Source organism: Colwellia psychrerythraea (assembly GCF_000764225.1).
Lineage (GTDB): Bacteria > Pseudomonadota > Gammaproteobacteria > Enterobacterales > Alteromonadaceae > Colwellia > Colwellia psychrerythraea_D.
On record NZ_JQED01000029.1, the window covers coordinates 173,014 to 230,684 of the forward strand.

Here is a 57,671-nt window from a genome sequence, read left to right on the forward strand (position 1 = left end):
CAATTTTAGTTACCCCAGTGTTGTCTGTTGCGCTAACTTTAATCGCTTGATTACCGGTTATGTTACTGCCATTGACGAGGTTAGTGATACTCACACTCGGCGCTATGGTGTCGGCAACATCAGCGATATTGTCTATTGTCAGCCAATACGTTGAAGAATTACCTTGATTGCCTGTTGCATCATACGCCTGTGCAGTGAAAGCGACATTGCCATCAGCAATATTAGTACTGTTAAAATTAGCGCTATAAGGCGCGACAGTATCGGTAGCAATTAATACACCATTGGCATATAGGCTAACATAGCTCACCGCCATATTATCTTGTGCATTAGCGGTGATATTAAAGGTACCTTTTTGTACGCTATTTTCTGTTGGGGAGGTTATAGCAACTGTTGGTGCTTGCTGATCGATAGTAGGCGTATTTTCTACCATGGCAACCGCAGCCGCAGCATCAACTCTGCCATGACCATAATAACGATTAAATACACCGCCATTTTTGGACTTATCTGCGCTAGCCTCTAAAATATTTTCAAGTTCATCATTACTAAGATTTAGATTAGCTGATTTTATTAGTGCTAAAGTTGCTGCCGTTGCAGGACTAGCAAAAGAAGTACCATTTACAGCACCGTATCCACCACTTTTGGTTGTGGTCCAAATCCCTGAACCCGGCGCAGAAACATCGACACAATTTCCGTAATCTGACCAGCTGGCCTTATTATCTGAACTGTCTGTGGCTGATACTGTGATAATACTTGGATTATCTGTACAGTTAAGGTCTGCGCCACTGTTGCCTGCTGAAGCGACAACTAAGCCTCCCTTATTACGCATGTATTGTGCTGCATTTGTTACTGATGAGCTTGAACTTACTTTATAACTGATATTGGCAATGTCAGCGCCATTGTCGGCTGCCCAAGTTAGTCCATTAGCCACATCGCTCCAATAGGCATAACCTGAACTATCGTTAGTGATACGTATAGGCATAATTGAAGCATGCCAGGCGATAGAGGTTACGCCGTTATTATTATCGCTTATTGCCGCTACAACACCGGCAACCTTAGTACCGTGACCATAAATGTCACTAGTGTCGTTATTGCGACTAACACTGTTCCAACCGGCAATCATATTGGCTGATAAATCAGTGTGATCACTATTAACACCTGTATCTAGAATAGCGACGACCACGCCATTACCCTTTGCTGTTTCCCAAGCAGTAGGTAATTGCATCTTACTAAGATGCCAAGCATTGTTGTAATAGGTGTCGTTAGCTATGATTTCACTTGGTTCAACGAGTAAATCTACCTCAGCAAATTCAATGTTTGGGTTATTAGATAATGCTTTGACAATTGCTTGTTCTGCATTCGCTGGTACATTGATGATATGAGTGCGTAATTGATTAAGTTTACCTTTTGAGCTTGCTTTATGCTTGCCCAAGATCTTTTTAAAGCTTTGCTCTGATAAACCCGGTTGTGGTTGTACTAAAATTTGACCTTTGGCAAAAGCTGCTGAATGTTCCGGAGGATTCGCTATAGCAAAACTGCTGAAAGTTAATGGTAATAATAACGAGCCTAGTGCAAAACTTTTGCATTTTATTAGTGAGTTTATTTCGATTTGATTGTTACTAACGTACTTCATTTTGTGACTCCACAATGTGTGAAATCTACAGAAAACCTATTACTTCTTAGTGCCTGACATTGCACATTATTATTGGCACAATAATGCTGGTAGTTGGCAGTTCCGCTGTCGTAGAATTATTCCCGTAGACCGGTGACTTTGCGCCACTTTCTTTCGAAAGTTTTGCTCTTTTCAATTACAGCAGCTTAGTAATTTATATTATAAATGGCTAAGCAAATGGTCAGATTAGACTCAAGGCTAATCTGACCTGATTGTGCTGTTCGCCGCAATTCTAGTACATTCTTAAGAAGATATCCAAACAAAATCGATCAAAAAACAAACAAAAAATAACTTGTAATCATAAGCCATTCATTAACATGAAAATAAGTTTTGAAAAAATTTTTACGTGTTCAGATGTGCTAACAAAATCTGTTTTTACTGATATCCGACTAGTTTTTGTACTTCGACATTAACCAATGATGTAATATATGTTGGTAACCTTTTGCTAAACAGAAACTTATAAATTCATAAGCACAGTATCTAAATACATTGTATCCAGATAAGACTGGTGAAACCTTTTTTGATAAAGAAAATAATAAGCAATAACAGCAATCGCACTAATTTATTAATTATTTAAACTTTTTTAGAGTTAACAGGCATAGAGGCAAAACATTAATTGAAGAGAACGGTTTTTCAGGAGAATATTCTCAGTATAATTGCTCCTGCATGATCTAATAAGCTACTTCCTGTACCGTCCGCATTTTTTAAAAATGATACACCCATGTCGAAATCAATAACACTTCACGCAAGCCTTTTAAAATAGTTTTTGGGGAGGGCATTATCCATTCGCAAACTAATAACATCACAAATTGAATGAAATAAGCATAACTTGGTTAGCTCATTATTTTTAGCTACTTATTCAGTCCATAATCGCTTTAGGTAAGGTCACACTAAATTGGGCACCGTGTAACTCAGCTGAGTTTTCAATAGTGATCTCGCCGTGGTGCCACTCAATAATGCGTTTAACAATAGCAAGGCCCATGCCGTAGCCTTTCACTTTTTTCTCCGTGTTTTCTCCACGAATGAAGGGTTTAAGCACTTGTTCCCTCTGCCCCACGGGGATGCCTGTACCGTTGTCAGCAACCGTTACAACAATATCATTGCCTTGCGTCATTATTTCAACCGCTATTTTACCTTTGCAATATTGATGGGCATTTTGTAATAAGTTACTCATTAAAATCATCAAATAAGAAAGATCGCCATTAACATATACAGCTTGCTCTGGAGCATGAAAAGTTAGTTGAACATCATCCTGACTTTTGTTTTTAATACAAGTTGCCGTCAGTGCAGTAAAGTCAACGGGCGCTTTGTTTATGGTAATTAAGGTTTGGTCTAACCGCGCATAGCTTAATAAGCTCTCTACCAAATCAACCATTTCATCTACATTATCACTAATGCGCTGCTCAAAACGTTTTCGCATGATAGGGTCATCTTCTTCTTGGATGGTATCAATACCAAAACGGATACGGGCGAGCGGTGTACGTAAGTCATGAGAAACAGCACTACTGAGCAGTTTTATATCAGTCACTAAATCATCAATACGCTGCGCCATGCGATTAAACTCTAATTCTAAATCACGAATATAGGAAATAGAGCCGACATCAATACGCTGGTTTAAATTGCCCTCACCAAATGATTTGGCCGTTTGACGTAAGGTCATTAACCTCCTCATTAGCGGATAGAGCCAGAGCAACATCAGTAACAATACGGCGAGATAGAATAAACTGGTCAGTAAAATGGGTAAAAAAGAGTTATTTTGATGAATCGCTGTGGGCGGAGTTATTAACACCAAAAGTTCATCGGTGGCAGGCAGATAAAAGTGCATGGCAATACTATCATCAGTTTCAAGTAATAACGGCTGACCTGCCACTAACTCGCTGAGTAAAGCTTGTGGTAGCGGGAAGTTTTGTAACGGTTTTAAACGCAAGGACAATGGCCCTTCATTCGGCCATTGTTTGATAAATTCTTGACGATTATCAATACCAGAGAGTGCGATAGATAAGTGAGTACCTACTTGCTCTAACGTATCAACAACACTTTGCTGCCCATTAGTTTCTTGCGGTGATTGAGCAGCACTTTCGTTGAGGTATTGGTTATAAATACCATCGAACATCCAACCTAAACCTATAGTTGCGATAAGTACCACTGCAACTAGTGAAAGTGTCAAATTGCGCATGAGTTAACCTATTTTATGTGAAGGAGCTAACGTTGAAGGCTTAAATTTCAAAGTGAACTTTTGTCAGTATTGAAGAGAGAATGGCGACGAGCTTACCAAACATCATTCGCAAATAAATAACCTTTGCCCCAAATCGTTTTGATACGATAAGGCTCTGAAGAGTCATCCTTTAACTTTTTTCGTAATCTTGAAATACGTAAATCAATTGAACGATCAAAACCATCGTAATCAAATCCTCGAAAATGACTGACCAGCTCTTTTCTCGACACTACCTGCCCTGCTTTAGTCGCTAGAAACCATAAAACATCAAATTCATTAGAAGAAACTTTGATTAACTCTCCATCAAGGGTAACGCTTCGGGCTTGTTCACTAATGACCAAGCCACTAAATTTTAATACGCCTTTAGATTCAAGTTGTTCATCCGTTAACTGGTTAGTGCTGCTTTTATCTGCTGCGCGAGATTTATCTTCTCGGCGAAGTAACCCTCGGATACGGGCTAGTAATACTCTGGCTCTTACAGGTTTGGTAATATAATCATCAGCGCCCATTTCAAGCCCGAGTACTTCATCAATTTCTTCATCACGCGCGGTGATCATAATAATAGGATTATCAAAGCTAGCTCTAACTGTTTTACAAACATCAAGCCCATCCATCCCCGGTAACATGCCATCAAGTAAAACAATATCAGGGTTGAGTGACTGAATGAGATCAACGGCTTCATCACCGCGATGACAAGTAGTAACCTTGAATTCACGCCCTATTAAGTAATCAGCTATCCACTCAGCAAGATCAACATCATCTTCTACCAATAAAATATGTGGTCCCGCTTCTGCTGCCATTACCCTTTTCCTCTATTCAATGTTTTCATTACTCTGAGCTCAGCTGATTATAATTACCATACCTTCTTTTGTAAGAAAGTATGGTAAACAGGTAAAACTAAAAGATACGCCATGACTTTCTTGGCTGACCTTTTTTCTTATGTACCCATGCCATTTTTACTACGGCAGTTGCCACGGATATACTTTCATTTTGACGTCTTAATGAAAATTCCAAATTGACCTTGCTATCAAATGATTTTTTCATTTCTCCCTCCGAGCTATTGATCCAACAATTAAGTGCTTTAGGCTCTCCGGCGGTATACAAACAATAATTGCCCGGCGTATCAACTTGCCAACTTAATTCGACAGAAACATAACACGCCTGTCCTTGGCGCATAGCAACGCATTGCTCAGGGCTAACCTTCATGCTGGCCTGAATATCCGTTGCATTTGCCACAGAGTTTATCGCCAGTAATAACAATAACAAACATGATGTTTTTATTTGTAGAAGTAGCCGTTGAATCTGCTTGTTAACGCTATTCAGCTTTTTAGTGTGCATCATGATGCCCCCTAAAAAACGAACGTTAGTAGAAGACCGCCTCTGATACCGTCATCAACGGTATCTTGGCGAGCAGCAATACTACGATCTGACAGTGCGTTATAACCGACGTAGCTACCGATCACCCAATCTGTTGTTAGAGGATACTCAATGCCTACCTCTGCAGAGTAACTAATACCACCTTTCGTTGATAGGTCATCTTCAACCCAAGTTTGCACGCCATAGGGAGTGACTTCTTTTGAACGGTATTGCAGCCCTAAGTTAGTATAAAAATTCCAGTTTCTGATCTGCCAATCATAGCTATATGAAATTGAGGCCTCGATACCGTCACTGCCTTCATCATTACGACTAACGGGCGAATAAATGACTTGCAATTGACTGTTTTCATAAAAGCCAGTCATTCTCAAGCCTGCACGTTCATCTTCATTACGCGTTTGAATGCCTTCTAAACCCTCAATACCTCGCGTACTGTATTGGTAAAATAAGTCAAAAGAATAATCGTCACTGTTATAAAAGTTAACCCCCCACGCAGGCATAGAATACATACCTTGAATTCGTCTGGTGCTTATTCCAGGCGATTCCATAAAGAGTCCCAGTAACTGTACTCGGTAACTTATAGCTACATCAAATTCAGAGTCAGTATCTTCATTCGCAGCAAAAGCATAATCATCACCAAAGCTACTTATAGCGCTGACATCAACATAAAAGCCATCGCGACGGTTATGGATGAGGCGATGAACTTGCTTACATTTTTCATCGTCTTCATCACAATTTCGAGATTCATGGTTTTCACATTCGCCAAAACAAACAGAAATTTCATCTTCCTCTTTTGTTTCGGCAGTCTTAGTTCTTTTATTATCTTCATCCGTATTAGTTGCTTGTTCATTCTTGTCACTGTTAACTTCAGCAGTATTTTTATGAGTTATTTTCTGCGAAGTAGCTTCAGTCGGTTTATCATCGATATCCGAATTTGCGCTAGCAACAAAAGCAGTCAAAATGACACTGGAGGCAATTAGGCTAATGACGGTTATTTTTGTTATATGTTTCATATATTCCCTGTGAACGTCTGTTTTTGTTAACCGTAATATTAACTAAGCCTTACAAAAATAGACGTAACACAAATTAAGCAGATGTATCACTTTGTATCATGTTTTAACGCAATAATAACATTGCTTTACATAATGAGGAATTAAGATTGGATCATTTGAATTAATATAGGTTACTACTCCCCTTTTAAAGGAAACAGTCGAGACAAAGAACAATAAACAATGGTGTGGCTAGCTATTAAGGCCTGGTAAAGAGTCCTTGAGCAAAATTGTATCGATATAATGTAAAGCCGCTTTGTATCGTTTAGTCATTATGGTTTGGGTTTATTACAGGGAGGCATTTTAGATAAAATTATGGGTCCTCAGGTACTTTTGATCTAACCTGTGCTAAGGTCAGATCAATAAGGTAACTCGCTAAAGCTGCGACGATTGATATAACAACAAGCGCTAATAGGAATATTGCTCAAAGTCGGTGATCTCTCTTCTTAAACGGCGTTGTTCTTTAATTGATTCAATTTCACGCCATTTACGTTTTCGATCACTGCCTTTAGTTTTGCCTTTTTTATCAGGCCTTGTTAGTTCATCTTCATCATCTAAAATATCCATTTCATCCCAATACTTATTATTCATATTACTCTCCTCTCACTAACGTTAAAGGCAATTTAAGCGAGTTAGATGAAAGTAATATGAAACAAAGATGACATTTTGATGAATGCCCGAGTTATTTTAGTCGTATCAAGCAGACTTAATTTTCAAACCTTTTAAAAATGCAGATAAGACTTCGTCAGAGCAGTCTTTATAATGCTTATGGTTTACATTTCTGAAAAAAGCGCTCAACTCATACTTACCTAAACTTAAATCAGCTAATTCAAGCGTAGCAATAACGTCTTCTGCTTTTAAAGACAAGGCTATTTTCACTTTATTAAAGATCATATTATTGGTCAATTCATCTTCTGCTTGGCGCTGCGGTCCGTCACTAGGACCTCTTTTAGCAATGATTAGACCATTTAAAAAACTGGCAAATTGTACATCTGCTAAGGGTTGATAAGCAGCATCATTTTTTTCTTTAAAGAAGTTTGCCAATTGTTCAGCACTAATCTCACACTGAGTTAACGCAAAAGTAGTGATGATTGCTTCATCGGTTAAATCAAAGATAGTGCTAATACGGCGAAGAAGGTCGTTGTTAATCATTTTAGAGCCTAAAAGTTGTTTGCTTAAGCTGTGTACAAATCACTGCTTGAGAAGAATTTTTAAAATTTGCCGATAGTATAACTGACTATAAGGTTATTAGCGTGTTTTGATAACAAAAATGACGCTTATCCTAAATACGTATTTAACTGAATCGCTAACGTTTTAATTTTAATGAAAATTTGTCAAAAGCGTAAATTGTAATTATTATTAATCAAGTAAATATAATCATTGCCAATAAAGGAAATTCAATGAACGCAATAGACGCCCCCATAACACAGCTTGAAACTCTCACCATGAAGGCTTATGAACTTGGCCTAATGTACGCCCCTCGATTAGTTTTATCGATTCTGACCTTATTGATCGGTTTATGGATCATCAGTGGTATTACTAAATTAGTAAAAGCTTCAATGGTTCGCTCCAAGGTTGATCCAACTTTAGTCCCTTTTATGGGGAGCTTGGTTTCTTGGTTACTTAAATTACTACTGTTTATCTCTGTTGCTTCAATGGTAGGTGTTGCTACTACTTCATTTGTTGCGGTATTGGGTGCGGCAGGCCTAGCGGTTGGTTTAGCACTACAGGGCAGCTTAGCTAACTTTGCTGGCGGCGTGCTAATTATGGTATTTAAACCTTATAAAGTAGGTGATTTAATTGAAGCTCAAGGTCATTTAGGTGTTGTGAAAGAAGTACAAATCTTCAATACCATTTTACTTTCACCGCAGTCAAAACGCATTATTATTCCAAATGGTGCAACCTCTAATGGCTCTGTTGTTAACTATACCGTTGAAGGTAAAATTCGTGTTGATCTAACTATCGGCGTTTCTTATCTAGCAGATATTGAGCAAACTAAAGCCGTATTAATGGATGTATTAGTGAATAATGATAAGGTAATGAAAACACCAGAACCATTTATTGGTGTGTCTGAGATGGCTGATAGCTCAGTTAATTTTGCTGTTCGTCCACATTGTTTACCTGAGCATTACTGGGCAGTTTACTTCGAAGTGAATGAAGCGATGAAGAAAGCCCTTGATAAAAACGATATCGCTATTCCGTTCCCTCAACGCGATGTACATTTAATTCAAGCATAAGTGCTAGTAATTAATAACTAAGTAATCGTTTTGAAGTAAACTTTCTGTAGTAAAGTAAAAACCGTTAATGGCTCGCCATTAACGGTTTTTTATTACCCTAAAAGAATAGCTTGGATTGGCTATTTTTTAGAGGCCGCGTATTTAGTAACGTAATTTAGTTTAGATACAGGTACCGTTTTTTTCACGGGAAACTCTTCAAACTCTTTTCGTTCAATAATATGACCTAAACGGCTTTCTATCGCACACAGCTCTCTAAAATTATCTTTAGACACTAACGAAACGGCTTCACCTGATGCGCCCGCTCGGCCCGTACGACCAATTCGGTGAATAAAGTCATCAACTTGTGCAGGTAAGTCGTAGTTGATAACACGCGAGAGTTCACCAATATCAAGACCACGTGCAGCAATAGCAGTGGCGACTAAAAACTTAATTTTACCCGATTTAAAATCATTCAGAATTTTCTCGCGATTATCTTGCGTTCTACCGCTATGAATACTTTCAGCGGCTATACCGCGCTTTTCCAACTGGCTTACTAATTTTGCCGCGCCATGTTTAGTTTCAATAAAAATAAGGGCTTGTTGCCAATTTTGTGTAGTAATTAAATGGCTTAATAACGCTGACTTGTTAGTTTTATCAACCGTAACCAACCACTGCTCGATTTTAGGTTTAGAGGCTTTATCAGCTCCAATGGCAATTTCCACAGGCTTGTGAATAGTTCTTTTTGCTAAAGCACGAACTTCATCAGACATGGTGGCAGAAAACAGCAAGTTCTGACGGTGCTCAGGCAAACGCTCAATGATTTTATTTATATCATCAATAAACCCCATATCAAGCATTCTATCGGCTTCATCAAGTACCAACATATCAAGCTCATCAAAGTGCAACACCCGTTGATGTGACATATCGAGCAAACGACCCGGTGTTGCAACCAAAATATCAACACCCCAAATTAATCGCTGCTTTTGTTCTTGTGCATCAACACCGCCATACATTGCCATAGAACTAAGGTTTAAATATTTTGCATACTGACTAATACTCGCCTCTACTTGAACGGCAAGCTCACGAGTAGGAACAAGAATAAGGGCACGAATACGTTTGGCGCGTAACTTCTTATCTTGTTCTTTGTATCGACTATTTAACTGCTCTAATAATGGCAAAACAAAACTCGCTGTTTTACCTGTACCCGTTTGCGCTGCAGCAATAATATCTTTGCCCGATAAAACGACAGGTATTGCTTTTTGCTGAATGGCTGTCGGTTTGCTATAGCCTAAATCAGCAATTGCCTTGAGTAGTGGGGTCGATAATTTTAGGTTTGAAAAGGACATATTGTGTCTTAACCATAGTAATAATCAAACTGCGAGGATAAATTGCCTTCATAAGTCAGACAAAATGCAGGTGATAGAAACGTGAATGCGCGCAGTATAGCAGTTATCTATACCCATTCCACTTGAAGATGCATGATTCAGCTGGAATGGAGTGGGTATATAGTACGTAGAAGCAACTTACCTCTTTCAAAGTAATAAAGACTCAAATTACTGATGAGTAAATTTAATATTTCCCCGTTAAGCTAAAAGCATGAAAATAACTATGCCGCAAGATAGTAAAGCCAGAGTACTAAAGATAGGATATAATAATAGAAGTAAACCTTGCTAAATGCTCAAGATAATTGGATCTATCTACCTTATGAAAAATACTGAAAGTACAACCGAAACCACAACAACAGACGTTAAATTAGGTAATGTTTACGTCATGACACACTCTTTTTTTTCTGATGTTGTTAAAATAGGCTGTACTACTGAAGAACCGGTAGAATACGCCAAAGCACTATCAGCAAAGACTATTGGTGAGTACAGTGTTGCTTATTCTTTGCAATGCAAGAACCCTTGTAAAGTAAAAAAACAAATCAAAAAGTACTTAGACGCACAAGAATACGTTAATGAGTTTTACCAAGTATCCCCTGAAGTTGCTAAAAAGCTATTAAAAAGAGAAACCTTGGTTATCCCAAGTCTTAATAGCTTGTAACAAAAGCGATTAACAATAAAAAAGCATTGCGTTTGATACACAATGCTTTTTAAATATATTTGCAAAAATAGTTTATTTTAACGATTCTATCTCAGCAAGTGCTTGAGTGAACTCACTTAACTCTATCTCTACACATTCGTCATCACCTTGCCAGTTTATACCAACAATAACACCATCTTCATTAAGATCTTCGAGCCAAAATTCAAACCAATCGGCTAAAGATATTTCACAAGGAACATAGTCACTCCATTCATCAATACAGTGCTCTTGTGCCAACTGAGAGCTAGACCAAAGCGGCATGACATCTGTATCTTCAAAGCTAGGCGAATCAAGAACAACCCAATCTTCACTGGCTTTATCTTGTAGTGCCCAAAGAACTTGCGTTGGTTTAGTTTCTGCCAAAAACGTTTTCAAAATAGTGTTGCTTTCGCTCATAGGATAAGTACTTCTTTTTAAATAGATAGGCAGATTATAACGGAGTTACTATCCTAGGTCATGTGATACTACCACCATTGAAAGTGGCAAATTATAGAATGCTTGCTATATTAACTCAAAAACAAGATGCAATTGATCAAGGTAATACGCCGCTATATAGTCGTTCGCCCAACATTAATGGCAAGTGGTGTTTACAGAGTAAAAAGCACTTTAAAAGCACTTAATAAATTAAAGGCTTTTTATTTTCTCCCTCGCCCTATAAACTTGTCGGCTTTTTCGAACTGAGATCTGTTTATGCTTTTTAGAATAAATATCCTTTTATTGGCGCTATTGTTCACTTCTTTTTCCTCAGCGAATAACATTAAGCAATTTAAAGACAGTTTCTCTAGCCAAGTTAAAAAGCAGCTAAAAGCCTACAACATCCCCGGTGGCGCTTATGCCATAGTGCAAAATGACACTATCATTTCTATGAAGACCTTTGGTCATACTGACAAAGCGAAATCCCAACAAGTTGATTACAATACCGTCTTTCGTCTCGCCTCTGTATCTAAAACGTTCGCCGCCACAGTAACCACTATGTTAGCCCAAGAACAATTACTCAATTTATCAGATCCCATTACCAAATACGTACCAAGTTTTTCCCTCGCCACAGACGGTGCCGCACAAAAAATTCAACTCAAGCACTTGTTAAGTCACTCCAGTGGATTAATGCCAAACGCCTACGATAACCTGCTACATGAGAACTGGACTATGGATAAGATCATCGGGCGCTTTGATCGCATCACACCTATATGCCAACCTGAAAAGTGCTACGGATACCAAAACATAGCTTATGGCCTTTTAGAGCCGGCAATAGAAGGCAGCCAGAACAAAAGCTATGCAAAGTTATTACAAGACCGCGTATTTACGCCACTTAATATGACCAATGCTTCCTTAGGCATTGATGTATATAAAAAGAAACAAAATACCGCTAAACCCCATATTCTAAGAAAACGAGTCAAAACAGGAAGAAAAGACGCCCAAGGTAGGGATATTAGACAATATGTATGGCGTACAGTAGAAGTAGCACCAGATTACTACAAGGTAGCCCCTGCAGCAGGGGTTAATGCCAGTATTAGCGATTTAGCTAAGTGGTTAATTGCTAATTTAGGGCACAAACCAGAGGTATTATCTCCGTCACTGTTAGCTGAAATAACAACGCCAAGAATTAGAACTAAAAAAGATTTACGACGACGTTTTTGGCGTGGTCACTTAACCGATGCCCATTACGGCTATGGTTGGAGAATATATCAATTTGAAGGTCACCCCATCGTTTACCATTCTGGCTGGGTTGCGGGATTTCGAGCTGATATCGGCTACTCGCCTGACTTAGATATCGGCTTTGCTATCGTTATTAATGCCGAGTCTAATGCTATCAATAAAATATCAAGTCAGTTTTGGTTACAAGCGAGTAGCGTATTTGATAAAAAATTAGCCAAGCGAACTAAAAGCTAATACACAAAGCTGACACTATTGTTTGAATTATAAAAAATGAGCTTAGCCATCATTTGTTAATCTATTTACCCTTGGAATAAGACTGAGTTTAAATGAGACAAAACAGACTAACTCACCTGTTGGATATAAGCTAAGGTTGTCTTGTAGTCACTATAATCTAGTGGGATTTGCTCAATCACACCATCGATGTCGAGCACTAAAGAAGGAAAACCCTGCTGGGTTAATTCTCTTGCTAAACTCACTTGTTTTGCTAATTCATTATTTGTTTCTTGTGAGTTAATATCAATAATAAATTGCGCTACATCTAAAGTAGATGGTGTCTGCTCGCTTAACTCTTTCGCCACACTAATCAACACATCGACATCAGATGGGTTTAACGCGCGTAAGTAATACGCTCGTTGAATGGCATCTATCATCGCTTTTTGACAAGACTGTTTATCTGCGGCGATGACTGCTCGACAAGCACTGTAAGTTGAGCGCCTTGGTGTATTGACACGCCAAAAATCATGGTTAAACCTTGTGCCTAATTTTTGCTCTATGGTACGCCAATGATTCTGAATCATCTGCTGTTGAGCCATTGGCATTGCACTATCTGAATCAGCAGCCAAACCACCTGCCACATATTCTACATCTATCGAGGTAGGTAAATGTTGTTGTAAAAGATCCCAAACTGGTCGATAGCCCCAACACCAGCTGCACATTGGATCGTAAATATAATATAACTTGCTGCTCATATAGCCTCTCTATAATGAAACACAGTCGAAAATTTAACTAATATTACACCTTATAAATAAATATTGGACAGTTTAGCCATATTTAAACAATCATCAGCTATTTATACTGGCATCAACTTATTGATACTTAAGGGCTGATTCCTATGTTAACAACGTTAAAAAAAACTATTATAACTTTATCCCTTTTAGTAACTGGCTCAATAGCTAATGCATCATTAATCACTAATGGTAGTTTCGAACAATTAATGTTTGCAGACAACGCTACTTCCCAAGGCTTGGTTTATCACACTAACCTTAAAACCTTTGAAAATAAAAATAGAGCTTGGGATATTTTTTATGCATTACCTGGTTGGGTAACAACGGCAGGTAATGGTATAGAATTACAAAAAAACGTAGTCACTAGCTCTTTCGAGGGTGAAAATCACGTTGAACTTGATTCTCACAAAAATGGCTCATCAAATTCGGTAATGACACAATCATTAGATTCATTAACTATTGGTGCAGAATATTTGTTAGAGTTTTCTTACAAAGCACGAACGAATCATAAAAACGATAATGGCATCAATGTATTTTGGTATGATGCCAGCACAGACTTTAACAAAAATATGACTGCTGATTTTGCCATTAACGCGAGAAGTAAACAGAGTCCGAACTGGTCAGTACAATCAGTGCTACTTACCGCACAATCAGAAACAATGGATTTAAGCTTTGGCGCGTTTGGCAAACAAAATTCACTGGGAGGCTTACTCGATAACGTATCGTTAGTAAAAGTCAATAACGGCCCGGTAGCAGAAATACCTGAGCCTTCAGTGTTTGCATTATCATTACTTGGTTTTGCTGCATTAGCTCGTCGCCAATATAAAAAAGCCAAGTAAAGCTACTCAGTATTTTTGATATAAAGGTTTATACCCGCTCTATTAGTAAAGAATAATGCTCGCACGTTATAGCTTTCTCAGTCAGCCCCCCTCTTGCAAAAGAGTGGCTGAGAAAGTTCCCTTTATTCATATTTTTAAAGCTAATGTGATTACTAGAGTTTAGAAATATTTTGGTTAATTTTCAGTAAACAATAAGGCTTTAATATCGGTAAAGTTTTCTAAACCTAACAACTGAGATTTCTCTTCTAATTCACTGAAATCACTATGTCTTGTTGCTAACACATACAAACAAGACAGCATAAATAACTCCAAGTCATCTTGTTTACTGCCTTTAATTTTTTGCTGACTCACTTTATCTAAATGATTAAGCTGCTTAATGACACTGGCGTCAATATGCCATAAAGACAACATTAACGTGGAAGCAGAATAGATACTAATGTTCATTGCTTGGTTAACATGCTGGTTTAAGGACTGTAAATCGTTAATGCCTTGTAATGAGTGTAATATAAGTTCATGTTTAGCTGAGTTTTTATGCGTCAGTAGTAAAATCCCTAAAAGCGCAAATATCAACACTTGTTCAGTTAAAGCACTATCAAACTTGATATCTTTTGCTACGGATTTGCGCATTAACTGAAAAAACTTGGGAGCGATTAAAAATGCATGAGTCGATTGTTCGATAACTCTCTGCTCTACCTGTGACTCTAGCGCATCTTTAACGCCATAGATTACAGCCATATTTATTACCGTATTAATGCCTAAATTTCGACTGATAGCTTCTTGAGTATTTCGAGGAGTTTTACCATAAATAGCTTTACTCGCTAATCCAATGACTCGACCAGTAAAAACCGGATCACTTGCGACAATTTCAACGACTCTTCCTACATCTAAGCTATCTTGCTCTTTTTCTTGCAGCAATTGCAGGCAACTATCAGGTAAGGGAGACATGTTTTGCGCAATAGAGCTTAAAGTTTGCTTATTACTTTGCTCACCAATAAGAGATAAATCACGAAATTGTGAAGGAGTTACACCAAACTTATTGCGAAAAGCTCGCTCGAAAGTCGCCCGTTCAGAGTAACCTAATTTCACCACTAAATTATCTATACTCACCTGCTTCGTCAGTAAGGCATGGACACACAGTTCATTTAAGTATTTTTGCTGAATTAATTTAAATGTTGTTTCTTCTTGGCGAAGTTTGCGTCGAAATGATGTCATACTCATCGCTAACGCAACCGCACATTGTTCTATAGTTAGTGTTGCTGGCACAGCACTTTTTGTTAGAAGGGTATTGACCGCTTCAATGAGAAGTAACTCTTTATGATTCATTTGAATGGTAACTGTAAATTAACGTTATAAAGAGGGGTTAATCATTGATTTCCCCCCCTATTACTTGTTGTTTTAATAAATGTTATTGATTATACAGTTAAGTGTTTTATTTGCATCTTGATAGCACTTTTATATTTAGCTCGATTAACAATTAATAGACCTGATGCTCTAAAGCTTTCAAATAATATCTACAACTAAATAACGCTCTTCCCTATTAAATTAGCGCAATGCCACAGATTCTGCTTTTTATCATTTGCTAAATTGTATCAGTACTACTTAGCTAATGATGCTAACTCTAATGTTACGTGATCAATGCCCTGTCTAGCGATTTTCTTATTCAACTCGGCTTGTTTGCTACTTAGCAAAGAAATACCTTCAACCGTGATATCAAACGCTTTCCATTGACCTGTTTTTTTATTCTTTCTCATTTGAAAAACAATATTAATGGTGGGCGCACCCTGGTCAATTATTTGAGTTTTGACGCCAACAATTCTTTTACCCTTAGTTGGCTTTTCCGGTTCAAAAACAACTTCTTGATTTTTGTACTTAGATAAAGCAACGGAGTAAGTGCGTACCAAATAATGACGCATCGCTTTCACAAACTCAGCGCGTTGTTCTTTAGATACTTTTTTCAAATGTTTGCCCAGAATACGATATGAAGCATAGCGATAATCTATTGATGGCATTAATTCTTCTTCTACAATATCTCGCATTATATGGGGGAACTTTTGAATTGCTTGCTGATTAGCTGAGATACGAGAAAACAAGTTGTTGCCTGCTGTTTTTAACACCACATAGGGTGAGGCATTCACTACAGGCGAAACAGAGGAAGATACTGAACTTGCTGATGCAGTAGCACCAGTTGAAGCTGCTAATACTTCAGGAGTAGTAGAGAATAATGCCAAAGCTAGAATGCTTGTTGTTATGAGTGCTCGCATGAAAACGTGATCCTTAAATGTAATTTAGGTGCTGCAAAACTTGTGACGACATACCGACCAAGCGGTTTGTAGCTAATAGCAAGATAATAGCACCGACCGTACGGTATGTTAAAGGTCTTTTAAAGAATAAAAATGTTTACGAAAGTGTAAATAGGAATAAGAGAGTGCGACGAAGACGACTAAATGCGATTAAATTCGATAGGATGATTTGGGAGAAAAAAACTGCTATACGGTGACTTACTTTTTCAATGCTCTAATATAAAGACATAACTCAGCAATAACTTGTTGAAATAATTCTTTATTACGAGAGCTCTTGCTCAAGCTTGTAGCACCATTTAGCGTGGAAACAATAAAGTAGCCCACTTGACTAAAGGCTAGGTTTTCACGTAAACCATCACTAATTCGCTCTAGCGCATCAACAATTAATTGATTCAATTGTTCTTGCATACATAATATACGTAAACGAAAACCTTCATCAACGTTTGCCATTTCTTCACAAAGGTTATTAAGCGGACAGCCACAGACAACCTCGCTACATGCCATTTCATCTGTCATTGCGGTTAAAAATTTGCACAAGCCTTCAATGGGATCTTCATCCGATAGCGGTGTCTGCCATACGTCCAGAAACATTGGGGTATATACTTCTTCAAAGACTGCGTAACCCAATTCTATTTTACTCGTGAAGTGGTAATACAATGCACCTTTTGATATTTCACAGCGAGTGAGAATAGACGATAAACTGGTTGCTTTAAAACCATGGTGATGAATTTCATCGGCGGCCACGGTTAAAATATTCTGGCGGGTTTGCTCTGCATCACTCATGGCACTACTCAATAACTTTACTAAACGGTTTAGACAGTTAAATAATAACCAACCACTCGGTATGTTGCAAGTATTGCTTTAAAAGCTCATGTCTGAGCTGTGATCTGATCATTCCAATATAGAGCTAGAACGATTCTAATGAAGCTGGATCGGATTTTTGAGAATCTAATAAGGTGACAGCCTGTGTCTTCATATAGTACATTCAATATGCCATATAAAGAGTTTTTTCATTGTTGACGTTAAAGTCATTAATTTGTTGATTGAGTTATAGGCATGAGGATTTAGTACATTGCTGTGCCGTTTACAGGCAACACAACTATGATTAAACTAACAAATACCATTTCATTTTATACCTCAAATAATTCCACTTGGACTTTTCCTGCTGCCATGCCACTATAGAGTAAACAGCACTAATTATTATGTTGAAACTTTCCTGTTTTCAAATAATGTACAATTTGTTCAATCACTTTACTATTTTTCATCATGAATGGGTGAGTTGTCTCGACTTCAATGTGATCTTCCATACCATCAAGCTTTGTATTAATTACAGAAACTTTACCGTCATCAATACCTGGTATTAGTGTAGATAAAATCCAATTGATACTTTTTGTTCCCGCAATTATGCCAACATTAAAGTTAGCCTTATCTAATTTTTTCGGCACACTAAACTCGTCAGTTCCAAGTTGCATTCCTGCCGCCCCATTAAATAAACGAAAACCTGGCATATTACCTAGCTTGTCAACAATTTCACTACCTTTATTTGGAGGACCAAGCATTACGACTCTATTGAGGTTATCTATTTTATGATGACTTAAGTATTGTCTAACTAATATACCTCCCATTGAATGAGTAACGAAATTAATTTGTTTGTCACCACACTTTAAAATAGCTTTTGAGATAACTTTTTCTGCTAACTCTTCTATAGGGTACGCTCTCGAAGGATAATTCACATTAACAACTAAATATTTTTCTTTTATTAAACGCTTTTCAATTTTCTCCATTGAGCTTGCCGTTCGAGCTAACCCATGGAGTAAAATCACACATTTAGAACTATGCATCTGCAACTACTTCTCTACTGATTAGCTTTTGATACCAAAATGAAGCGGCCAAGATAAAAATACCGATCCCCATGAATAAAATCACCTTTTGCCAAAGCAAGGCACTGGCAGCATCAATCATAGCTAATTTAATGATACCTAATAAAATTATCCCAAAACTGTATTTAACCGTTGTTAGTCGTTTATCTTTCAAAAAGAGAATTAATGCTCCATGAACTGCTAAAGCAGGAGATACAAACAAGTCCATTCTATACTCTGTAAAGGCGTAAAACATAGTTACATAAGTTATCGCACCTATAGAGTGCAAAAATAAATCACCATTAAGTTTTAGCGAACTACCAAGGCGAGTTTGCTCAAATCTTTGCTTTTTATGATATAAAACTGAAATTATAAATATAGCTGGCACTAATACATAATTAACACTTAATGAAATGAGCAACCATGAAGCAACTACCAATATCAAGTTTATGGCAGTAATGAAGGTTTCATTTTTTTTAAAATGGTCAGATAGATTAATGGCATTAAAAATTGAAGCCCAATATATTGCAGCAAAAGTCATTCCATACAACATATTATCTGTTTGAAAACCTATAACATTTGGTAAAGCAAAACCAAGGGATAGTAGCCCACAACTGCAAATAAATTGGTAAATTTGAGTCGTGTCTTTACGGCTTAAAACATAAGCTATTGCAAAGAAACCTGAGAAACCAAGGAGTGTAATTATGGTATTTAATAACGTTAACTGTCCGATAGTAATCGCAAAGAATACACTTGCTACGCCCGTTAATAATTTCGTTTCTTTAAACAGTAATGGCTGATTTACTTTTCGAGCAAGTAGTAAGGCTAATAGCGGTGAAAGCCATAAAAACATGAGTGATGCTTCATCAAAACGACGAATAACGGAACCGACCCAGCAAACAGGAAGCAACATATAAAATAAAATTCTTGCAGATTCTGCAATACCTTTGATTTCACTGTTGGGCTGATATTTACGATAAAATTCTGACCATAACCACAACTGAATAAAAGCAGAGATAACAGAAACTTTAGCGAATAATGGCAGCATCATAAACCGATAACTATCAGCCACTAACACACCTTTATAAGCATAAAATAATGGCACTAAAATAAGTATTGCCGCAAAGACTTCAATCGTTACTTGTTTGCAGTTTTTCGCCCGTAATAACAAGGCTAATTGTACCATAATTACTATGGCTCCAGCCCAGTTTCCTAACCAAACATTGGCGTTAGCAATAACCAAAACAGATAAAAAAACAGCTTCTAACAATTGTAAGAAAGGTTTAATTTTGTTTTGTGTTAACTCATTAAATACTTCAGTGTTATTGATAAGCCGCTGCCATATGGCAATAACGGCAACTATAATAATTGACAACAACCAACCATCAACAGACTTCAATGCGGGTAGTGGAAAGTATATTGCTAATGCAGATAGTGAATATAAAAGAGCAATAGCGGTTAGAATTTGGCCTTGATTAATAGAAGCTGAGATTTTATATTTTCGACCAATTGAAAGTAGCAATATTCCTTCTATAGCCCACGCTATTCCCCAATAAGCATCACTAATAGCACTAACTATGGCTAGCACCCCCCATGAAGCAGAAAGTAATATTAAAAAAGGAGTAAGCTCGCGTTTAACTTTGTAAAAGAACAGACATGCAGTAATAGCGAGGATACAATTAAGTAAGAAACTAAAGCTTATTTGAGTGGTGAATATATCCGTTGCTTGAAAGAAAACTATCACCGTAGAGCCAACAAGTGCAGCAAGAAAGACTAATGTCTGATTGATTGGAGCTTTTTCTTTAAGCAAAGATGCAATAACGTAAGCAAAAAAGAGTAGATAAAATAGGTTAACCATCCAAGCTGAGATTAGGACATTTTCGAATCCTATAATCCACTCAAGAGATACTAAAGTAAATGCTAAGCTTAAGTGAACTAGCCACTGACCAAGATGTCGATAAGCCAAAATCAAACTACTACAAACAATAAACGCTAGAGACAATAAGTAATAAAGAGGCTCAATACTAATCGTATTTGACAATATTGGCATTATAGCTATACCTACTACACCTAAAGCAGCAACAACTTTGGTATCCAACCACAAAGCTATTGCATGACAAGTTAATGCAATAGCTAAGTATAAAATGAATACTGCAATACTAGGTAAAAGACTATAGATACTTCCAGAAAAGTAGACAGTGCTATAAGCAAATAATATACCCAATGTAACAATAGCTGTGGCGAATTCCCCAAAACGTGTTTTTATTTTTAAAGCAACGCCCAATCCCATGACAAAAATGGCTGCACTCCCCATTAATAGGGACTTAGAACCTACGTCGAGTTGATCAATAAGTAACTGCATTAAATAACCAAAACCAGCAAGAGTTAAGCCTATTCCAACAAGAGTTAGAAGAAAAATACCCAGCATACCTCTTTCTTTATATGACCGATAAACTTTTGTAACAGGAGTAAGCCAATCAAAGAAAAACGATAAAATTGATTGAAAAAAGATAGTTATAATTGATGGTTCTGAAGGCGTTGGTGCTTCCCACTCATCTCTAGATGCATAGTATTCATCTGACGAAATAGTTTTGACAACTGTTACAACTTCCTCAGGAATTTGCTCTTGCATTACATAAGCCGAGCTTTCTTCTACTTGATTTATATTTTTCTGTTGAATTTCTACTTGCGATTCTTCTTGTGCAAGCAAACTATTTAAACGATCCTCAACAACATCAACTCGTTTATTGAATTGAAGTTTAAGAAGCGCCAATTCTGACTTTAATGCTTTAACCTCTTCATTCATTATTACATCCTGTAACTTTCTGCTATTTAACACTATTATATTTTGTACAGCTTTTTAAAGAATATTCTTAGGCACCACTCGTCTTAGCTTAACTCCTAGTTGTTTTAACATGCTCTCTTCACCATCAGGGTTCCATTCAAGTGTTGTTTGCCAAGCGTTTTCAGGCCGCATTTCTTCTAACATGCCAGCTTTAACACTTAATGCTACTTTTTTTGAAGGGATAATTGTTATGCTTTCTGTGTTTAGATTTGCGCTTCGAGGGTCTAAATTAAATGTACCAATAACGGTAATGTCATCGTCAATAACCATAGATTTAGCGTGTAAACCAAATATTGGCATCTCTTGCAGTTTACCTTCCATCACTTCTGACATGACTTTTTTTCTAATTTGCGCGTCAGGTTTAAACTCAAAGATCTTAACACCAGTTTTGAGTAGCGCCTTTCTATCTCTTTGATAACCACTAAACGCTTCTAAATTATCGTTTGATGCTAAGCTATTTGTCAGTATTTTTACTTCAACACCATTACTGACGAGTGTTTTGAAGAGTTTTTTGCCTAAATCTGTAGTGACTAAATAAGGCGTTTGAATGGTGACTGATTTTTTCGCATTTTGTACCAGTGAGATAAGACGTTGAGTTGATAAACCACTGCCGCCTAAAAACTTATTACCGTCATTTTTACCGGGTAAATCTGATATGTATTCAACACCGTTTATCCAGTGCAGTGCTCCTGCTTGCTCAATTTCGTTGAAAACTGCAGGTAAGTTATTTATTTGCTTTCTTATTTTTGGTTCGAAATTCGCTGGATCACAAGCATATTGATGTAGTGCATTAAAATTGGTATTGATTTTACCTTTGCTACTGATCAATTTCTCAACCGGTATACTCAATGCGTCATCCCAAAACTGATTAAAAGAAGCTTGTATATCATCTGTCATTCCACCTAATAACAGCACATCTCGATCTCTAAAATTGTACTGATGATCATAGCCAAAATATTCATCGGCAACGTTTCTTCCGCCCGTTATTGCAACTTTGCCATCGACCGTGAAAGTCTTATTATGCATACGCTGATTCAAAGCATGAAAGTTAGTCGTTAAATTAACAACTTTATCAACGATATTCTTACCAATATTAGCCATTGGGTTATATATTTTGATTGATAAGTTTTCATGTGCTGCTAACTTTAATAACTCACTTCCTTTGGCATCTACCATAATATCATCAACTAACAGCCTTACTTTTATCCCCCGCTCAGCTGCCTTAACTAAATAATCAACAGCGATTAAGCCAATGTTATCAGATGAAAAAATGAAGTATTGAACATCGATGGATTTCTGGGCCTGCTCACTAAGCCAAGCTCTAGAAAACATAGCTTCAGTGCCCTGTTCTAAAATATAGACTCCAGTGCTGTTTCTCATTTTTTCTTCAAAGGGAGAAAGGTATTCAGACAATGCGGCTGGCGTTGAAGTAGCAGAAGCGGAACAATAATCTTGCTCAGGTTCTAAGATGTGATCTTCTTCCTCTGAACAAGCTGGCAATAGAAAAACTAATAGTGGGAGTATTGCTTTTGTGGTTAGTTTTAATAACTGAGCAATGAAATTTTTTTCAGTGTTATCCATGATACATGTCATTAACTAACAATATTAACTTGATAGTTAATTATCCTGTCTATTTATATATTGTTGATTTCTACTGCTATGCCACAGCCATGATTAACGATAAAAACGAAAGAAAGTTACTTTTATTCAAAGTCACCCTTTCTTTGCGTTTCTCTTATCGATTCTAGCTTTGAGTATAAATGTTCCGTGAAAAATCCGTGCATTAAAAATATTAAGTTAACTCATTAAGGCTTGAGTTCGAATTAAAATTAACGTTCTTGACAGTTATTTTAATCGAGTACTACTTCATCAGAATTATTTTCTCTATTTTTTGTCAATTCTCGACTTATTTTTTGAATATGTGTCTCAGAGCTCTTCACTGACTTTTCAGTGGTAAAATTCAATGTTTTTAGAGTATCAATCATTTCAAGATCAACGTTCTTATTGCTTTGAAGCGCTGAAACCAATGGGGTTAAAAATGACTCCATATTTTGACTAAACAGTGAAAGTGTTTGTTGTAAATCTGAATTATCTGGTTTTTCAACATTCACTTGCAGTTTAAGGCTAGCAAGAGTTTCATTTAAAAGCTCTAAGCCACTGGATTGAGGTTGCTGCAATGCTTGTCCTATTTGATTCAAACCTTTTTGTAACAAGGATATTTGGCTAGCGATTGTTGCTATTGGGTTATCATTGTCACCAAGGTTTTGGTGACGAACAAAGTCGGCTTTGATTTGTTGCCAACGAGTCAACTGCTCATCGGTTTGATTTTCTCTAAGCTCAGCTAACTTTAATAAGTTTTCTTCCGCTCCTATAGTCAGTGTTTGCGCTTCGCCACGATAATGATCAGCAATAAGCTGTTCGACTTCTTCATCTGTCATCACAGGAACGACTTTTTCAGCCATTTTATTCATGTTGCGATAGCTACCTTGCAACTTAAATGGTGGTTCTGTTCTATATTTATCGTCTTGTGCAGCAGACGCTATGTACTGCTCATTAGCTTTTAAAACAGTTTCTTGAATTTTTCGAATCCGCTTAATAACAGCAACTATTTCGTTAACTTCAGCTTGTGAGTAACCATGCTTCAATTCGGTCGTTGTAACCGGGTCTCCATCAGCAATTTGAACCAGCTTATATAAATCCTCCATATCACGTGTAGCAAGTGGCGCAATATAAGCGTTACTGGTTAAACTATTTTCGATAAAGCTCAAAGAGAATTCGTGTTCACGTCCACTTAAGGTATCACCAAGGTTATATATATCTGCACGGTTAGCTAACATATCAGGAATAGTAAACGCCTCCCCTGATTCGGTATAAGGGTTGCCAGCCATTACTACCGCAAATTTTTTGCCGCGCATATCGTAAGTTTTACTTTCACCATTCCATACACCATCGACTTTTCTAGAACCATCACAGAGAGAAATGAATTTTTGTAGAAATTCTGGGTTGGTATGCTGAATATCATCGAGGTACAACATGACATTGTTACCCATTTCAAAAGCCAAATTAATTTTTTCAACTTCATTTTTTGCCGTGGAATTATTTGCTTGAACTGGGTCAAGTGATAACTGGTCATGACCTATCGATGGGCAATTAATTTTGACAAAAGTCATGCCTAACTTACTTGCAACATATTCAATAAGCGTAGTTTTACCGTAACCAGGAGGAGAGATGAGTAACAAAAGTCCCATTAAATCTGAACGTTTATTATTTCCAGCGGCACCAATTTGTTTAGCTAAGTTAGTACCTATGATTGGGAAGTAAACATCATTAATTAACTTGTTTCGAACAAAAGAAGACAGCGCACTTGGTTTAAACTCTTCCAGACGTAATCGCTTACGCTGTTCTTCCAACACACTTTGTTTCTTTTGATGAAATTGTTTAAATGCTGGTACATGCTCATTGTTAAACTGGCGAAGCTTAGTAATGAATTCTTGATAGTTAATGTTGATTTTTCTATCGTCAATCAAAGAATGCTGGCCAAGTAGTCCGTCAACTATACAACCTGTGTTTGCAGTTGAACCATAAAACTCACATTCAACTTCCATAGTCATGAGCATTGATGCTTCAATAAGAATATCTTTATGAGTCTTTATTTCTTGATGATTAACAAAAGATTGTAACCAAGCAAAGTGAAGCTGATACCGTTGTTCTAGTGTTGAACAACCTGATAATGCGCCGCTAATTTGCTTTTCAAGACTCTTATGTTTTAACTGTGTTGTCAACTGTCTGGCAAGCTCTAAACTATCCTCTTTAACAATAAAGCTCTGCTCTGCTAAAGATAACTCTTGAACGAGGTAGGTTGCAGACAAGTTCGTATCACAACTTAACCAAGTCTGGCTTTGTGTGTATTCATCCAAGGCAGAAGCAACCTCTTCATTAAGTTGCGGACGTAATTGACTCGTGCCAAAAGTTTCTTCCATCAAATGTAGATTCTGACAGCGATTTATCAAATCTGTACGTTCATTATTGTCTAGACTTGTTGAGAAAAATAACACTGCTAGCCTTCTTTCTGCTGCTGGGTAGGCCAGTAACCCTATCGATTCTCTCAATGTTAATAATTGCGTTAAAATTAAAGCCGCATCAGCATCGTGAACACCTTTGTCATAACCTTCTTGGTATCGAGGCTCCGCAGTTTTTCTGACGACATCAACAATCGTATTGTTCTTTATTGCCTCATGCAAACGGTTCAATTCAGCATTACCTGAAGACTCAGCTTTAAATAGCATACATGCCGCTAAGTATTCCCCTCGGTAAACCTTGTCACATTCAGAGATCAGCTCTTGCTGCCAAAGGTACTCAGTTTCAGCAAACAGATCAGCCGGTAGCGTCTCAAAATACTCACTTCCACTAATATGCAATACCATATCTTTGTCGCGAGGTAATAGCGTTAATTCTAATTTTTGTCGGTTAACCGAGAATTGATGTTCGCCTATTTTTACTAAACTACCATCAGCAGAATATATATCAGTTTTATCTCTGAGCGATCTGATCCCTTGTTCTTTAGCATTCTTTAGCTGGCCATCAATATCATCAGCTCGGACATTATCATCAAGTTCTCTTAACTGTTCAACAAGCTGTCTAAGCTTGGCAACCATTGGATCACCAGCAAAATAACTGTTCAATTTATCTTGCTCATTAAATGATTGGCTTCGCCTGATTATCCCTTCGATAATTCGCTCTGCCGCAGTCATCAAATTAAGACATCGACGTTGTTGTGCATCCATAAGCTGCTGCTTATGTTGTTCGAAGTTATCGTATATTTCATCTCTTTTAGCGAGAATTTCATTATAAAACTCATCGTAGTCGCTAAATTGACCTTCTAAGTCCTCTAATTGTATGAGTATTTGAGAGAGTTGTTGATCACAAGCTTGAGGGCTATCACTGGCATTTAAACCGCTGGTTACACTCTGGCTCAATAGTTTGAATCGAGCACCAAATTCAGCGCGAGCCTCTTCACTACCAACATTCTTGGCTGCTAGATCCGCACTTGCTTTAACTCGATTGATTTGACTAAAAACTGCTGAAATATCTTCTAATATTCGTGTTCTTTGTCGACTATCTTCAATATCTAAAGAAAGCATAGTGCGATTTAGAAGGTCTAATCCTTGAACTAATTCCTCGATAGATAAACGAATTGGCTTTAATGCCGTAATAGATTCACTCGTCTCTACCGCTTGCTCTAGTTCTTTAATTGTTTTTTGATAAGGAGTGAGCGCTTCATCTTTTTGCAGGAAGTCAGCCGTTGCTTGACTTAGACCCTTAGTTAATTCATCTAAGTTAGTCTCCATTTCCTCTATCTCATCAACCTCAATATATCGCAGGTCCTTATGAGAAATTAGCTCACCTTTAAATTGCGCTAGCTCCGCTAAGTTATTAACAAATTGCTTAGCGGTATCAAAATTTGGCGTTTCTATATACTTAGTTAATTCAACAAGCTTTTCTCTTGCCTCTGACATAGTGGCATCAGAATTTTCTTTAATGCTGGCGACTTTTTCGAACTCATCTAAAACCAACTCAGAAGTGGTCACTACTTGTTTTAATAGCTCATTGAGGGATTCCAGTTTCGTGTCGTTAAGCCAGTGGTACTTATCAAAGAGCTGCCTCGACTCTTTTACCAAATCATTAAAATGCTGCGTACTGGGTTCTTGTACAGAGATAAGTTTAACGACACCGTATAAATCAGATACCCCCCGCACAAGCTCAGGGTTACCTATTTTGCCAAAAAAACTATTATCTGTTGGTTGGTTGCTTGCATGCTCTTCACTACAAAATGGCGTTTGCCATATTTGCATAGCGTGTACGCGTGAAGGCTCTGATTCAGCACTAAAAACTACTGCTCGGCCATTGTTGTATAAACTTTGCCCGTGGCCATAAATGGGGTTTTGCAATGTTCTCGTGATTAAGTTATAGCCGAACAAGGCGTATTGCCCTTCATTTGGCTCATAAAAAATATACAGAAAATCTTCACCATTGGGGGATTTTACCACGCGATGTAATTGTAAATCTTCAGCATTATCTTCAAAACTTTTATTCTCACCATTTTGCAGGTAATAACCGCCAGGAAAGATAATACCGTGATCTTCTGGTAATTGAATACAAGCATGGGCTATTGCATCTTGCCTCAGCACTTGTTGAGTTTTACAGTTAAAAATTAAATGACGGGTTTGCTCTTCACGATAAGGCTTTATTTTTAATAAAATAAGCTCCCCAACTTTGGCATAATGAATGTCTGCGTCATCAAGAGACTGATGCTCATCATCAACAGGCTCTGAATAAATTCCTCGCCCTTCTTCAGTATTATTCTCAACTTTTAAGGTAATTGAGCCACCGATTGACTCAACAAAAAGCGTATCAAACAAGTTGAAGTGTGGGTGTTTACCTTGCTCTTGCTGTTCTCGTGAAACTTTATGCCATTCAAAATCAAAGTTATCTGGCTGCTTTATGTCTCTTTCACCACGATTATCAATATAGGTCACATGTTGGTCAGCATCAATTCCCCAACGAAACACCCTTATATCATCAAGTCTTTCACCAATACGAAATACTGCAAAAACTTTGCTGCCTTGACGATAGACATGGGTTAAAAAAGTTTTTTTATAATAGGTATATAACTCATCAAAGTCTCTTACAAAATCAGGGTCTTCGAGGAAGCTGCCTTGTAAGTGTATATCAATAATTTCAACTTCATCACCGTTATCTTTAATTTGATGTAAACTGAAAACATCTGCAACAGTAATGTTACGTTTTAACCCCAAAAAAACGTTGTAACCAAAAAGCAAGGTGTTTCCAATAGCAGCGATATCTCTGGCAACACAATTATGCTCAGTACGCACTCTCACGCGAGCATCTACCTTCATGTCAGTAGAGCCGAACGTGGTAATTCGCTCATCATTTAGCTGTTTAATTTGTGTATTAAGCTCACTGCCTAAAGCTGATAACCGTCGCTGAATAAGTTCATATGAACCACCTTGTGCAACCGCTTGATTGGTGACACTTTCCTTATCTGTCATGTAAGACTCCATGAAGCTGTTACGCAGCTAACTTGCAAAGGTAAGCTGCATAATACCTACTTATACTATGATGAATTTTCTACTTTACGTCTGAAGTTTTTTGGTTACCCAAATTTAATAGACTCGCCAATGCACCTTTTTGAGTATCATCTGCATTATTCAATGTTGAAAGTAGACTTGCCATATTGAAATTTTTCATTGTTTCACTCGTTTGTGAAGCGCCAGCAAGAACACCGCCGAGATCGTCCATAATATTTCGATCGCCGTTTAAGTGCTCTTTAAATAGCGCTTTTACAGTATCACTTTCATCAACTAAACCATCGATAGACTTACCAACGGTTATCGATTTCATGAATTGACGTAAGAACTCACCGTCACCACCCATAATATTAATATTAGCTTCGCTCAGTGCAGTAGCTAATACATCGGCCTGTTTCTCAGCCAAATCAACACTGTTATCTAATTTAGCCAGTGTTAATTCACGCTCTTGATTTAGGCGTAACCCAAAGGTTTCAAACTCTCGTGCTTGCTCTGACATCGAATTAAGCACTTCTTGTTTTTCACGTAAACCTGTAGCTTCTGCCAGTGATTTCTCTTCAATGCCTTTTGCTTCTGCAGTAAGTTTAAGCTCAAGCGCCTTAGCCTCTGCTTCCCCCTGCCTTTCATGAGCATCTGCTTGCGCCAACGTTATTTGCGCTTCAGCCAAACCTTTAGATGCGGCTTCAGCCTGATCACCTTCTGCCAAAATTTTCTTCGATTCAGCCTGTTTACTCGCAGCTTTTAACTCAGCTTCTGCGATTGTTTGCATTTTTCTAGCTGTATGTTCAGCAGCTTTCTCTTGTGCTTTAGCTGATTCAATATCTTTTACCAGCGCTTCTTCTGCTTCGCCTTTAGCCTTTATAACTTGTTCATCTTTTTGGCGATTCGCTTCAGAAACAACACGTAAATCTTTAATACGCTCTTCTTCTTCAGCAACATTTTTTTCTACAGCAATTCTTTCTCTTTGAACTTCAGCTATATTTTTACGCTCAACTTCTAATGCTTTTTCTTTATCGATACGCAGTGTTTCTACTTCTTTTTGACGATCAATTTCTTCAACTTGACGCGCACGAGTAACTTTCTCTTCCTCAATAGCGACGGCTCTAAAGCGATTTTGCTCAGCAATATCAGCCTCTCGTTGTTTATTCTCTTCAGCAACAGCAACAACCTGCTCTGTGTCTATTCGTGCCTTTTCTGATTTACAACGCTCTTCTTCAACAATTTTTGCCGTTTCTGCTTCTTCACGCGCTTTAACTGAAGCTATTTCACGTTCTTGTTTTGCTTGAGCATCAGCCAATTGACGTTCAAGTTCTAAATTCTTTTCTTCCGCTTCAATGTCTTGACGCTTTATACGTACTTCTTCTTGCCTTTTTAAATCATTTGTTTCAACACTTTGCTGAGCGGTTAATTCTGTAATACGTCTAATACCTTCAGCATCCATAATATTATTTGGATCTAAATCATGAATTGATGTTTGTTCAAGAAAATCAATCGCTACATCTTCCAATACATAACCCGATAAATCTTGCCCAATAACCTCTTTGATTTTGTCTCTAAATATATCGCGCTGAGTAAATAGTTCAGTAAAGTTTAACTGTTTACCAACTGTTTTGAGTGCCTCTGAAAATTTTGCCTCAAACAACTCTTGTAGTGTTTCTGGATAAGAAGAGCGATCACAACCAACTTGCTTTGCAACCCGTAAAATGTCTTCTTTCGTCTCATTTACTCGAATATAAAAAGTAATAATGATATCTGCTCGAATATTATCTTGGCAGATGAGGCCAGAGCGACCTTTTCGTTCAAGCATCATTCGTTTGGTCGATATATCCATAATTTCTTTCTTATGGATTACAGGGATCACCATTCCACCAGTGGTGCTAATTTCAGGCTCCGCCCTTAGTTTATTGATGATTAAGGCTTGGCCTTGTTCTACTTTGTTGTAAAACTTAGCAATCATGATTAAAAGTGAAAAGACGAAAAGTACGCCAATTCCTATAGCTAGATAAAGTGGTTCCATTACCATGTGTTTTTCCTCTTATTTAAAACAACTGCCACCCGATAGTGACCAAGTAGATTATGATTTTTAAACTGTAAACGTGTGATTTATTACGGTGTGTAAGGCGCAACAATATAAGCATGGTTTTCTTGCAAGTACTCTATAACCAAGACATTATCGCCCATCTTCAATGTATGCTCAGGATCGCATCGAACATCTACTAAGATTTCAGCGCCATTATTAAATAAACGTGCTTGACCAAAAGTTTCACTTACTTTGTTCGTTGCAACAGTGGCTTCTTTGCCGACTAAATGATCACTAGTTGCGGCCTCTACGCTTTTGAACATCCCTTTTAAAGGACGTATAACAATTGCCGTGATAGGCAGTGAGATGAAGAAAACTATAAAACTACTAAGTGCTCCTAGAAGATAATAAAGCCAACCATCAGGCAGCCAAGTAAGTAAATAGAATTGAAGATAAAAACTAATTAGCCAACAAATAAGAATGATAATGCTGATTACTAAGGTAAATGGAACCCCGGTTAACCCAAAGGTTAAAAGCAAACCTGTTATGCCACCAACAGAAACATCACTGTCTAGATCTACATCAAGATCAGCATCCCCAGAAAAATCTAAATCGACAAATCCCAGTAGACCAATAATCCAATATACGACGACAATACCAAGTAGAGTGGAATATATTACGGTGGGAAATTGAGAAGCGACTTCAAGTAGTTGTTCCATTGTTCATCCTTAAAACAAATAGCCAACAATAACTATTTTTATATTTTTCTTGCTTGTTAAAAACCATACGCCATTGACATAATATGTCAATGGATTTTACTCTTTAACATTTTTATAACACAAACACTACCATAGCCCTCACTAGAAATCATCAATATCAAAATAAAACTACTCTCATGATTTTATAGACTTTTCTAGTGACATTATTTAATTAATAATTATATGATGGTCGTTACCATTGAATATCTCGACAATTTTAAAAAGGATTTATTACATATGAAATGTACAAGTTGTAAAAAAGGTGAATTAATCCCAAGTTTCATAGATGGACAATTTAGAGCACACACTTGCTCGAACTGTAATGGAAACTGGATTTTGATAGAAGATTATGTTGCTTGGAAGGAACGTAACCCTCAATACTCTTTCGACGAAAACACACATTGCGATGTAGACGAAACCAAGCAAGCATTGTTATGCCCAGTAAGCGGTACAATTATGAGAAAGCTACGCCTTTCATCAGCGACAGAGCATCGTATTGATTATAGTGCAAACGTTGGGGGTGTATGGTTGGATAAAGGTGAATGGGAGCTGCTCAAAGAAGAAGGATTAGCAGGTTCATTAAATGCATTATTGACCTCACATTGGCAGCGTAATATTCGCATTAACAATACCAAAGATAAATTTGGTAATGAATCGTACGATAAAGTGAAAGAGCTTAGAAAGTGGTTGTATCAACAACCAAATAAAGCTGATTTAAGATCTTACATTTTAGCTGAAGATCCATACTCTGCTGAGAGATAACCTAACTAAAAGGGATTTATATGAAAGGTGCAGTTGTCATATAACACTTATGTTGACCTTATAATAATGCTCTATTGATTTTAAATCCTAGTTAACGCTATAACTACCACCTATACATTTATGATGAGAATGCGCCATAGTTTTCTTTAATATAGAGCTTTATAAATAATGTATTGTATCGCTAAGTACAAAGCCCTAATGTTAACTTTTAAACAAACACACCTAAAGCAAGACACTAACAAACCAATTAAAAATAAATTAGGTAAACTTTGCCTAGACAAGAATCACAAGTTAATACTATTAAAAATCCAGTTATTAACTTGTGATAATGATTACTAAAAATCCCAAAAGAAAATCCTGCCTCATTTAGGGTAAATAAACTTCAACTTAATCTAATGAAATAAAATTCATTTACCAATCAGTGCTTATAACCTTGTGTTGATGTTAATTTCTCAGTACTAATCAAGGCTTCTTACCAAAGGAACAATGCCATCTTGAATAACGGTCAATTTGGGCATAAAGGGAATGTCGATATCTAATTTGGCCTCAAGTTGATAACTAATATCCTGCCCTTTACTTGCCATCAACGCTTTTATTACCTTAAATCCTCCGAATAAACTCGCTGAAATTGGCACCACAAAGCGCGATTCTCCATAAGCTTTTGCAGTAGGAATGTTCGAGGCAACACCATGGGCTAACTCCTCCCCTGCCACGCTAAGTTGATAGCTTATACCATTAAACGGCAGGTCGAAATTATTAGGATTAGTTAACTTCAACCCTATTTCAAAGTTTTGCTCAAAACCATTAGCTGGTAGCGCCTTAAAAGAAGTTAATTCAACACTCGGTTCTTCATAATCGAGATTCATGCTGGCGCAGCCAGACAAGAAAAACAGTGCTGCCACCAAAAAGCAGCGCATGTGCAGCGCTCTAGCTATAGTCATTATTTATCCTTAGTAAGTAAATTGCTTTTAATTAAAAGTCATGTTTAATACATTTTACTAGTTATCAGTAAACTATTCATCCAACAAACTCGGCGGATAATATTACTCATTGTCACTAATCTGACATGACTACTAGTGATAACGACTAATTAGACAAGTTGAATGGTATTTTGTATCAGTAATCATATTAATAGGGCTGTAAGTGGCTAGATTATTGTTAGATTAACAAAGTTATCCTCTTTAATAGCATATTTGTTATTAATTGAGCGCAGAAAATTAATATACCTCGTATAACCAGAGTTATCATAATTTGTCGAATGAGAGTTCATAAAACCATGCAAATATTCGACTCGTTCAGTGTTAACCTTCGTTTTTCTAGCAAGGCTATTTTGCAACTCAACAACATCAAAATGTGGCTCGTTTTTTGGGAATATCAAATGCACTTCAAACCGAGGTTCAACCTGAGTGAAATTTCTGATTTGTGAGCCATAAAAGCAATAAGCTTTGTTAATCAAGGGATTAATTGTTGCCTCAGACAAACGCCAAGTAATACTTGCTCCGACACTAAAACCAATTAGTATTGTTTGTTGCTCAATTGCTTCGACCTCATTTACTAAGTGAGCTAGATAGTTATCTAATCCAACGGTCTTTACAAAATATTCGTAGGCTTCCGCTTCTGTATTAAATCCCATCATTTGACCTTCATACGGCTCAACAATATGACTGGCACCTAATTTTTCACTTATTTTCAATAAAGCAGGCGTTAGCCCAAAAACATCTGAAACTAATATAATGCTCATAAAATTTACCGGTTAACGCTCAACTATAGAAGTAAAAGACAATTGACTAACCTGTGCAGCGAAGGAAACATCATTTTAGCCACTTAAATAAGCAATTATTTTAACTTAGTTCTATTACATTTGGGTGTTTCTCAGATGAATATTCATGGTAAATATCATCGAGGTAAGTTCCAAGTTCAGTTGGCTTTAAATCTGATGGGATAACAACGTCGTAGACTCGTGAGCGAATACCTGTGTCTGATTCATTAAACAGTTGCCACTCTGCATCTTTTTTAAGTATTGACATCTGCTTGCCAAACACATTGAATTTAATAATCACCAACAAAAACTCCAAAAAGTACGCTTCATTAAAAGAGAAAATATTAACGACAACAAGTAACTAAAGTCAAACAACAACTGCTTACTGCGCTTATTTAACTGTAGTTAAACTTTTTGACCGCTCAACACTTTTCCGACAAAGAGTAAAGTAAATAAAGCCAGAATATTTATCGTTATTATCGCTTCGCCAATTTCAAAAATAGCCGCCACTTTGACACCATAACTTAATCCAATGGTAAGTGACTCACTCTCAATGGTTATAATCTGCAACAAGCAAAACCAAAAGCACAATTTAATAGCCTTCAATTCTTTTTTATAAATATAAAAGATTAAATAGCCGCTAGCTAAAATCACAAAACCCAAAGCTAAAATTTTGCCATAAATAGAAGCGTGAAATCCTACGCTTTGATTTGTTATTAGTAAAAAGATAGACGCCGCTGTCAGCAATATATTAATAGCCAAGAAGCAATAAATTGTGATTGTGCTCTTATTGAAAGATTAAATCATAGATATCCAAGAGATTAGTCCTGTTAACAGGCAAATAATAGTTCACCTGAACTCGGTTTAAGAGACAATTAACCAATTGAAATATAAGCACAAAACACCCCGATTAGTTTCTGGCTTGATAACTTTTCTTAACTCAAGGCAAATTTCGCGTCAATAGCTGGTCTATTGCAAGTAAATTTAACGCAAAAGTTAGGAAAATAGGTAGAAGAACTTACCAGTTTAATTAAGGCAATAAAGCTATAAACATAGCTAATAATACAATGACTCGACATCATTAGTTAGTTTTAATGAATAATGATTTTCCTTACACGCCATAATTACCATAGGCTATGCTTGATTTACATCAAATAAACTTTTCGGTTAAGTCGTATGCTTATCTTAATTACTTCAAAATAGATAAAGGGAAACGTCATGACAGAAATCAATACTATTTTATATGCTACTGACCTTGGAAAACATACAAGACCAGCTTTTCGTATGGCAGTAAGTCTTGCCAAAAGCCATAACGCTAAAATTCATTTCCTTTATGTCATAGAACCATTGAATACTAATACTGCATCATTGGTTAACTCCTATTTACCTGAAGGTACCATAGAAGATATATACCAGCGCTCACTTGATGAGTTGCATGAGAAAGTTAAAAATCGTATTGATACATTCTGCTTAGAAGAATTAGACGGTGAAGAATTTCCAGGAGGGAAACCTGTAGCAGATATTATTGAAGGTTCACCTGCCGCTACTATAGTTAGTTTCGCAGAAGAAAAGAGTGTTGATTTAATTGTGATGGGTAGTCACGCACACAGCGTATTAAACAATCTATTTATAGGCTCTGTTGCTGATAAAGTCGTGAACAGATCAGCGACCCCGGTATTACTTGTCCCTTTAAAAAGTGACTAGTGAGAGGTAAGTACTTGAATAATTGTCGTACATTAAAACCGTTTTATATGCAGATGGTTACATTGATAAAGTAGCGTTCATTATACCTTAATGGATTAAAGCCATCTCAAAATAACGGTTAACGACTAGGGATTATGGTAATCCTAACGACTGGGATAAAAGCAAATGAATACAATTGACTGCCTATAATGTCAATTGTATTCTTCAAAGTTTATGGTGACGATTTAGAGTCTACTCAATTCTATTAGTGAGCGATTTTTTATAGTCTAGTTTACAGGCTTGATATACACTTTCTGATACTTCATTACCAAAACATCGCGTGTGCACAAATTCTCCACCTTCAACATAAACACTTGAGCTATAAAGTATATATTTCATTTTATGTTTACCGCAGACCATCGCGGGGAAATTTGAAAAAGGTTCAAATTTAGCCAGTTTAATCATCATCTGTTCTAAACACGATTTATCAAATTGGAACTCAGACACATGATGCCCGACATATTCTTCTTCGGTGTAGCCTAATATCTTGAGTTCATGCTCGTTGGCATATTTAATTATGCCCTCAGGTGAAACCGTGTGGATGCCAACATTTGCATTTTCAATAAAATCTACAGCATTTTCTATAAGCACTTTTTTAACGACCTTGATTGCTTTATTCGGAAATTATTATATTCATTATTTTATATTAGGTAAAATATAACGTGAGAATACTTAGCGCTGATCAATAGGCTTTGTAAATTATTGCTTCCTTCACCATTAATGGCAATTAAACCCAATAACTATCCTAATTAATATACTATCCACTTGGACGCTTATCGTCAGAATAAAAGAAAGTTAATAAATACCAACATCAAGCCCAGCAGCCATTGTCATACCAAGCTCTTCACATTGCTCAAGAAATGTAGCTTGCCAAGCTCCACGGCACACTAAGGGAACTTGAATCCAGTGCCAACGTAATCCTGTACAAATTGATTCAACAGCTCGACAAGTACCTGTACCATCATGACCAGCGCGTACATATAACGCACAAGGTAATCCCTGCTTTATTTCTAAACAGGGATAATAGCAGCGATCAAAAAAATCCTTCAACGCACCGCTCATATAACCAAGGTTTTCGGTTGTCCCCATGATTATGCCATCACAACTTAATACATCATCTGGTGTGGCTGCTAAGGGTTGTACCCAGTGTGTTTCAACTTGTTCAATGTCAGAATGCTTAGCACCTTTTAAAACTGCTTCAGCCATTAATCGTGTATTGTCAGAAGGTGCGTGCGCTACGATTAGGAGTTTTTTCATAGTAATACTCACGTTAACTTTAAACATCCCATTGGGGATAAAGGTTCCGCCAAATTTAGTTCACTCTTTTAAAGTACAACTATAGTAAATAAAACGCTAAGTATGTTGCTTGATTGCATTTTTCTACTGAGATTTGCTCATTGGCTTTAACAAAATTGATTCTTTAATTGCAATATATTTAGCAAGTAGAGCCACTATCACGATTGCGAATATAATCCTTAACCATAATATTGCGACAACATCTGCACCTAATAATAAGATCAATAAGGTATCTTCAATCAAACTATGAGCCAAACTTAGAAAACTAATAGAGAGCAATACATCTTTTTTACTAATATGTCCCTTTTTAATTTCTGAAATGAGCAAGCCAGCCCCATAACTTAACCCCAGTGTAATGCCTGTAATGGTAATGTTGCTAGCATCTTTGGTAATGTCGAGTAATTTAAATATTGGTGATAATAGTTTTTGTAATAAGCTTTCAACACCAATTTTTTTCAATATTCTTAATAATATAATCAAAGCCGAGATGATAAAGAAGATGCTAATCAACATTTGTAATTGATCGAGTCCCCATTGCATCAACGTTTGTTCTTTCACCTCGTGTTGCCAAAGCAATACAGCAGCCTGTTGTTGATAATCCAATGCAGTATAAAGCCAATTTACCAGGGCAGCCAAGAGTAGCCCTCCTCCTATCTTCAAGCCGATTGTGAGTCGCCAGCTGACCCCAACCATTTTAGCAACAGCACCTTCAATAGGAACTGAATGCGAAATTAAAATTAAAATACCAATCACTGATACCTGTGCCACAGAGAGTTCAAGCTGAGCTGTAACATCAACAAACACCACCATCGCTGTAAATATATTCGTTAAAATAGCCGTTGCCCACACTAATCCTAATTGTTCTGGAAGCCCAACAAGCTCCATAAAAGGAGCTAGAATTGCTGCTAACCACTGGGTTCCACCAAGTAAGTCTAATATTTTAACTACGATAATCGCCGGTACCATCACTTTTAATAACGTCAGATAAACTTGGCTAACTTCTTGAAATACACTCTTTATAGGCTTAATAAACATAAATTTTGCTCTACTGCTGAATTTTATGAGTAGTATAATAACGCTACAATTAAGAAATAATTCCAATTATTCTTCACAAAAGTTAATATAAGTTTCTTTTTACTATGATTATATTAATTATGTTTCTTGACAGACTAGACAAAGCGATTCTGCGTCAATTACAAAGTGACGCGTCAGTAAGTAATGTCAAACTTGCTGAAATAGTTAACCTATCTGCACCCGCTTGTTTAAAACGGGTTAAACGGTTAGAAGATCAAGGTGTTATAAATAAACGAGTTGCCCTATTGGATCAAACCAAGTTTGGCAGTTGTCTGCATATGATTGTTGAAATTATGATGCATCAGGATAGGTTAGATCTGAATGAAACCTTTAGCAAAGCGATAAAGAACTGTGAGCAAGTTCATGAGTGCTACAAAGTAACGGGAGAGGTGGACTTTGTGTTAGTGGTTGTGGTGCCAGATATGCCGAGCTATGAATTGTTCTGTGAAGAAATATTATACCGCCACTCAAATATGCGTAACTTCAGAACCTTAATTTCTATGAACCGAATAAAATACGACACTAAGGTTTATATTCCTATTGATTAATTAATAAAGGTTAGAGTCTATAATTATAAGAATTAAACAACTAATTTTCCCCCATAGAGATGCAGAGCTTACTTAAGAAGATCACAGTCAATGATCTTCTGATAAATACCTTCACGGCCCCCAACATGAACAAAACACTAGTTATTTCTCTTCTTAGTTTGATGATGCCTAGTCGGCGCTGCCGAATGTCTTGATGACTGCCTTACTGAATGTTTCTGTGCCGCTCTATTTACTGGGCGATTATAAGCAGTCTGCTTTTTAACTGATGTTCTGTGTACTCGGGTATTCTGGGCTGTATTTTTGTACTTCTTTTGATAATTTTTTACTTGTTTATACTGTTGCTGGTTACTCACCTGTTGTTTATTGGAGTAATGCTGTTTTACCTTATGATTACTGTTAAGTACCTTGTGACTACGCGCATTGCTGGTACGTACTTTCGAGTTATTAATATTTGAGATTCTAACCATTTTATTATGCTTGATGGCTTTATTTTTGTAGTACTTGTTTTTATAAACATGACCTTTGCGAACATTATTTTTATATGTATTTGTGCTGTAAACGCTAGGACGAGAGCCATAATATTTATGCTTTAATCGCCCGTTACTGTAGGCAACACCGCGTCTATGTTTGGGTTGATGGTTCCAACGCTTTGCACTATGACTTGTCACAATTTTTTTTCTAGGATGATAACCTGGACGATTATAGTGATTAACGATCACATGGCGGTTGTGCCAATGAAAAGCACTAAAATAGAAGTGACTGCTGATATGCACGCCATGGCCCCAATAAAAATGACCATAATGAGCGGCATAGTAATTAGGGTTATGCCAATAAACAGGAGGGTAATGCGCCCAATGCCAGCGGCCATACACTACGCGAGTATCATAATAAGGCACATAAATAATTTCAGGTTGCGCAGGTTCAATAATGATTACTTTACGCTCTTTAATTACCTTAACATTGTCCAAATTGGCCAAGTTACCCGCTTGTTCAGCTTGTTGCCTCAACGTCTGAATACTGGCAAGAACTCGGGCTTCATCTTGTAAAAAAGCGTCACCAAGTGCTTGCATCCATGTTAAGTCTTCACTTAATTTAGTTATTACTCGTGGAAAAACTAACAGTGCTTTGATACTGGCATCCCAATCTTTTTTCTCTGCTTTTTTTATTACTTGTTCAGCCGTTAGTTTCGAGTGTTTATTAAGCCACCGTTCAGCTTCAATAACCTCAAGCGGGTAAGTTGATGCAATTAATATATGGGTAAGTAACGTATCTGGGTACAAGGCGATGGGGGCTAATGTTTGCGCAAGCTCAGCTTCTGAAAGCACAACCTCTTGCTCTATATTTTTCTCTAAGGAAGCTGAAAATGCAGGAGCGGCCAAGAAAATAATGGATAAAACAACTATCCCTATCATCACCAGATGTTTTACTACGACGGAGTGAAAGTACATAAGCTCACCTTTGTTCATAACTAATCTTATGGTTAGCATACGACTATTAAGCTGAACAAAGGCTGAACATACTTAGAGCAGATTCAAAACACAGTTAAAGAATGATGAGAATAGCGACTTCTACTACTCAATATCGCTTTTATTAAGTATGCCTTGCTCGATTAACTTATTCTGAATAATGGTGCATTTTTCTTTTAACATATCCCTTAATAACCGTACTGCTGGTGTTATCGACTGCCTGCTTGGGCAGACAAGCCATAATTCAGTTTTTCTCGGTTGATAATCGTTCATAATACTAACAACGTTACCCGACAGTAGATCATTTGACATATCTAGGCTTGATTTCACCGCAATGCCTTTTCCTGCTACACACCAACGCCTTACTAAGTCACCATCATTGGATGCGCGATTTCCTTGCATCTGAATTTTGAATACTTCCCCCTGATGAGCAAATTTCCAAATATCATGTACAACATCGTGTAATTGATAAAAGAGTCCATTATGAGCGCTTAAATCTTGCAGGTTTTGAGGAGTACTGTTGTCTTTAAGGTATTGAGGCGATGCACAAAGTTTCCCAGGCACATTACAAATTTTAAAACCATAAAGGTTTGAGTCGCTAGGTGAGCCATAACGTATTGCCACATCAACTGAGTCTCGATAAAAATCAATATTGCTATCACTTATATTCAACTTCAAAGCGACCTTAGGGTAATTTTGTACAAATTCGTCGAGCCAAGGTGCAATTAGGTTACGCCCTAAATCTGATGATATTGCAATGCGTAGCTCACCATCAACAATATCTAAATCATCACGCATATTACGCTTTGCTTGCTCAAGCATTAACAATGCCTGCTGACACTGAGGAATATACCTTTCCCCTGCGCTAGATATTTTCAACTGCCTCGTTGTTCGAATGAATAGATCTACACCTAATGCAGCTTCTACCCTTTTTATCGCAGCACTCGCAGTGGCGGTTCTCATATCAATACTCGCGGCAGCCTTAGTAATACTCTTAAACTCGGCAACTTTTAGGACGACTTGTAGATCTTCAAGCAACATATTGTCAAATATTTTTTGATAATGATTCAATTATTATGCTGTTTATCTTTATTAAATCAAGATCTATTATTATCACCGTTAGCAGCAAACGACTTTAAACATGCGGAGAATACACATGAAAGCTATTGGTTATAAAAAATCGTTACCCATCAGTGATACTGAATCATTAATAGATATAGAACTACCTCAGCCAAAAGCGACTGGCCGTGACATCTTAGTAAAAGTTAGTGCGATTGCTGTCAATCCTGTCGATTATAAAATCAGACAAAACAAGCCGTCGGAGACTGATGAATATAAAGTAATTGGTTGGGATGCTGTCGGTGAAATAGTCGCTATGGGTGAAAATGCTACCAAATTTCAGCTCGGTGACCTGGTGTATTATGCCGGTGATTTAAATCGCCAAGGCAGCAACGCAGAATATCAATTAGTTGATGAACGCATCGTTGGCCATAAACCTAAAAGCTTATCTGATATTGAAGCAGCGGCTTTGCCTTTAACTACCATAACCGCTTATGAAATGTTATTTGAACATCTAGCCTTGCCTAAGATATTACCTAATTCATCTGAACAGTCTAATGACGTTATTTTAGTAGTTGGTGCTGCGGGTGGTGTTGGTTCTATTTTAGTGCAACTTGCCAAAACAATTACTGGTGCAACAATTATTGCAACAGCATCGCGAGAAACCTCAAAAACGTGGGTAGAAAAACTCGGGGCGCACTATGTTGTCGATCATACCAAGGCACTAAAACCACAAATTGACGCCCTTAATATTGGTCAAGTTACCCATGTTGCCAGTCTTAACGGTACAGAAGGCTATTTCGATGCCTATATAGAACTACTTGCTCCCTTTGGCAGAATTGCCATGATTGATGATCCTCAAAAACCTCTAGATGTAATGAAGATGAAACTGAAAAGTTTATCCTTACATATTGAGTTTATGTTTGCTCGCTCTATGTTTAATGCCATCGATATTGAGGAACAAAGCCAGTTACTAAATCATGTCTCTGATTTAATTGATCAGGGTTACATTCAAACAACAGTTGGTAAAGAGCTTGGTTTAATTAATGCTGACAACCTAAAACTGGCTCATCAAAAGTTAGAGTCAGGAAAGTCTATTGGCAAAATAGTTCTCCAAGGCTTTTAAAGCTATAAATTCAAGTACAAATTTATGCCGAAATGATGAAAAGACACGGCAAAAAACAATTTACTAAAGGAACAAGCATGAACCAATTAACCATTATCGCTAAAATCGAAGCCAAGACTTCTGATATAGACTTAGTGAAAACCGAACTTTTAAAACTTATTGAGATCACCCGTACTGAACAAGGCTGCATTACTTATGATCTACACCAAGATAACGCTAATCCCGCGCTGTTCATCTTTTATGAAAACTGGAAGACGCGTGAATTATGGCAAGCGCATATGGTCAATGACCATTTGAAAGCCTACATGAAAGCAACAGAAGGTAGGGTTGAAACTTTCACTCTCAATGAAATGACAAATATTAACTAAACCAGTAATAGAATAGGGTTGCTACAAGACTGTGGCAACCCTATTTATAGTTCTCTTATTTTAGCGACAATACATGTATTTATGCAGTTCGAGCCATAGTGCTTTATTAACCCCCTCACATTTATGTTTTATCAGTAAAACTTAAGGTAAATTTCGCCCCACCGAGTGCCGCAGAAGTACCAATATGCATTTCACCTTGGTAACTTGCCATCAAGTCTCGTACTATCGCCAAACCAACACCATGCCCTGCTTCGTATGTATCAGCCCTGACACCTCGCTCAAGTATTTGCGTAATTTGCTGCTGTTTTATCCCAATACCATCATCTTCTATGCACATTATCAAAGCCTTTTCTTGTTGACTAATCGTGAGCATAATAGTACTTTTCGCCGCTTTATAAGCGTTATCAAGCAAATTACCTAACAGCTCTAATAAATCAGCTTCATCGCCTTTGAAGGTAGGATAGTCTGTGAGGTTAAGCATTAATTGCTTTTGTTCGCTCTGATATATTTTTGCTAAGGTATTTAACAATTTATCTACGACAGGTTTTATATCAATTCCCAGCAGCCAAGAAGAATGACCTGCACTTTGCGCGCGTTTTAACTGATGCTCAATGGTAGCGTTTATTCGATTGATTTGCTCTTGATTAACAGCAGAAATATCCCGTTGTGCTTGCAATACTGCCAATGGCGTTTTCAAGCTATGAGCAAGATCCGATAAAGCATTTCGATAACGTTGCCTTTGCTTTTGTTCTGTTATTAATAGTTGATTTAATTGTGTCGTAAGCTTAGCCAACTCTATGGGATATAAGCTGGTCAGTTTTTCAGCTCTGCCTTGTTCAACCGCTTTAATCTCATGCTCTAAAGTCGATAAGGGTTTTAATGTCCACATCAACCAGACAAGTTGCAGCAATAAAATAATAACCATCAAAACCGCTAAGCCTAACCAAAGTTGTCGTTTAAAATTACTAATAAGTTGGGAGAAAGTTTGTTTGTCTCTAATAATATGTACGGTAATTGGAAAGTTATCACTCCCTTCACTAAAGCTGACCGCATAACTATAAATAAAGTGGGGTGAGCCATTAATTTCAAGACTAAAAAAAGATTTTGCTCCCGTTACCAGCGGGACTAGCTTAATTGATAGTTGCTCATCAACTATATCCATAGTGAGCAAGGATTGAGATCGCCATAAAATAGCATTTCTTAGTGCTCCTGGGGTTGTTTTACTTTTATGTTTCACTGGAGCTGAGATAAAGGCATATAAGCCTGAGTCGCTTACATTAAACTGGTTTTCAATTAAAACTTCAGGCATCACTAGGTTACTTTGCTCGACTTCTGCAACGGCCAAAATAGAATAACTATAGGCACTTAATTCATTTTCGATACTACGCATCATATGTTTTTCGAAGGAATTCATGATAATAAATGCAATGGTAGGTAATATGATGATCACCATCGCAAGTAAACTCACCATTAATCGAACTTTAAGAGAGTTTAGAAAAGCATTAAAATATGGCTTGATTATGTTAAGCAAGAATATACCTAAATGGGAAAGTTAATTAAGCGGTAACCTTGACCACGCTTAGTTTCAATAAAGTTATATTTACCATCTGGATCAAGTTTTTTTCGTAAACGCCTAATGAAGACTTCAATGACATTTGAGTCTAAATCAAAATCTTGATCATAAATATGTTCCGTTAAAGTGGTTTTAGAAACTACCTCCCCCACATGCAACATTAAATACTTAAACACTTTAAATTCATGTGCACTTAAACTGACACTCACCTGCTCCACAAGTACCTGCGAGGTAGCGATATCCAAACTATAGGGGCCATTATTAATCGTGGTACTTGCTTTGCCCGCACTGCGTCTAATTAACGCATTTAAGCGTGAAATGAGTTCTTCAACATGAAAAGGTTTAGTTAAATAATCATCTGCACCAGCATCTAGACCAGCAACTTTATCTTGCCAGCGATCGCGTGCAGTTAGAATGAGAACCGGAAAATCACGACCTTTTTCTCTGAGTGTTTTAACCACTGTAGTACCATCAATCTTAGGTAACCCTAAGTCGATAACGGCAATATCATAGTCATATTCAAGCCCTTGAAATAAAGCAATCTCTCCGTCAGAAGCAACATCTACTGAGTAGTTTTGTAAAAGTAATTGTTGTTGAAGTTCTTGCTGTAATGCCTGATCATCTTCAACTAAAAGTAAACGCATTGCTTTTTCCTCTCGAGTGTTAAACTCATTCAATTTTGCCAGTTTTGGCATTAACTTTTTTAGATACTACCTGCCCATTTGGCTTTACAATCTTTACTTTATACGCAGTATTGTTTTTTTGTTTTTTTACATTTAACACTTTACCACCATAGCGTTTTTTCACCAGTTTAGCCGCTTGCTGTGAGCTAATAGCTTGCTGTTTCTTTTGTGCATTAGTTTGCGTATTTGCCGCCAGAGTGGCTGTACTCAATGTAAATACACTTATCAATAGCGTGAATAAAAGAATTCGTAACATCATCTCAATACCTAATGCAGATAAAACCTATAGAGTACTCAGTGTAAAAGAATGCTTAACGCAAATAAACCAAGTTTAACCCTATACTACAAAAATCTAACTGAACGGAGTCTGAATACTTCATTGCTTTAGGTCTCTTCCAGATAAAAGTCATCGGTTAGTATTGTTAATTGTTCAGCTTGAGTTCATTTAACTTGCGCTTTAATAGTATTAAATCGATATAAGAAGGATTTAATGATGAATGATTTTATCAAGCAGTTAACATTAAAAGTAACATCTAGGTTCTCACCAATACTACTAACAACTTTACAGTTAACACTCATGTTAGCCCTAATGATGATCACACTACCAAGCTTTGCAATAGAAGCAGAAAGTGCAAATGAGATAGAAAATACAGCAAGTACTGTTGGCATAGCCGAAGCTAAAGTTGTGCTAAGTTATTCTCGTGGCCAAATAGCCAATTCAACGGACAGTGCATCACAAGAACAAGTGCTAAAAAATATTAAGCAAAGAGTATTACTTGGCGATAGTGACCAAGAAAAAAATAAAACAATAAACACTACCCGTGAAGATTTGATTGAGCAAAAGCATCAACAAGCACGTAAGCAAAGTACAACTAGAAGTATAACGGCAACCCCGAGATTGAACTTGAGCAGTAGAAGTTTCAGCGATGGTACTTTTGTGATTTATGAAGGCTATTCACAATTAATTGAAGATCTCGATGCCGATGGGTATTTTCAAACATTTAGTGTGACTTTTGATGCCGACTTACTTACTGGTAATCCTCATGATGAAGCGCTGGTTTATGCTGAATTATACTTAAGTGAAAATGGCGGCCCTTGGATTCATTATTACAGCACTGACAATTTTGTTATTCATGGTGAGAGTTCTGATGATGAATTCGAGGTGTATAGCACGTTAGAGCAAGGTTTTAATACCAATCATTATGATATCCTGATAGACCTTTATGAAGAGGGTTACCCAAATATTGTGGCTTCTTACAGTAGTGATGACAGTAATAGCTTATATGCACTTCCCTTAGAGAGCAGTGACTATGATGTGGAATATGTAGAGTATTACACTGAAGTACATAGTGATGGTGGCAGTAGCTCTGCTTTTATTTTAATCATAATGGTGATTGCTTTCTCAATACGCCAATTCAAATTTAAAAAGGTAATATCAATGAGTAGTTTGATGCGAATGAAGTCGGTCAAATAAGTAGGAAAGTATATTCGCCATTGTTTACTCTCAGTGAATTTGATATCTATTTCCTAGCCACGAGATGCACGGTGCTGGTCGAGCGTTCTAAAAATGCTCCTTCACAGTAAGCAAAGTAATAAAGCCATAGGCGTTTAAATGTTTCATCATAGCCAAGCTGAGATAGCTCAACCCAAGAAGTTAAAAAATTATCTCGCCAGTGCGTTAATGTTTTAGCGTAATCAAGGCCGATATCATCTAAGGATTCAACAACTAACTCACTGTAATTGGTTAGACCTTGCGTCAACACATTAACTGACGGTAAAAAACCACCTGGAAATATATAACGCTGGATAAAATCAACGTTATTTTTGTAATAATCAAAACGTTGATCGGCAATAGTAATAGATTGAATAAGCAGCTTACCGCCAACTTTTAATCGATCATTGCACTGTTTAAAGAAGCTCGGTAAAAAATCGAAACCAACCGCTTCTATCATTTCAATAGACACCACTTTATCAAAACTGCCAGTTAAATTTCGATAATCTTCTTTCAGTAAGGTGATTTTGTCTGTTAAGCCCATTTTTTCTATACGAGCTTTTGCATAGGCATGTTGCGCATCAGAAATAGTGGTTGTGGTGACACGACAGCCATAATGCTGAACTGCGTATATAGCTAAACCACCCCAACCAGTACCGATTTCCAATAAATGATCGTTTTCACTTAATGAGAGTCGTTGGCATATTGTTGCTAACTTATGCTGTTGAGCTTCATTTAATGAAGCATATTCGGTCGGGTAAATAGCAGAAGAGTACATCATATCAGGGTCTAAAAAACGTGTGTATAATTCATTGCCTAAATCATAATGGGCTAAAATGTTACGCTTCGAACCTATTTGGGTATTTCTATTTTGCCAATGACTAACGGTATTTTTTAGTCTATTTAACCAAGACTTATTTGCTTCTAGACTATCTGTCTGTTGTTGTGCTCTGGCAAAAATCCTAATGACATTGGTTAAATTGGGACTACTCCATTTACCATCAATAAAGGCCTCTGCTGCACCAATACTCCCACCTTTAACAAAGTCGCGATAAACACTCGGATCATGTATGTGTATTTTACCTTTTATGCTTTGTCCACTATCTCTTTCAGGGAAATGAGAGTGAATTGCTCCCTCAACAATCTCTAATTGACCATAGGTAAGCTTAGAGAAAATGTTCAACACTAGTGTGCGGCAACGTTTATCTAACCAATTAGCTGTTTTGGTTGCTGTAACCCCTTCAATATTTTCCATTTTATTCCCCTAAGTATGTCTTGAGTTCTCGCCTTCAAAAAATAATCCACTAACTCGGTTTTTGATAACCAATAAAGGGTACACGTTTAATGAATAACTTTAGTGCTTGCCAATAAATGCTTACTACGACTTTTAGTGTCATAACAGGCAACTGCCCCCAAATTCGCAGTAAGCTGGTTTTAGTGAAAGGTTTTCTCCTCATCACTAAACTTGCATCGAATAACTTACTTACAGTGCTGTTTTCATCATCAATACGTTTATTTTCAATTTTAACCAGCAACTTATCATCCTCATTACAAGGTGGTGTAACCTGCCAAAAATACGTCATGGCTAAGTCCATAAAAGGGGATACTTGAAACATTTTTTTAGTGGTTTTATTACCTTCTTCTTTTAACAAATCGACTAAATAATAATGGCGTTCATTCCAAGGTGTATTACTGACCTCTGCGAGCATTTGTGTACAGTTATCGTTTTGGTCATAGCAAAAATAAAAATTGGCCGGGCTAAAGTAAATGCCGAAACACCTAACTTGCACCAACATAACAATTCTTTTTATTTCGGTGTGGCCATTTAACTGCTGTACTTTCAACTTTATACGCTCATTTAAAGAATAAGGATCACCTACTACATCATTTTTTAATTCCTCCTTTAAATAATCTGATTCAACAAAACGTAACGGTCGATACCAGGAAAAACCAAAAACACCAAAACCACCTTGAGCCTTTTCAACATCGGCAACATCTAGCGCCAACATAAATAAACGGTAATTAAAACTGTGCTTTTTCGGGCTGAAACGTCGATGCATCACATTACCGAGGTATATATGGCTATTACTAAATGCATTAGGCATGTTCATCATTGTCACCTAGAAAGCAGCCAAACCGTGCAGCCACTTCTACAGCACTTCTAACACCGTCTTCATGAAAACCACTGTGCCAATAAGCACCTGCAAAATGCGTATGTTCAACGCCACAAATAATGTGTCTTTTCTGTTGAGCTTTTATCGAGTCGGCCGAAAATACAGGATGGTGATAAGTAAACTCCCTTAATATCTCTTTGGGATCTATCTCCTCTTTTTGATTTAGGGTGACGCAAAAGGTGTGCTTACTTTGAATACCCTGCAATATATTCATATTGTAAGTAACGCTAGCAGCTTTAGTCCGATCTCGTCTCAATTGATAATTCCAACTGGCCCAGGCTTTTTTGTGTTTAGGTAATAGTGTTTCATCGGTATGCAAAACAACAGTGTTAGCGCTATATGGCATAGCAGATAACACCGAGTTTTCATCTTGGCTGGCATCACCTAATAAGGCGAGTGCTTGATCAGAATGACAAGCAATAACCACTTCATCGAATGTTTGACTAGGGGTATCTGCAAAGTGTAAATGTACTTTATCATTGCTTCGGGTAATGCCAGTAATATTGGCATTAACGTTAATATGATCTTTAAAAGGCAAGCACAACGGTGTTAAGTAGCTGCGAGAGCCTTTTGGAATGACATACCATTGCGGTCTATCAGCAATATTTAATAAGCCATGATTATGGAAAAATTTAACAAAAAAGGTAAATTCAAAATCTTCCATCTGTGCTAATGAGCTAGACCATATAGCTGCGCCCATTGGTAGAATATAATGCTCAGCAAAAAAATCACTGAAGTGGTGTTCAGTTAAGAACGAACCTAGTGTTAAACCCTCAATATAGTCATCTTGCTGATAAATACTTTTGCATAATTTATTGAAGCGTAATATTTCTTTAACTAATAACCAGAACCTTGGCTTAACGATATTTCGTCGTTGGGCAAATAATGTATCTAGGTTATGACCATTATATTCCAGGCCTGTATGGCAATTGTGAACAGAAAAACTCATTTCAGTGGGTATTTTACCAATGCCTATTTCATCCAATAGCGCTAAGAAGTTAGGGTAAGTTCTATCATTAAAGACAATAAAACCGGTATCTATTGCAAATATCTCCCCTGACTTTTCTACCTCCACTGTTGCCGTATGACCGCCAATACGGTCATTTTTCTCAAAAACAGTAACCTTATGCTTTTTTGATAATAAATAGGCGGCTGTTAACCCGGAAATACCGGAGCCAATAATGGCAAAGTGCTTCATGCTTGATCTTCCCTAGTATGACTATTGCTGGAGTTACCTTTACTGGTAATAACTTTTCTGGTTATAAAGGATTGCCATAAAGACGAGGGTAAAAAAGAAAGTAATCTCATAATAAGCGTTAGTCTTTTGGGGAAATGTAGATACTTTTTGCGCTTTTCGATACCACTAATCATGCGGCTTGCTGCTTGCTCACTAGAGAGAATGAAAGGCATGGCAAAAGTATTTTTATCCGTTAAAGGGGTACTAACAAAACCAGGATGTACTAAGGTAACGTCAATGTCATGTTCAACTAAATCAAGTCGTAAACTGTTAGCCAAATAATCAATACCTGCCTTGGATGCGCCGTAAGCTTCACTGCGCGGAAAGGGTAAAATAGTTGCACTTGAACTAACAAAAACGACTTGACCGCCCTTTTTCACTTTAGGTAAAAAATATTGCAATAGCGATCCTAACGAAGAAAGGTTAGTGCTTATAATACTGGAGAATAACTCGCCATTAAAATGTTTAGCATCATCAATATAACGACAATCACCTGCATTTAAAATGAGAATATCTAATGCTTTAATCTCTTGTGCAGCTGTCGCTACTTGTTCAGGTTCGGTGATATCAAATAAGCAAGTTTGAAAGGAGCGAGATTGAAGAAGCGCCATTTTTTTAGGGTCTCGCCCGCAGGCAATCACGTTTTCACCTTGATTGGTGTATTGTTCAAATAACGCCAAGCCAATGCCTGATGTTGCTCCTGTGATCAAGACATTTTGAATGGCCATTAGCTTGCTGCCTTAATTTTTATCCACTTAATGAACTTGCCGAGTATGGGTAATTGCTCATAAAGCATGGCACCTAAATCAAGGAAATCTCTATGATAGATAACCTTATCGCCCTGCCCTTTAATTTGTGAACTACCTGAAACAGAGACCATGTTGCCTTTGTTGAGCTTGGGGTGTTGATATGACATGGTCCAACATAGCGAAGCTTGCGAGTCTTGCCAAATTATCTCCTCAATAACAAAATCACAGGCAGAAAGATTTTGATAGAGGTTTTGAAAGTAGTGATACAAATTGTCATAACCTTCTATCATATGAAGTGGATCAGTAAAGGTCACATTTTCATGGTAAATAGTGTCTAATAATTTCAAATTATCTTTCGATAATTTTTGATAAACACACACAAAGTTACTAAGCCACAGAGGCGAATCTTGCAGTGTCTGTTCTAACATTTTAATTTCCATTACATGACCTTAATGACTTAGACTTTAATTGCTGATCTAGCCTTACTTACACTTTATAAAAAGCTAACGCTTTTAACCTTGCTTGTTTATGTTCAACAATCGCCGGCCAATAAATATTTAGCTTATTATCCTTAATAAACTGATGAGGAAAATGAATTGCCTTATCAGAAATGTTTTCAAGCTCTGGTATATACCTACGTATGAATAGGCCTTTTGGATCAAAACGTTCACTTTGTCTAATAGGATTAAATATTCTAAAGTAGGGTTGAGCGTCACAGCCGGTGCTAGCCGCCCATTGCCAACCGCCATTATTTGAGGCTAAGTCACCATCAATCAGATGCTGCATAAAATACCTTTCTCCTAATCGCCAATCAATGAGTAAATGCTTGGTTAGAAAACTTGCAACGACCATACGAAGGCGGTTATGCATCCAGCCAGTTTGATTGAGTTGCCTCATTGCTGCATCAACAAGCGGGTAGCCTGTTCTGCCTTGGCACCAGGCCTCAAATAATACAGTATCGTTATGCCACAACATCGTTTGATAATGTGCTTTATAACACTGATGTTTACATAACCGCTGTTGGTGAAAGATAAGATGTCGGTAAAATTCTCGCCAAATAATTTCATTTAACCATGAAAACTCATCACTGTCTGATGCAGTCAACAGGTCAGGGTATGTATTAAGTAATAAGCGAAGTACAAATCGAGGACTTATTACACCAGCAGCCAAATAAGGTGAAATTCCCGAGGTAGCTTTCATAGATGGGATATCACGATTAAGTCTGTAATCGCTTATTTTTTCTTGATAAAAGGTTGGTAGTACCTCTTGTTCAAAAGTCCTTGCTAAAGGCCATGCACTGGAAATACTCTCTTGCTCTTTCCCATGTGATTCGGCCTTGTTATTCGATGTAACATGAGTAGATACTTTGCCTAGGTATTCAAAGCCACTTTGCTGGATATAGCGTAACCAAGCGCGTTTAAAAGGGGTAAAAACCTTAAACATAATACCTGATTTATTGAGAATTTTACCTTTTGGTACGATGACATCTGCTTCGAACAGAGTTAGTAAAATGCCATTCGTAACAATCGCTTTATCCCGTTGTAGCTCGTTAAATTCGACCTCACTATTAGCCACTATTTCACTGATACCATGTTGCTGACAATAGTCCGTTAAAAAGTCTTGTTGTTGAGCAAAGTTATCAAGTTCAATCAATTCAAGTTCAATATTTAGCAAAGCGAGTTCTTACACTAGCGCATAAGCATGACGTTTAATAAAGTCTATTTTTATCAGTGACCAATCATGTTGTTGCCATTGCTTTTCACAGATAAAAAAAACTGCTTTCGCTGGTATTACACATTCATGCTGACTCAAAGCTCTTTGACTTAGGAAATAGTGTAAAGCCGGATTATCATGTGTTCTAAGATCATTGCGAAACCAAAGTAACAAAGAAGTTCCTTATGTGCCTAATTAAAGGCATCACGGAAAGAATAAAGATAAGTATAAGTGACTGTATAACTAATATTTTAACAATAAAAAAAATAAAATCATTCTAAATCAATTAGTAAGCGTATCTTAATTTTAATGTTTCTGGATAAGGAGATAAGTACGCTTGCTTTGTTAAGTAGTCTTTTGGGTGATTTAGTAGGTAATGCTTAATTAATGTTAAAGGCGCCATTAGCGGGATAAGCCCCTCGCGATAAGCATCAATTTGTTCACACAATTCTTGTCTTTCATTCGCTTGTAAGTGTTTAGAAAAATATCCTTGAATATGCGCGAGTGTATTGGCATGCTTTTTACGGGTCGCTATAATTTTCAGTGCTGTCATTAACCCTAGAATGTATTTGTCAGCTACCTCATCAAGCGGTAAATCTGCCCTTGCTAATAATTGCCCCAACTCCTTATAAGCAATTAAATCATGACTCATCACAGTATACTTATAATGACTATGAAAGGTTGTTAGCTTGTGCTTAGTTAATCCTGAAGTAACCATTTTTTGCCAATGTTTATAGGTAAAGACTCTAGCAACAAAGTTTTCACGCAGTAACGGGTCATTCAAACGGCCATTCTCTTCACAAGGTAATAATGGGTTAGCGTCCATAATTTCTTTGGCAAAAGCACCAACACCATGTGAAGGTAACGAGTTACCTTCAGGGCTGTAAATCTTAACTCTTTCCATGCCACAACTTGGGCTTTTAGCGCAAAAGATATAGCCACTTAATGATTTAGTCATGCTGGCTACTTTTTTACCATAGGCTTTTAATGCTTTGGTCACATCACCAGTGCCATCTTTTTGAGAGACATGAATGACATCATCACACTTTATTTGTCGAATTGTTGGTCTAGGGATAGGTAATCCAATAGCAACTTCAGGGCAGAAGGCTTTATAAGAGACATGTTCAGAAAATTCTTTGATACAAAATTGAGACGGCTTATTACTGGCATCAAAGCGAACCTTTTCGCCAATTAAACAAGCACTAATTCCAATTTCTATGTCTTTCTTACTCACTGAATAAATCATGTTTCTTTCCTTATAACTTCTGATTTCACTTTTAATTACAGTCTTAATTTTTAATGACTTAGAAAACTAATAAATGAAAGAACCGATTGGATTAAGTAATTTATTTATGCCTTGGGTAAAGTGTAATGCGTCATTTGCTACGGTGTAACAAAGACAACCATTAGTAGATATAGGGTGATGCTGATGCGAGCTATCAAGCATAATAAAGTCTCCTTTGACATATTCACCACTTTCATCATGAAACGAACCTTCCAATAACACAGTTAGCTCAAAACCTTTGTGCGTATGCTCAGGTACGCCTCCTCCTGGTTGTATGTGTAATAAGCTAGTATGAATTTCGTTTTCGTTGAGTTGAATACGTGATCGAGTTAACTTACCAATATGAGCATGTTTACCTAGCTCCATGTTAGATAGCGCTGTAGGGATAGTATAAGTTTTATCATTAAAGCTAATTGTTTTTTCTACTTTAGGTAAAGCAACGGATATATCTGAAGATTCAACAATATCGTCAATCATATGGTCAAAGTCTATTACGGCAACAGCATCTAATGCTTCAATATCGTCAACAATAAAGCGATCAAGATATTCTTCTTCAAAGCTAGCTTCAGCCACTTGTTCAGTAATTTGAGCAATTGTTTGCTGGCAGACAGGACACATATCTGCATGAATTGCGACACCAGCAGATAAAGACGCAGGTAAATCACCATTCACAAATGCTTGGATAAGCTCAAATTTTGGGTGATGATTAATCATGTTGTTCTCCTAACTGTACTTTAAGTTTTCCTAGAGCTAATCGTAATCGAGATTTAACAGTCCCTAGTGGTAAATTCAAATGAACAGCTAATTGTTCCTGTGACATTTCCCTAAAGTAAAACCCTTTTACTACGTCTTGTTGCGCCTGAGGCAATGCTTCAATAACATCCAATAAATTTTCATTTGCTAAATGATCTTCAAAAACTTCATCTTCACAGCTCATTTTTTCTGCGACAGGCCAAATATCATCGCTAAGGTTATCTTCTTTATTACCCTGTATTTTCCTAAGCATATCAAAAGTAACATTGCGCATTACCGTATAGACCCAAGTAGTTGCCGCTCCCTTATCTTGGTTGAAAAGATGTGCTTTTCTCCACACGTTACTCATAGTGTCTTGCACAACTTCATTAGCTTGTGCTTCATTAGGAAATTTACCACGGGCAATACGTAGAATTTTAGGAGCAAAGAAGTGAAACAAATGTGTGAAAGCAACTTTGTCTCGATTTGTCGCAACAGACTCTAGCCATTGGCACAGTTGTGGGTGATTTATTTTATCTGACATACTAGTAGATTTAGCACTTGTCGGTCTGCTTAGCAAGTTAGTCTGCATTGCCACGTCCTACTATTTATTTGAACATGTCAGGTTATACGTTCAAACAATCTTTAGGATCACTTTAGTTTTAAATTATGTTAAATCGTCTCAAAATTAACGACAAAATAATTAAGCAATCAAAAGCTACTCAAGAATAACTGATTCAACAAACGCTTTTGCGTCTTTGAAACTATAGCTAACGACAAAGGCATTTTTTACATTGAGTTCAATAGGTAGTATTTCTAACCACCTTGCTAACACCCAATGACTATCGTTTAGAACTTTCTTTGGATATAAATTATTAAGACTGTCATTCTCTGCAAAGACGTTAGCTAACGATCTAGAGAGCTGCCCATTAGTTATATTGACATGAGTATCTGACCAATGTGCGATTCGGCTAACATCACCAAAATGTAAATTGTTTTCATCATGTGCAATGCTCTTAATAACGACCAAAGATTTACACTTAACATCAATTTCTAAAATACCATCATCACCTTGGTCAAAATTAATGATTTCAACCCAACTACCCCACGGCATGCTAGTAGCACTTTCATTAGCACTTATTTTTATATCTTGTAGCCAAATAACAAAACCTTGCCCTGATGTGGCGGTACTAACCATTTTCAAATAGCGTGGTTCAAATATGCGTAACTTAGTCACCCCTTCTGGCAATAAGAATACGGGTAAAGGAAATATCGGTAAGGTAGCATTTAATTCTTTCATAACAATACCACTTGCAAGTTTATAACTATTCATACGTGAAGAATCACTAAACGATCAATTTTATATTATAAAAAAAGCCTCTGAAGACAGAGGCTCATGGTCAGCATTTGACTCGAACTTTTGCGTTGTAAAAGAAAGAACAATCAATCGACCGAAGCTTAATAACTAACAACCAAGAATCAAGCTAGTAATCTATTCCATAATCACGGTATCAATAACATGGATAACACCATTTGTTGTGTAGATATCAGAAATGATGACTTTAGCTCCACCAACCATTAACATGCCAGAGTCAGCATCAACACTCACATCAATCATAACCTCTGATGCAGTGATTAACGAACGTCCATTTTTAGCATAAGCATCTACCGAGCTTAAACTACTATCCCCAACGACATGAGTTAGTAAAACGTTTGTAAGCATCTCAGTATCCGCTAGCAACGCCGTTAAAGCATCTCCATCAATTTTATCAAAAGCAGCATTAGTTGGAGCAAAAACGGTAAACATAGCATCTTCATTCGATAATGTAGTCACTAAATCAGCAGCAGTGAGCGCAGTTACTAACGTAGAGAAGTTATCCGGGTCAGCCAAAGCAACCTCTACAATATTTAATGTTGGCGTATCCATCATTGCAGGTGGCATGATGACGTTATCAATTAAATGAACAACACCATTTGCAGCCAAAACATTAGCAGCACTGACTTTAGCGCCATTAATAAAAAGCATACCATCAGTAAAGGTTACCGCTGCTTTGTCCCCATTTGCCATTTCAGCCATATTATCCATCGATTGAGCTAGACTAATTGCCCCATCAGAAAGTACTTCAGCAGCGATTACGTGATACAGCAATATATTGCTTAATTGTTCGCTGGTTAATGCTTCCACAGTACCTGCTGGCAATTTAGCAAAAGCAGCATTAGTGGGAGCAAAAACAGTGTAATTGCTGTCAAGGTTCGTTAGTACTGTATCTAGCCCTGTTGATTGCAGTGCTGAAACAAGTATCGATAAATCACTATTGCTACTAGCGATATCAACTAAGCTCATACTTGGTTTTGGTAAAGCCACATCACCAAGAATAACAGCATCTATTACATGAATTACCCCATTGGTTGTATATATATCTTTCATAACAACATTAGCACCACCGAACAATAATGTATCTGTATCTGGATTAATGTTTAGTGTAACTTTTGCTGTTGATGCAGTATCGACCATATTGCCACTCAACGCATAGGCACTCACCGAGCTTACCGCGGCATCTACGATTACATGTTGCAATAGTACATTGGTTAAGGCATCTGTATCCCCTAATAAGGCAGCCAAAGTATCAGGTGCAATTAAGGCAAAAGCAGCATTAGTTGGAGCAAATACCGTAAAAGTAGCATCTTCGTTCGACAAGGTAGTCACTAAATCAGCAGCAGTTAATGCAGCAACTAAGGTGGAAAAATTGTCAGGATCCGCCAACGCTACATCAACAATATTGACCGTCGGTTCCATCATTTCTGCAGGTGGTAATAAAACAGCATCAATGACGTGAATTATACCGTTATCCGTTTGAATATCAGTGATGACAACCGTAGCAGTATTTACCAATAACTTATCCCCATAGAGTGATAACCCTACCGCATCACCATTAACCATCTCAACGGCTGTGCCAGCTAACGCAATAGCTGCTGCGGCATCAACTTCACCACTAATGACATGATAGGTTAAGATATCTGATAACTTATCAGTATCTGCTAATAGCGCATCAATAGTTTCTTGCCCTAACAAAGCAAAGGCTTTATCTGTTGGTGCAAAAACGGTAAATTTAGCACTGGCATCTGCCAAGGTTGAATCTAGACCTGTTGCTTGTAATGCAGCAACTAAGGTTGTGAAATTGCCATCATTAACTGCGGCATCAACAATGGTAGTTGGCGCAACAACATCTTGAATGACTTGCTCTACTGCATCATTATCGTTGTCATTACACCCTTGTAATAAAAACACACTTAATACGGTTACACTCAGTATTTTAAAATATTTCACTTGCTTATCCTCATTAATTAAGTACAACTAAACTTACGTACAAAAAACAAACAAAGATCAACATTTTTTCACAAATAAAATTTTATTTTTATCAGTGATCTTATACACAATAGAAACGTACCTATTAGGTTATGTAAAAAGTTTTTTTGCAATAATTGAGAGTAGAAATGAGCTTTTAACCCTTTTATCTCATCGGTAATATTAAACATCGTTTTAAAGGTGTTAGAGCCGTTTAAGCACAGGAAATGGCTGAGTAACCTCCGGCACTGAGGAGGATTATTATAAGAGATTAAGTATGTATACCTATACTATCTTGAAGAAAGTACTTACCTAGATTTTACAAAGTAACCGATAAGAATAGACAGTAAGACTTTAGATAAAGGGTGGTTAAATATTATCACTATTCGCACATTTTTTTACTTGGCTTTGTTTATCAAAAAATATTGTTACCTCAGCCACCTTCACACCGAACTTTCTCATCGACGTTTTATTCATTACTCGAAACTCAT

52 protein-coding genes, 1 pseudogene and 1 riboswitch (2 of these 54 only partly in view) are annotated in these 57,671 nt (G+C 37.1%); of the genes and pseudogenes, 10 read left to right on the forward strand and 43 right to left on the reverse strand.

What is annotated here, in order from left to right:
* The 7 genes from ND2E_RS09945 to ND2E_RS09915 form a co-directional block, all read right to left on the reverse strand.
* A protein-coding gene (locus ND2E_RS09945) for a S8 family serine peptidase (RefSeq protein ID WP_033094057.1) crosses the window boundary here: on the reverse strand, nucleotides 1-1,630 show its 5' portion. It extends 185 nt beyond the left edge of the window; the window shows 1,630 of its 1,815 coding nt (coding positions 1-1,630); it begins with the start codon at nucleotides 1,628-1,630; the stop codon falls past the left edge of the window.
* 92 nt (nucleotides 1,631-1,722) lie between these two features.
* Nucleotides 1,723-1,807: riboswitch (cyclic di-GMP riboswitch) on the reverse strand.
* Between the two features lie 721 nt (nucleotides 1,808-2,528).
* Nucleotides 2,529-3,845, reverse strand: coding sequence for a HAMP domain-containing sensor histidine kinase (locus tag ND2E_RS09940; protein ID WP_033094058.1), 1,317 nt, complete (start codon nucleotides 3,843-3,845; stop codon nucleotides 2,529-2,531).
* 92 nt (nucleotides 3,846-3,937) lie between these two features.
* Nucleotides 3,938-4,684: a response regulator gene (locus ND2E_RS09935; RefSeq protein WP_033094059.1), complete on the reverse strand. Its 747-nt coding sequence runs from the start codon at nucleotides 4,682-4,684 to the stop codon at nucleotides 3,938-3,940.
* 97 nt (nucleotides 4,685-4,781) lie between these two features.
* Complete coding sequence (locus ND2E_RS09930) at nucleotides 4,782-5,225, reverse strand: DUF3019 domain-containing protein (protein WP_223303610.1); 444 nt, start codon at nucleotides 5,223-5,225, stop codon at nucleotides 4,782-4,784.
* An 8-nt stretch (nucleotides 5,226-5,233) separates the two neighbouring features.
* Complete coding sequence (locus ND2E_RS09925; protein ID WP_033094060.1) at nucleotides 5,234-6,271, reverse strand: MipA/OmpV family protein; 1,038 nt, start codon at nucleotides 6,269-6,271, stop codon at nucleotides 5,234-5,236.
* 444 nt (nucleotides 6,272-6,715) lie between these two features.
* Entirely contained in the window at nucleotides 6,716-6,898 is a 183-nt protein-coding gene (locus tag ND2E_RS09920; protein ID WP_033094061.1) for a DUF3545 family protein, read from the reverse strand.
* Nucleotides 6,899-7,003: 105 nt separating this feature from the next.
* On the reverse strand, nucleotides 7,004-7,459 hold the full coding sequence (locus ND2E_RS09915; RefSeq protein WP_033094062.1) for a YehS family protein: 456 nt from the start codon (nucleotides 7,457-7,459) through the stop codon (nucleotides 7,004-7,006).
* Between the two features lie 248 nt (nucleotides 7,460-7,707).
* On the opposite strand from ND2E_RS09915, the gene ND2E_RS09910 reads away from it, so the two are divergent.
* A complete protein-coding gene (locus ND2E_RS09910; protein ID WP_033094063.1) occupies nucleotides 7,708-8,544 on the forward strand; it encodes a mechanosensitive ion channel family protein in 837 nt (278 codons plus the stop codon).
* Nucleotides 8,545-8,663: 119 nt separating this feature from the next.
* Here ND2E_RS09910 and ND2E_RS09905 read toward each other — a convergent pair whose 3' ends face one another.
* The gene (locus tag ND2E_RS09905; protein ID WP_033094064.1) at nucleotides 8,664-9,869 is read right to left on the reverse strand and encodes a DEAD/DEAH box helicase; all 1,206 of its coding nucleotides are present in this window, start codon (nucleotides 9,867-9,869) and stop codon (nucleotides 8,664-8,666) included.
* Between the two features lie 358 nt (nucleotides 9,870-10,227).
* On the opposite strand from ND2E_RS09905, the gene ND2E_RS09900 reads away from it, so the two are divergent.
* Nucleotides 10,228-10,566 (forward strand): GIY-YIG nuclease family protein, encoded by a 339-nt coding sequence (locus ND2E_RS09900; RefSeq protein WP_033094065.1) that lies wholly within the window; start codon nucleotides 10,228-10,230, stop codon nucleotides 10,564-10,566.
* 72 nt (nucleotides 10,567-10,638) lie between these two features.
* Here ND2E_RS09900 and ND2E_RS09895 read toward each other — a convergent pair whose 3' ends face one another.
* Nucleotides 10,639-11,001, reverse strand: a complete 363-nt coding sequence (locus ND2E_RS09895; RefSeq protein ID WP_033094066.1) for a DUF2750 domain-containing protein — start codon at nucleotides 10,999-11,001, stop codon at nucleotides 10,639-10,641.
* Nucleotides 11,002-11,295: 294 nt separating this feature from the next.
* On the opposite strand from ND2E_RS09895, the gene ND2E_RS09890 reads away from it, so the two are divergent.
* A complete protein-coding gene (locus tag ND2E_RS09890; RefSeq protein ID WP_033094067.1) occupies nucleotides 11,296-12,495 on the forward strand; it encodes a serine hydrolase domain-containing protein in 1,200 nt (399 codons plus the stop codon).
* Between the two features lie 107 nt (nucleotides 12,496-12,602).
* Here the strand turns inward: ND2E_RS09890 and ND2E_RS09885 are convergent, their stop codons facing one another.
* On the reverse strand, nucleotides 12,603-13,229 hold the full coding sequence (locus ND2E_RS09885) for a DsbA family protein (protein WP_033094068.1): 627 nt from the start codon (nucleotides 13,227-13,229) through the stop codon (nucleotides 12,603-12,605).
* A 143-nt stretch (nucleotides 13,230-13,372) separates the two neighbouring features.
* Here ND2E_RS09885 and ND2E_RS09880 point away from each other — a divergent pair, with 143 nt between their 5' ends.
* Nucleotides 13,373-14,104 carry a hypothetical protein gene (locus ND2E_RS09880; RefSeq protein WP_033094069.1) on the forward strand — a complete coding sequence of 244 codons (732 nt, stop codon included), beginning with the start codon at nucleotides 13,373-13,375 and terminating at the stop codon, nucleotides 14,102-14,104.
* A gap of 174 nt (nucleotides 14,105-14,278) precedes the next feature.
* Here ND2E_RS09880 and ND2E_RS09875 read toward each other — a convergent pair whose 3' ends face one another.
* The 9 genes from ND2E_RS09875 to ND2E_RS09835 form a co-directional block, all read right to left on the reverse strand.
* Nucleotides 14,279-15,427, reverse strand: coding sequence for a helix-turn-helix domain-containing protein (locus ND2E_RS09875; RefSeq protein WP_033094070.1), 1,149 nt, complete (start codon nucleotides 15,425-15,427; stop codon nucleotides 14,279-14,281).
* 272 nt (nucleotides 15,428-15,699) lie between these two features.
* A complete protein-coding gene (locus ND2E_RS09870; RefSeq protein WP_033094071.1) occupies nucleotides 15,700-16,365 on the reverse strand; it encodes an MlaC/ttg2D family ABC transporter substrate-binding protein in 666 nt (221 codons plus the stop codon).
* A 237-nt stretch (nucleotides 16,366-16,602) separates the two neighbouring features.
* Entirely contained in the window at nucleotides 16,603-17,199 is a 597-nt protein-coding gene (locus ND2E_RS09865; protein ID WP_223303611.1) for a TetR/AcrR family transcriptional regulator, read from the reverse strand.
* Between the two features lie 398 nt (nucleotides 17,200-17,597).
* Nucleotides 17,598-18,188, reverse strand: coding sequence for an esterase/lipase family protein (locus ND2E_RS09860; protein WP_223303612.1), 591 nt, complete (start codon nucleotides 18,186-18,188; stop codon nucleotides 17,598-17,600).
* Between the two features lie 49 nt (nucleotides 18,189-18,237).
* Nucleotides 18,238-21,069: a DUF2339 domain-containing protein gene (locus ND2E_RS09855; protein WP_033094074.1), complete on the reverse strand. Its 2,832-nt coding sequence runs from the start codon at nucleotides 21,067-21,069 to the stop codon at nucleotides 18,238-18,240.
* Between the two features lie 54 nt (nucleotides 21,070-21,123).
* The gene (locus tag ND2E_RS09850) at nucleotides 21,124-22,689 is read right to left on the reverse strand and encodes a phospholipase D-like domain-containing protein (protein WP_033094075.1); all 1,566 of its coding nucleotides are present in this window, start codon (nucleotides 22,687-22,689) and stop codon (nucleotides 21,124-21,126) included.
* Between the two features lie 269 nt (nucleotides 22,690-22,958).
* Complete coding sequence (locus ND2E_RS09845; RefSeq protein WP_052056564.1) at nucleotides 22,959-28,178, reverse strand: DNA repair ATPase; 5,220 nt, start codon at nucleotides 28,176-28,178, stop codon at nucleotides 22,959-22,961.
* A gap of 79 nt (nucleotides 28,179-28,257) precedes the next feature.
* The gene (locus ND2E_RS09840) at nucleotides 28,258-30,240 is read right to left on the reverse strand and encodes a flotillin family protein (RefSeq protein ID WP_223303613.1); all 1,983 of its coding nucleotides are present in this window, start codon (nucleotides 30,238-30,240) and stop codon (nucleotides 28,258-28,260) included.
* 83 nt (nucleotides 30,241-30,323) lie between these two features.
* A complete protein-coding gene (locus ND2E_RS09835) occupies nucleotides 30,324-30,956 on the reverse strand; it encodes an OB-fold-containig protein (RefSeq protein ID WP_033094076.1) in 633 nt (210 codons plus the stop codon).
* Between the two features lie 276 nt (nucleotides 30,957-31,232).
* Between ND2E_RS09835 and ND2E_RS09830 the strand changes: the two genes are divergently transcribed.
* The gene (locus tag ND2E_RS09830; RefSeq protein ID WP_033094077.1) at nucleotides 31,233-31,757 is read left to right on the forward strand and encodes a zf-TFIIB domain-containing protein; all 525 of its coding nucleotides are present in this window, start codon (nucleotides 31,233-31,235) and stop codon (nucleotides 31,755-31,757) included.
* 458 nt (nucleotides 31,758-32,215) lie between these two features.
* Here ND2E_RS09830 and ND2E_RS09825 read toward each other — a convergent pair whose 3' ends face one another.
* The 4 genes from ND2E_RS09825 to ND2E_RS0121555 form a co-directional block, all read right to left on the reverse strand.
* Nucleotides 32,216-32,698, reverse strand: a complete 483-nt coding sequence (locus ND2E_RS09825) for an LEA type 2 family protein (RefSeq protein WP_033094078.1) — start codon at nucleotides 32,696-32,698, stop codon at nucleotides 32,216-32,218.
* A 206-nt stretch (nucleotides 32,699-32,904) separates the two neighbouring features.
* Nucleotides 32,905-33,498: a dienelactone hydrolase family protein gene (locus ND2E_RS09820; protein WP_052056566.1), complete on the reverse strand. Its 594-nt coding sequence runs from the start codon at nucleotides 33,496-33,498 to the stop codon at nucleotides 32,905-32,907.
* A 100-nt stretch (nucleotides 33,499-33,598) separates the two neighbouring features.
* Nucleotides 33,599-33,817, reverse strand: coding sequence for a DUF7661 family protein (locus ND2E_RS09815; protein ID WP_033094178.1), 219 nt, complete (start codon nucleotides 33,815-33,817; stop codon nucleotides 33,599-33,601).
* Between the two features lie 104 nt (nucleotides 33,818-33,921).
* Complete coding sequence (locus tag ND2E_RS0121555; RefSeq protein WP_033094079.1) at nucleotides 33,922-34,278, reverse strand: hypothetical protein; 357 nt, start codon at nucleotides 34,276-34,278, stop codon at nucleotides 33,922-33,924.
* A gap of 456 nt (nucleotides 34,279-34,734) precedes the next feature.
* Here ND2E_RS0121555 and ND2E_RS09810 point away from each other — a divergent pair, with 456 nt between their 5' ends.
* A complete protein-coding gene (locus tag ND2E_RS09810; RefSeq protein ID WP_033094080.1) occupies nucleotides 34,735-35,220 on the forward strand; it encodes a universal stress protein in 486 nt (161 codons plus the stop codon).
* A 231-nt stretch (nucleotides 35,221-35,451) separates the two neighbouring features.
* On the opposite strand, the gene ND2E_RS09805 is transcribed toward ND2E_RS09810, so the two are convergent.
* The 3 genes from ND2E_RS09805 to ND2E_RS09795 form a co-directional block, all read right to left on the reverse strand.
* Nucleotides 35,452-35,850: a PAS domain-containing protein gene (locus ND2E_RS09805; RefSeq protein ID WP_033094081.1), complete on the reverse strand. Its 399-nt coding sequence runs from the start codon at nucleotides 35,848-35,850 to the stop codon at nucleotides 35,452-35,454.
* A 204-nt stretch (nucleotides 35,851-36,054) separates the two neighbouring features.
* Entirely contained in the window at nucleotides 36,055-36,516 is a 462-nt protein-coding gene (locus ND2E_RS09800; RefSeq protein ID WP_033094179.1) for a flavodoxin family protein, read from the reverse strand.
* Nucleotides 36,517-36,639: 123 nt separating this feature from the next.
* Nucleotides 36,640-37,590, reverse strand: coding sequence for a nucleoside recognition domain-containing protein (locus ND2E_RS09795; RefSeq protein ID WP_033094082.1), 951 nt, complete (start codon nucleotides 37,588-37,590; stop codon nucleotides 36,640-36,642).
* Nucleotides 37,591-37,694: 104 nt separating this feature from the next.
* Here ND2E_RS09795 and ND2E_RS09790 point away from each other — a divergent pair, with 104 nt between their 5' ends.
* Nucleotides 37,695-38,177 (forward strand): Lrp/AsnC family transcriptional regulator, encoded by a 483-nt coding sequence (locus ND2E_RS09790; protein WP_223303615.1) that lies wholly within the window; start codon nucleotides 37,695-37,697, stop codon nucleotides 38,175-38,177.
* 137 nt (nucleotides 38,178-38,314) lie between these two features.
* Here ND2E_RS09790 and ND2E_RS09785 read toward each other — a convergent pair whose 3' ends face one another.
* Both ND2E_RS09785 and ND2E_RS09780 read right to left on the reverse strand, forming a co-directional pair.
* On the reverse strand, nucleotides 38,315-39,625 hold the full coding sequence (locus tag ND2E_RS09785) for a DUF3300 domain-containing protein (RefSeq protein ID WP_052056590.1): 1,311 nt from the start codon (nucleotides 39,623-39,625) through the stop codon (nucleotides 38,315-38,317).
* 123 nt (nucleotides 39,626-39,748) lie between these two features.
* Nucleotides 39,749-40,684, reverse strand: a complete 936-nt coding sequence (locus tag ND2E_RS09780) for a LysR family transcriptional regulator (RefSeq protein ID WP_033094182.1) — start codon at nucleotides 40,682-40,684, stop codon at nucleotides 39,749-39,751.
* 115 nt (nucleotides 40,685-40,799) lie between these two features.
* On the opposite strand from ND2E_RS09780, the gene ND2E_RS09775 reads away from it, so the two are divergent.
* The gene (locus ND2E_RS09775; RefSeq protein ID WP_033094083.1) at nucleotides 40,800-41,828 is read left to right on the forward strand and encodes a zinc-binding alcohol dehydrogenase family protein; all 1,029 of its coding nucleotides are present in this window, start codon (nucleotides 40,800-40,802) and stop codon (nucleotides 41,826-41,828) included.
* 77 nt (nucleotides 41,829-41,905) lie between these two features.
* Entirely contained in the window at nucleotides 41,906-42,196 is a 291-nt protein-coding gene (locus ND2E_RS09770; protein WP_033094084.1) for a putative quinol monooxygenase, read from the forward strand.
* A 121-nt stretch (nucleotides 42,197-42,317) separates the two neighbouring features.
* On the opposite strand, the gene ND2E_RS09765 is transcribed toward ND2E_RS09770, so the two are convergent.
* The 3 genes from ND2E_RS09765 to ND2E_RS09755 all read right to left on the reverse strand — a co-directional run bounded on the left by ND2E_RS09765 (nucleotide 42,318) and on the right by ND2E_RS09755 (nucleotide 44,711).
* Nucleotides 42,318-43,667 (reverse strand): ATP-binding protein, encoded by a 1,350-nt coding sequence (locus ND2E_RS09765; protein WP_081962044.1) that lies wholly within the window; start codon nucleotides 43,665-43,667, stop codon nucleotides 42,318-42,320.
* A gap of 68 nt (nucleotides 43,668-43,735) precedes the next feature.
* The gene (locus tag ND2E_RS09760) at nucleotides 43,736-44,413 is read right to left on the reverse strand and encodes a response regulator transcription factor (protein ID WP_033094085.1); all 678 of its coding nucleotides are present in this window, start codon (nucleotides 44,411-44,413) and stop codon (nucleotides 43,736-43,738) included.
* Between the two features lie 25 nt (nucleotides 44,414-44,438).
* Nucleotides 44,439-44,711 carry a PepSY domain-containing protein gene (locus ND2E_RS09755; RefSeq protein ID WP_033094086.1) on the reverse strand — a complete coding sequence of 91 codons (273 nt, stop codon included), beginning with the start codon at nucleotides 44,709-44,711 and terminating at the stop codon, nucleotides 44,439-44,441.
* A gap of 231 nt (nucleotides 44,712-44,942) precedes the next feature.
* Here ND2E_RS09755 and ND2E_RS22415 point away from each other — a divergent pair, with 231 nt between their 5' ends.
* Entirely contained in the window at nucleotides 44,943-45,926 is a 984-nt protein-coding gene (locus ND2E_RS22415; RefSeq protein WP_052056570.1) for a choice-of-anchor H family protein, read from the forward strand.
* A 46-nt stretch (nucleotides 45,927-45,972) separates the two neighbouring features.
* Here ND2E_RS22415 and ND2E_RS09750 read toward each other — a convergent pair whose 3' ends face one another.
* The 12 genes and pseudogenes from ND2E_RS09750 to ND2E_RS09700 form a co-directional block, all read right to left on the reverse strand.
* On the reverse strand, nucleotides 45,973-47,199 hold the full coding sequence (locus ND2E_RS09750; RefSeq protein ID WP_033094185.1) for an SAM-dependent methyltransferase: 1,227 nt from the start codon (nucleotides 47,197-47,199) through the stop codon (nucleotides 45,973-45,975).
* A gap of 49 nt (nucleotides 47,200-47,248) precedes the next feature.
* Nucleotides 47,249-48,058 (reverse strand): DUF1365 domain-containing protein, encoded by an 810-nt coding sequence (locus tag ND2E_RS09745; RefSeq protein WP_033094087.1) that lies wholly within the window; start codon nucleotides 48,056-48,058, stop codon nucleotides 47,249-47,251.
* Entirely contained in the window at nucleotides 48,042-49,316 is a 1,275-nt protein-coding gene (locus ND2E_RS09740) for an NAD(P)/FAD-dependent oxidoreductase (RefSeq protein WP_033094088.1), read from the reverse strand. The genes ND2E_RS09745 and ND2E_RS09740 overlap by 17 nt, the downstream gene beginning before the upstream one ends.
* Nucleotides 49,313-50,083, reverse strand: a complete 771-nt coding sequence (locus ND2E_RS09735; protein WP_033094089.1) for an SDR family NAD(P)-dependent oxidoreductase — start codon at nucleotides 50,081-50,083, stop codon at nucleotides 49,313-49,315. The genes ND2E_RS09740 and ND2E_RS09735 overlap by 4 nt, the downstream gene beginning before the upstream one ends.
* Nucleotides 50,083-50,544, reverse strand: coding sequence for a nuclear transport factor 2 family protein (locus tag ND2E_RS09730; RefSeq protein ID WP_052056572.1), 462 nt, complete (start codon nucleotides 50,542-50,544; stop codon nucleotides 50,083-50,085). The genes ND2E_RS09735 and ND2E_RS09730 overlap by 1 nt, the downstream gene beginning before the upstream one ends.
* A gap of 46 nt (nucleotides 50,545-50,590) precedes the next feature.
* Nucleotides 50,591-51,991, reverse strand: a pseudogene (locus ND2E_RS23600) (cryptochrome/photolyase family protein).
* Between the two features lie 112 nt (nucleotides 51,992-52,103).
* Nucleotides 52,104-53,063, reverse strand: coding sequence for a YbgA family protein (locus tag ND2E_RS09720; protein WP_033094090.1), 960 nt, complete (start codon nucleotides 53,061-53,063; stop codon nucleotides 52,104-52,106).
* 66 nt (nucleotides 53,064-53,129) lie between these two features.
* Nucleotides 53,130-53,816 (reverse strand): ChrR family anti-sigma-E factor, encoded by a 687-nt coding sequence (locus ND2E_RS09715; protein WP_033094091.1) that lies wholly within the window; start codon nucleotides 53,814-53,816, stop codon nucleotides 53,130-53,132.
* On the reverse strand, nucleotides 53,809-54,426 hold the full coding sequence (locus ND2E_RS09710; RefSeq protein ID WP_033094092.1) for a sigma-70 family RNA polymerase sigma factor: 618 nt from the start codon (nucleotides 54,424-54,426) through the stop codon (nucleotides 53,809-53,811). Before ND2E_RS09710 ends, ND2E_RS09715 begins: the two co-directional genes overlap by 8 nt.
* Nucleotides 54,427-54,552: 126 nt before the next feature.
* Nucleotides 54,553-55,134, reverse strand: coding sequence for an LON peptidase substrate-binding domain-containing protein (locus tag ND2E_RS0121565; RefSeq protein ID WP_190277830.1), 582 nt, complete (start codon nucleotides 55,132-55,134; stop codon nucleotides 54,553-54,555).
* Nucleotides 55,135-55,326: 192 nt separating this feature from the next.
* Nucleotides 55,327-57,162, reverse strand: a complete 1,836-nt coding sequence (locus tag ND2E_RS09705) for a fasciclin domain-containing protein (protein WP_033094093.1) — start codon at nucleotides 57,160-57,162, stop codon at nucleotides 55,327-55,329.
* Between the two features lie 387 nt (nucleotides 57,163-57,549).
* A protein-coding gene (locus ND2E_RS09700) for a DUF3833 domain-containing protein (RefSeq protein ID WP_033094094.1) crosses the window boundary here: on the reverse strand, nucleotides 57,550-57,671 show its 3' end. 445 nt of this gene lie beyond the right edge of the window; the window shows 122 of its 567 coding nt (coding positions 446-567); its start codon lies beyond the right edge, outside the window; the stop codon is at nucleotides 57,550-57,552.

Bases quoted from the DNA above. Each gene is read 5' to 3' on its own strand.
- ND2E_RS09925 (WP_033094060.1), bottom strand. From the start codon at position 6,271: ATGAAACATATAACAAAAATAACCGTCATTAGCCTAATTGCCTCCAGT.
- ND2E_RS09765 (WP_081962044.1), bottom strand. From the start codon at position 43,667: ATGGTGAGTTTACTTGCGATGGTGATCATCATATTACCTACCATTGCA.
- ND2E_RS09775 (WP_033094083.1), top strand. From the start codon at position 40,800: ATGAAAGCTATTGGTTATAAAAAATCGTTACCCATCAGTGATACTGAA.
- ND2E_RS09820 (WP_052056566.1), bottom strand. From the start codon at position 33,498: ATGAGCATTATATTAGTTTCAGATGTTTTTGGGCTAACGCCTGCTTTA.
- ND2E_RS09745 (WP_033094087.1), bottom strand. From the start codon at position 48,058: ATGATGAACATGCCTAATGCATTTAGTAATAGCCATATATACCTCGGT.
- ND2E_RS09730 (WP_052056572.1), bottom strand. From the start codon at position 50,544: ATGGAAATTAAAATGTTAGAACAGACACTGCAAGATTCGCCTCTGTGG.
- ND2E_RS09840 (WP_223303613.1), bottom strand. From the start codon at position 30,240: ATGGTAATGGAACCACTTTATCTAGCTATAGGAATTGGCGTACTTTTC.
- ND2E_RS09710 (WP_033094092.1), bottom strand. From the start codon at position 54,426: ATGCAGACTAACTTGCTAAGCAGACCGACAAGTGCTAAATCTACTAGT.
- ND2E_RS09735 (WP_033094089.1), bottom strand. From the start codon at position 50,083: ATGGCCATTCAAAATGTCTTGATCACAGGAGCAACATCAGGCATTGGC.
- ND2E_RS09910 (WP_033094063.1), top strand. From the start codon at position 7,708: ATGAACGCAATAGACGCCCCCATAACACAGCTTGAAACTCTCACCATG.
- ND2E_RS09795 (WP_033094082.1), bottom strand. From the start codon at position 37,590: ATGTTTATTAAGCCTATAAAGAGTGTATTTCAAGAAGTTAGCCAAGTT.
- ND2E_RS09760 (WP_033094085.1), bottom strand. From the start codon at position 44,413: ATGCGTTTACTTTTAGTTGAAGATGATCAGGCATTACAGCAAGAACTT.
- ND2E_RS09920 (WP_033094061.1), bottom strand. From the start codon at position 6,898: ATGAATAATAAGTATTGGGATGAAATGGATATTTTAGATGATGAAGAT.
- ND2E_RS09940 (WP_033094058.1), bottom strand. From the start codon at position 3,845: ATGCGCAATTTGACACTTTCACTAGTTGCAGTGGTACTTATCGCAACT.
- ND2E_RS09715 (WP_033094091.1), bottom strand. From the start codon at position 53,816: ATGATTAATCATCACCCAAAATTTGAGCTTATCCAAGCATTTGTGAAT.
- ND2E_RS09880 (WP_033094069.1), top strand. From the start codon at position 13,373: ATGTTAACAACGTTAAAAAAAACTATTATAACTTTATCCCTTTTAGTA.
- ND2E_RS09830 (WP_033094077.1), top strand. From the start codon at position 31,233: ATGAAATGTACAAGTTGTAAAAAAGGTGAATTAATCCCAAGTTTCATA.
- ND2E_RS09835 (WP_033094076.1), bottom strand. From the start codon at position 30,956: ATGGAACAACTACTTGAAGTCGCTTCTCAATTTCCCACCGTAATATAT.
- ND2E_RS09890 (WP_033094067.1), top strand. From the start codon at position 11,296: ATGCTTTTTAGAATAAATATCCTTTTATTGGCGCTATTGTTCACTTCT.
- ND2E_RS22415 (WP_052056570.1), top strand. From the start codon at position 44,943: ATGATGAATGATTTTATCAAGCAGTTAACATTAAAAGTAACATCTAGG.
- ND2E_RS09885 (WP_033094068.1), bottom strand. From the start codon at position 13,229: ATGAGCAGCAAGTTATATTATATTTACGATCCAATGTGCAGCTGGTGT.
- ND2E_RS09900 (WP_033094065.1), top strand. From the start codon at position 10,228: ATGAAAAATACTGAAAGTACAACCGAAACCACAACAACAGACGTTAAA.
- ND2E_RS09755 (WP_033094086.1), bottom strand. From the start codon at position 44,711: ATGATGTTACGAATTCTTTTATTCACGCTATTGATAAGTGTATTTACA.
- ND2E_RS09750 (WP_033094185.1), bottom strand. From the start codon at position 47,199: ATGGAAAATATTGAAGGGGTTACAGCAACCAAAACAGCTAATTGGTTA.
- ND2E_RS09935 (WP_033094059.1), bottom strand. From the start codon at position 4,684: ATGGCAGCAGAAGCGGGACCACATATTTTATTGGTAGAAGATGATGTT.
- ND2E_RS09800 (WP_033094179.1), bottom strand. From the start codon at position 36,516: ATGAAAAAACTCCTAATCGTAGCGCACGCACCTTCTGACAATACACGA.
- ND2E_RS09875 (WP_033094070.1), bottom strand. From the start codon at position 15,427: ATGAATCATAAAGAGTTACTTCTCATTGAAGCGGTCAATACCCTTCTA.
- ND2E_RS09825 (WP_033094078.1), bottom strand. From the start codon at position 32,698: ATGACTATAGCTAGAGCGCTGCACATGCGCTGCTTTTTGGTGGCAGCA.
- ND2E_RS0121565 (WP_190277830.1), bottom strand. From the start codon at position 55,134: ATGAAAGAATTAAATGCTACCTTACCGATATTTCCTTTACCCGTATTC.
- ND2E_RS09895 (WP_033094066.1), bottom strand. From the start codon at position 11,001: ATGAGCGAAAGCAACACTATTTTGAAAACGTTTTTGGCAGAAACTAAA.
- ND2E_RS09785 (WP_052056590.1), bottom strand. From the start codon at position 39,625: ATGTACTTTCACTCCGTCGTAGTAAAACATCTGGTGATGATAGGGATA.
- ND2E_RS09905 (WP_033094064.1), bottom strand. From the start codon at position 9,869: ATGTCCTTTTCAAACCTAAAATTATCGACCCCACTACTCAAGGCAATT.
- ND2E_RS09740 (WP_033094088.1), bottom strand. From the start codon at position 49,316: ATGAAGCACTTTGCCATTATTGGCTCCGGTATTTCCGGGTTAACAGCC.
- ND2E_RS09790 (WP_223303615.1), top strand. From the start codon at position 37,695: ATGATTATATTAATTATGTTTCTTGACAGACTAGACAAAGCGATTCTG.
- ND2E_RS09855 (WP_033094074.1), bottom strand. From the start codon at position 21,069: ATGAATGAAGAGGTTAAAGCATTAAAGTCAGAATTGGCGCTTCTTAAA.
- ND2E_RS09870 (WP_033094071.1), bottom strand. From the start codon at position 16,365: ATGCGAGCACTCATAACAACAAGCATTCTAGCTTTGGCATTATTCTCT.
- ND2E_RS09860 (WP_223303612.1), bottom strand. From the start codon at position 18,188: ATGGAGAAAATTGAAAAGCGTTTAATAAAAGAAAAATATTTAGTTGTT.
- ND2E_RS09845 (WP_052056564.1), bottom strand. From the start codon at position 28,178: ATGACAGATAAGGAAAGTGTCACCAATCAAGCGGTTGCACAAGGTGGT.
- ND2E_RS09850 (WP_033094075.1), bottom strand. From the start codon at position 22,689: ATGGATAACACTGAAAAAAATTTCATTGCTCAGTTATTAAAACTAACC.
- ND2E_RS09720 (WP_033094090.1), bottom strand. From the start codon at position 53,063: ATGATTTATTCAGTGAGTAAGAAAGACATAGAAATTGGAATTAGTGCT.
- ND2E_RS09915 (WP_033094062.1), bottom strand. From the start codon at position 7,459: ATGATTAACAACGACCTTCTTCGCCGTATTAGCACTATCTTTGATTTA.
- ND2E_RS09770 (WP_033094084.1), top strand. From the start codon at position 41,906: ATGAACCAATTAACCATTATCGCTAAAATCGAAGCCAAGACTTCTGAT.
- ND2E_RS09810 (WP_033094080.1), top strand. From the start codon at position 34,735: ATGACAGAAATCAATACTATTTTATATGCTACTGACCTTGGAAAACAT.
- ND2E_RS09930 (WP_223303610.1), bottom strand. From the start codon at position 5,225: ATGATGCACACTAAAAAGCTGAATAGCGTTAACAAGCAGATTCAACGG.
- ND2E_RS09780 (WP_033094182.1), bottom strand. From the start codon at position 40,684: ATGTTGCTTGAAGATCTACAAGTCGTCCTAAAAGTTGCCGAGTTTAAG.